The sequence below is a fragment of the Cupriavidus sp. IK-TO18 genome, from assembly GCF_015549295.1.
In the GTDB taxonomy this organism is placed as follows: domain Bacteria; phylum Pseudomonadota; class Gammaproteobacteria; order Burkholderiales; family Burkholderiaceae; genus Cupriavidus; species Cupriavidus oxalaticus_A.
The window spans coordinates 55631-110762 of sequence record NZ_JADGMP010000030.1 but is presented as its reverse complement, the minus strand read 5'-3'; the positions used below and the strand labels follow the sequence as shown (position 1 = coordinate 110762).

Below are 55132 nucleotides of genomic sequence, written 5' to 3'. Positions count from 1 at the left end.
ACCCGCTCCGCCGGGCCGGCCAGCACAATGGCCCTGCCGGCTGCCGCCGGACACCCGTAACCATACAGGAGACCGCGATGGCGAAGAAGATACTGATGCTGGTCGGCGACTACGCCGAAGACTACGAGACCATGGTGCCGTTCCAGGCACTGCAGATGGTCGGCCATACCGTCCACGCCGTCTGTCCCGGCAAGAAGGCAGGCGCCGCCTGCGCCACGGCGATCCACGACTTCGAGGGCGACCAGACCTACACCGAAAAGCGCGGCCACAATTTCACGCTGAATGCCAGCTTCGCCGAGATCGACCCGGCCGCGTACGACGCGCTGGTGATCCCCGGCGGCCGCGCCCCCGAATACCTGCGCCTGAACGCCCACGTGCTGGAGATCGTGCGCCACTTCGCCCAGGCGGACAAGCCGATCGCCGCGGTCTGCCACGGCGCCCAGCTGCTGGCCGCCGCCGGCGTGCTGGAAGGCAAGGGCTGCTCGGCCTACCCGGCGTGCGCGCCGGAAGTGAAGCTGGCCGGCGGCACCTATGTCGATATCCCGGTCGACCAGGCGCATACCGACGGCAAGCTGGTCACCGCGCCGGCCTGGCCCGCGCACCCGGCGTGGCTGGCGCAGTTCCTTGCGGTGCTGGGCACGCGGATCGTACATTAGAGCCTTCCGCCACGCGGCGCCGCGCCATCGCGGTGCGGCGCCGCATGCACCCGCGCGCCGCTTGCGGCGCAGCACGGAGAGCTTCGATGTGTGAGATCTTTATCCGCGCCAATCCGGCCTCGTACCAGACCCAGGCCCGGTCGCTGCGGCTGCATGGCGTGGCCACCAGCATCCGCCTGGAGAGCCTGTTCTGGGAAGTGCTGGAAGAACTGGCCACGCGCGACGGCATGACCGTCAACCAGCTGATTACACGCCTGCATGACGAGCTGACCGCCCACCGCGGTAGCGAGGCGGTAGCGGGCAACTTCTCTTCTTTCCTGCGGGTGTGCTGCCTGCGCTACCTGAAGCTGCAGGGCGAAGGTCGGATTCCGGCGGACCAGTCGGTGCCGATCCGCTCGCTGGACGCGCGCGCGGTACTGAACGACCTGCCGGAGTCCTGGGTGGAAGCGCGCCCACGGCAGGCGTTCTCCCACTGATGCGCGCCCCGCGCGGCGACTAGCCGTTCAGGATCCGCATCTCGGCGGCTTCCAATGCTTCCGGCTGGCCGCGCAGCACGACGATATCGCCCGGTTCCAGCACGGTCTCGGGCTCCGGGTCGAAGGCGCGGATGCCGCGCCGGCGCACCGCCGTTACCTCCACGCCGATCCGCTCCAGCCCGAGCATGCCCAGGCGCCGCCCGACCGCGGTGGACTGCGGCCCCAGCGACACGGAATGCAGCCGCACCGAATCGCGCTCGACCATGTCTTCTTCGTCGTCACGGCCGTGGAAGTAGCCGCGCAGCAGGCTGTAGCGCGCGTCGCGCGCCTCCTGCACGCCGCGCAGCACATGCCGCATCGGCACGCCCAGCAGCACCAGCGCGTGCGAGGCCAGCATCAGGCTGCCCTCGATGATCTCGGGCACCACCTCGGTGGCGCCGGCCTTTTGCAGGACATCCAGCTCCGAATCGTCGACGGTGCGCACGATCACCGGCAGCGCCGGCTCCAGCTCCTGCACGTGGTGCAGCACCTTGAGCGCCGACGGCGTGTTGGCGTAGGTGACGATCAGTGCCGCAGCGCGGTGGATGCCGGCGGCGATCAGCGCCTCGCGCCGGCCGGCGTCGCCGTAGACCACGGTGTCGCCGGCAGCGGCGGCTTCGCGCACGCGGTCGGGGTCCAGGTCGAGCGCGACATAAGTGATGCCCTCGCGCTCCAGCATGTGCGCCAGGTTCTGCCCGCTGCGGCCGAAGCCACAGATGATGGCGTGCTTTTCCGTCTGCAGGCTCTGCGCGGCGATGCGGGTCATGTTCAGCGACTGCATCAGCCATTCGTTGGCGGCAAAGCGCAGCACGATGGCGTCGCTGTACTGGATCAGGAACGGCGCGGCCAGCATCGACAGCAGCATCGAGGCCAGGATCACCTGGATCAGCACCGGGTCGACCAGGTTCAGGCCGTCGATCTGGTTCAGCAGCACGAAACCGAATTCGCCGGCCTGCGCCAGTCCCAGGCCGGTACGGATCGCCACCCCCTGGCGCGAGCCGAACACCCGCGCCAGCACCGCGATCAGCACCAGCTTGAACAGGATCGGTACCAGCAGCAGCGCCAGTACCAGCCACAAGTGGTCCAGCACCACGCGGATATTGAGCAGCATGCCGATGGTGACGAAGAACAGCCCCAGCAGCACGTCGCGGAACGGCTTGATGTCTTCTTCCACCTGGTGCCGGTACGGCGTCTCGGAGATCAGCATGCCGGCCATGAACGCGCCCAGCGCCATCGACAGCCCCAGCCGCTCGGTCAGCGCCGCCATGCCCAGCGTCACCAGCAGCAGGTTCAGCATGAACAGTTCCTGCGACCGGCGCGCCGCCACGATATGGAACCAGCGGCTCATCAGGCGCTGGCCGAGGAAGAAGATCGCGCCCAGCGCCACCACGATCTTGACCGTGGCCAGCCCCAGAGCCATCACCAGGTCGCCGGGATCGCGCGACAGCGCCGGGATCACGATCAGCAGCGGCACCACCGCCAGGTCCTGGAACAGCAGGATGCTGATGATGTTGCGGCCGTGCTCGCTCTCCAGCTCCATGCGCTCGGACAGCATCTTGGAGACGATCGCCGTGGACGACATCGCCAGCGCCCCGCCCAGCGCCACCGAGGCCTGCCACGACAGCGGGAACAGCCAGTTGAAGGCCCAGCTGGCGGGCACCACCGCCAGCATCGACAGCACCACCTGCGAGCCGCCCAGCCCGAACACCAGGCGCTTCATCGACCGCAGCTTGCTCAGGCTGAACTCCAGCCCGATCGAGAACATCAGGAACACCACGCCGAACTCGGCCAGGTACTTGGTCTGCGCGGTATCGCTGGCCAGCCCCAGCGCATGCGGGCCGATCAGGATGCCGACGGCCAGGTAGCCGAGCATCGGCGGCAGCTGCAGCATGCGGAAAGCGACCACGCCGAAGACGGCAGCGGCCAGCAGCACCAGGGTCAGTTCCAGCGGTGAGTGCATCAGGATGGTCGGGTGACCGGCCGGGCGCGCGCCCGACCCGGCACGGGCACCCTGCCGGGGAAACTTGGCAAGCGCGTCGATGCGGCGGGCACGCGGGGGCACATCGAGGCAGCCCCGGGCGACGTCGCATTCGTTGGTATACTTCGACGCCATGATAGCCAATTTCGATGCGGATCGAGCACTCAGGCTCGCCCGCGACACACTCCAGACCGAAGCCGAAGCGGTTTCCGCACTTTCCGGCCGCCTGACCGACGACTTTGCCCGTGCCGTGCAGATGATCCTGCAATGCAGCGGGCGCGTGGTGGTCTCCGGTATCGGCAAGTCCGGCCATATCGGGCGCAAGGTGGCGGCGACGCTCGCTTCCACCGGCACCCCCGCGTTCTTCGTGCATCCGGCCGAGGCCAGCCACGGCGACCTGGGCATGGTCACGCGCGACGACGTGCTGATCGCCTTCTCCAATTCCGGCGAAACCGGCGAGTTGCTGTCGATCATCCCGATCGTCAAGCGCATCGGCGCGCGGCTGATCTCGGTCACCGGCAACCCGGAGTCGAACCTCGCCAAGCTGGCCGACGCGCACCTCGACGCGGGCGTGGAAAAGGAAGCCTGCCCGCTCAACCTGGCGCCAACGGCAAGCACCACCGCCGCGCTGGCGCTGGGCGATGCGCTGGCGGTGGCGGTGCTGGACGCGCGCGGCTTCGGCGAAGAAGACTTCGCCCGCTCGCACCCGGGCGGCGCGCTCGGCCGCAAGCTGCTGACCCATGTGCTCGACGTCATGCGCACCGGCAACGCGGTGCCCGAAGTCCGCGAAAACACCCCGCTGGCCCAGGCGCTGATGGAAATCACGCGCAAGGGCATGGCCATGACCGCTGTGGTCGATCCCGACGGCCGTGCCATCGGCGTCTTCACCGACGGCGACCTGCGCCGCCTGCTGGAAACCCCGCGCGACTGGAAGACCGTTCCCATCGGCGAGGTCATGCACCGCAACCCGCATGTGGTCAACCAGAGCCAGCTGGCCGTCGAGGCGGTGCAGGTCATGGAAGCCAACCGCATCAACCAGTTGCTGGTGGTCGACGACGACGGGCGCCTGGTCGGTGCGCTGCATATCCACGACCTGACCCGCGCCAAGGTCATCTGAACGGGGCGCGAGAAGCACCGACAAGCACACCAACAAGCACACCATGCAGGCACTCATCGCCTCCCTCAGCGGCATCGTCATGCGCCTGCTGCCGCTGCTGCTGATGGCCTTCGTCGCCGGCAGCACCTTCTGGCTGGTGCAGATCAACTCGCCCAAGGAAAGCCAGGACACGCAGGCGACCAAGAAGCACGAGCCGGACTATTTCATGGACCGTTTTTCGGCCACGGAACTGGCGCAGGACGGCAGCACCAAGATCCGCTTCACCGGCGAACGCATGGTCCACTTCGAGGACGACCAGACCTACGAGGTCACGCGCCCCGCGCTGCGCGCCTATGAACCGGACCGTCCGCCGGTGACGGCACGGGCCGACCTTGGCCGCATGAACGCCGAAGGCTCGGTGATCGACCTGTACGGCAACGGCCATGTGCTGCGCCAGCAGGGCGCCGACGCCTCCAAGGATCCGCAGCTGACCGCCGCGTCGAGCTATTTCCAGCTGCTGGTCAATGACGACATCGTCAAGACCGACAAGCCGGTAAAGCTGACGCGCGGACCCTCGGTGATGACCGCGAACGGGCTGATCTTCAACAACGTCACCCGCGAAGTACAATTGCTCGGCAATGTACGCGGCACCATCGTCACCGGGCCGTCTCCGGGCCGTACGCCGGGACGCTGACCCGGCCCGCGCGGCCGGCCGCCGCGCAACGGCAATAACGCTGCGCGCCCTGCCTGCCCCGCAAGACCCGCATAACCCGCATAACCCGCATAACCCGGCCTAACCCGCACCACCACGCCCTCTAGCCACCGCTGCCAACATGACTGCATCCCTGACGACTTCGTCCCGCCGACACGCCGCCCCGGCCCTGCTCGCCACGGCCATGGCCATCGGCCTGCTGCTGGCCCAGCCCGCGCTGGCCGAGCGCGCGGACCGCGACAAGCCGATGGTGCTCGAGGCCGACAACGCCAGCTACGACGACGTCAAGCAGATCTATACGCTGACCGGCAACGTGGTGCTGACCAAGGGCACGATGATCCTGAAGTCGGATGCGGCCGAGCTGCGCACCGACCCCGAGGGCTACCAGTTCGCGGTGGCCACCGCCAAGGCTGGCAAGCAGGCCTATATCCGGCAGAAGCGCGAGGGCGTCGACGAATACATCGACGGCTGGGGCGACCGCATCGAATACGACGGCAAGCAGGAGCTGTCCAAGCTGATCGGCAACGCGCGCATGGCGCGCCTGCAGGGCGCCAAGATGCTCGACGAGATCCGCGGCGCGGTGCTGACCTACGACAGCCGCAAGGAGTTTTACACCGCTGCCGGCGGCAGCGACAACACCTCGGCCGCCAATCCGTCGGGCCGCGTGCGCGCGGTGCTGTCGCCGCGGCAGAACCCGAATGCGCAGGGTTCGGGCAGCGGCTCGCCGCTGGACCTGAAGCCGGCGCCCGCGCCCGCCAACAAACCCTGACGCCTCGCGGGGACCGATGCCTTGCAAGGACCGCCTCCCCGCCTGAAACGCTGAACGCCAGACTGCCAATGACCGATACCGCCACCATCGCCGAAAAGCCTTCCGTCCAAGCCACGGCCGTCCTCGAAGGCGGCAGCACGCTGGTCGTGCGCCACCTGAAGAAGCGCTATGGCTCGCGCACGGTGGTCAAGGATGTCTCGCTGGACGTGAAGAGCGGCGAAGTGGTTGGCCTGCTCGGCCCCAACGGCGCGGGCAAGACCACCTCGTTCTACATGATCGTGGGGCTGGTGAACCTGGACGAGGGCGATATCGTGCTCGACGGCGACCACATCAGCGGCCTGCCGATCCACGAACGCGCGCGCATGGGCCTGTCTTACCTGCCGCAGGAAGCATCGGTCTTCCGCAAGCTCAACGTCGAGGAAAACATCCGCGCCGTGCTCGAGCTGCAGGTGGAAAACGGCAAGCCGCTGGCCAGGGCCGAGATCGACCGCAGGCTCGACGCGCTGCTCGACGACCTGCAGATCGCGCACCTGCGCAACAACCCGGCGCTGTCGCTGTCGGGCGGCGAACGCCGCCGCGTGGAAATCGCGCGCGCGCTGGCATCGTCGCCGCGCTTCATCCTGCTGGATGAACCGTTCGCCGGCGTGGACCCGATCGCAGTGGGCGAGATCCAGCGCATCGTCAGCTTCCTGAAGGCGCGCAACATCGGCGTGCTGATCACCGACCACAACGTGCGCGAGACGCTTGGCATCTGCGACCACGCGTACATCATCAGCGAAGGCACCGTGCTTGCCGCCGGGCGGCCCGAAGAGATCATCGCCAACGAATCGGTGCGGCGCGTCTACCTGGGCGAAAACTTCCGCATGTGATGTACTGGCCTGCCCGCGGCGGCAGGCCATTGATTCTGCCTGGTTTCACCCCCATCATCTGCATGTGGGACAGCCCACTGCCGGCGTCGATCAAGCCGCGACATCGATAGCAATTTCCGTTCCAACAACGGAAAGATGCGCATAAAATAGGTCGCATGAAACCGTCGCTACAGCTCCGCCTCTCCCAGCACCTGGCACTGACGCCGCAACTGCAGCAGTCGATCAGGCTGTTGCAGCTTTCGACGCTGGAATTGCAGCAGGAAGTCGAACAGGCGCTCACGGAAAACCCCCTGCTCGAACGCGAGAACGACTGGATCGAAAGCCCGCTGCGCGTGGCCGCCGATGGCTCGGTCAACCTGCAGAGCGCGCCCGCGCCGGCACCGGCCGAACCGCAAGGCAACGGCGAGGCGCGCGCCGAGGGCGCGGGCGATGACGACAGCTACGGCGACAGCAACAGCGGCGACGACTATGGCGGCGACTGGAGCCTCGACGATTTCGCGCGCCGCCCGCAAGGCGACGAAGACGAGAAGACGCCGATGCAGCTGCGTGAGGCCGAGCCCACGCTGCGCGAATACCTGATGGAACAGCTCACGCCGCTGAAGATCTCGGTGCGCGACAAGGGCCTGGCCATCTTCCTGATCGAATCGCTCGACGACGACGGCTACCTGAGCGCGACGCTCGAAGAGATCTGCGCCGAACTGCCCGAAGAACTCGAATTCGAGATCGAGGAAGTACAAGCGATGCTGACGCTGCTGCAGAGCTTCGACCCGCCGGGCGTCGGCGCGCGCAACGCGGCCGAGTGCCTGGGCCTGCAATTGCGCCGGCTGCAGCATCCGCAGCGCGAGCTGGCGCTGAACATCGTGCATAACCACCTCGAGCTGCTGGCCGTGCGCGACTACACGCGCCTGAAAAAAGCGCTGCAGGTAGACGAGCCTGCACTCAAGGCCGCGCATGAACTGATCCGCTCGCTGGCACCCTACCCGGGCCACGCATACAGCCGCCCCGAAGCCGACTTCGTCGTGCCCGATGTGTTCGTGCGCAAGAGCGGCAGCGGCTGGATCGCGCAGCTCAATCCGGATGTGATGCCGCGGCTGCGCATCAATGACATGTACGCGCAGATCCTGCGCGGCGCCAAGGGCGAGTCGGGTACCGCAGGCCTGCAGCAGAAACTGCAGGAAGCGCGCTGGCTGATCAAGAATATCCAGCAAAGGTTCGACACGATCCTGCGTGTCTCGCAGGCCATTGTCGAGCGTCAAAAGAACTTTTTCACGCACGGCGAAATCGCCATGCGCCCCTTGGTTTTGCGGGAGATTGCCGATACACTGGGATTACACGAGTCAACCATCTCCCGGGTGACGACCAATAAATACATGGCAACGCCGATGGGTACTTTCGAACTGAAGTACTTCTTCGGCAGCCACGTGTCCACCGAGACCGGTGGCGCGGCTTCATCAACGGCCATCCGCGCCTTGATCAAGCAACTGATAGGAGCCGAAGACCCGAGGAATCCCCTTTCCGACAGTCGCATCGCCGAACTGCTGGGTGAGCAAGGCTTCGTTGTCGCACGACGCACCGTAGCCAAATATCGCGAAGCCCTGAAGATCCCCGCAGTGAATCTCCGCAAGTCTTTGTAGCCGAGCCCACCGCCTGCCTGGTGAGGCTCTTTCAGAAGGAGAAGCGCTATGAACTTCAAGATCAGTGGACACCACCTTGACATCACGCCGCCGTTGCGTGAGTACGTGGAAACGAAGCTGGAGCGAATCGTCAGGCATTTCGATCAGGTCATTGGCGTTAGCGTGCTGCTCTCTGTCGACAATCACAAGGAAAAGGACAGGCGGCAATATGCGGAAATCAATCTACATCTCAGGGGCAAGGACATCTTCGTTGAAGCGCATCATGAAGACCTGTATGCAGCGATCGACGCACTAGTCGACAAGCTGGACCGTCAGGTACTGCGCTACAAGGACCGCGTGCAAGGCCACGACCGCGAAGCGGTCAAGTACCAGATGGCCGCAGCGCAGATGCAGCAATGAGCGTGCCCGGTGGCCCCGCAGAGGGCCGCTGAATCAAAACTGAACAGGCAAGCCGCGCGTAGCGCGGCTTTTTTGCGCCTGCGGCGCTGTGGCGCCTGCGCAAAGGGCCTGTCACCCGTTTGAGACGGAGTGTTCGCAACGGCCGCGGCAGGGTGTATGCTGCGCCATACATGCAGGGCCGCATCCTGCCCGCGCCCGGTTAAGGTGCGGACGCCAACCGGGCGGCGCTGCGCTGCACAATCACAGGGAGGCTGCTGCTCTATAATGGCCGGACGCCTCGGCGTTGCCGGCGACCGGCAGCCCCTGAGCCACACACTGCCCGGCGGAACGGCGGAACCGCCCGCTAACTGAACTCCTGCGCATCGCCCATGAATCGTTTGGCCAAATTGCTGCCACCCGGCAACATCACCCTCGACGTCAGCGTCACCAGCAAGAAGCGTGTGTTCGAGCAGGCCGGGCTCCTCTTCGAGAACAACCATGGCGTGGCGCGCGCCACCGTGACGGACAACCTGTTTGCGCGCGAGTCACTGGGCTCCACCGGACTTGGCGCCGGCGTGGCGATCCCTCACGGCCGCATCAAGGGGCTCAAGCAGCCGCTGGCCGCCTTCATGCGCCTGGCCGAACCGATTCCGTTCGAATCGCCCGACGGCAAGCCGGTATCGCTGCTGATTTTCCTGCTGGTGCCGGAACAGGCCACGCAGCAGCACCTGGAAATCCTGTCCGAGATCGCGCAGCTGCTGTCGGATCGCGACATGCGCGAAGGACTGGCGACGTTGCCCACTTCCGAAGCCGTGCACCAGTTGCTGACCGAATGGCATCCCTGATTCACCGATTGACCTGAACGGGCCGGCACAGACCGGACAGGCACAGCGCCTGGCACACCGCCCCACACGTCATACCCGCATGGAACTCACCGGCGTCACCTCCCAGTCCATCTTCGACGACAACGCAGCCGACCTCAAACTCTCATGGGTCGCCGGCCTAGAAGGTGCGGACCGCGCCTTCGACGTGGAATTCGCCCGCGAAGCCACCTCGGCCGCGGACCTGGTGGGCCACCTGAACCTGATCCACCCCAACCGCATCCAGGTGCTCGGCAAGCCCGAGATCACCTACTACCAGCGGCTGGACGACGATATCCGCAAGCGCCAGATGGGCGAGCTGATCCTGCTGGAGCCGCCTTTCCTGGTGGTGGCCGACGGCATGGAGCCGCCGCCGGACCTGGAGCTGCGCTGTACGCGCTCTTCCACGCCGCTGTTCACCACGCCGGTGTCGTCGGCCGCGGTGATCGACCACCTGCGGCTGTACCTGTCGCGCATTTCCGCGCCGCGCGTGACCATGCACGGAGTGTTCCTCGACATCCTCGGCATGGGCGTGCTGATCATGGGCGAATCGGGCCTGGGCAAGAGCGAACTGGGCCTGGAACTGATTTCGCGCGGCCACGGCCTGGTGGCTGACGACGCGGTCGACTTCGTGCGGCTGGGGCCGGACTTCATCGAGGGGCGTTGCCCGCCGCTGCTGCAGAACCTGCTCGAAGTGCGCGGCCTTGGCCTGCTCGACATCAAGACCATCTTCGGCGAGACCGCGGTGCGGCGGAAGATGAAGATCAAGCTGGTGGTGCAGCTGGTGCGCCGCAACGACGGCGAGTTCGAGCGCCTGCCGCTCGATTCGCAATACCTCGACGTGCTGGGCCTGCCGATCCACATGGTCAAGATCCAGGTGGCGGCCGGCCGCAACCTCGCCGTGCTGGTCGAGGCCGCCGTGCGCAACACCATCCTGCGCCTGCGCGGCATCGACACGCTGCGCGATTTCATGGACCGCCAGCGCGCCGCGATGCAGGCCGATGCGGTCTCGCGCGGCCAGGGCCGCCTGCTCTGAGCGGGCTGATTGCCCGCGCACGCGTTTTCAATTGCTTACAACGGCGGCCTCCCCCGCCGTCAACGCCGACGTCCGGTCTGCCGTTTTGTGCTGTAATGGGCATCGAGCCCATTCCAAGGCCGCCACGAGCCCCTGACACCGTGCGGCCGTGATGTTTTCCACACCAAGGAGAGCGAGCATGAAGAAACTGATCGCGATGTGCGCGCTGGTCACCCCGCTGCTGGCATCCGTGGCCTTCGCCCAGTCGGCGTCGGCACCGGCCGCCCCGGCAAAGGACGCCGCCAAGGCGCCCACCGCGCAGCAGGAAAAGATGAAGACCTGCAATACGCAGGCCGGCGACAAGAAGGGCGACGAGCGCAAGGCGTTTATGAAGCAATGCCTGTCGGCCAAGCCGGACGCCACGCCCAAGACCCAGCAGGAAAAGATGGCTGCCTGCAGCAAGGAAGGCAAGGGCAAGAAGGGCGACGAATACAAGGCGTACATGAAGGAGTGCCTGTCGAAGTCGGCCTGAAGCAGGTCTTCTTCCGAAGCAAACCACGGCAATGGCGGACCGCAAGGTTCGCCATCGTTGTTTCCGGGTCCGCAGTCATCCCCCTGTCATGACGCGGCCATCACGTGATGCTATGCTTCAGTTGCTATGCGCATCATCCTCATCACCGGCATTTCCGGTTCCGGCAAGTCCGTCGCACTGAACGTCCTCGAAGATGCGGGGTACTACTGCGTGGACAACCTGCCGGCGCAGTTCATCCCGGAACTGGCCCGCTACCTTTCCAGCCAGGGCTATACGCACCTGGGCATTGCCACCGACATCCGCAGCCGCGAGTCGCTCGACCAGTTGCCCGATACGGTGCGCACGCTCGCCGGCGAGCACCAGGTCGAGGTGCTGTTCCTGACGGCCAGCACGGACGCGCTGGTGCAACGCTACTCCGAGACGCGCCGGCGCCATCCGCTGTCGATCCGCACCGATGGTGGCGTGGCAAGCCCCGGCGGCGAGCCCGCCTTCAACGACACCGCGCTGATGGAAGCGATCGAGATGGAGCGCGAGCTGCTGAGCCCGCTGGCCGAGGCCGCGCACCGCATCGATACCAGCAATGTGCGCACCAATACGCTGCGCAGCTGGATCAAGGAGCTGATCCGCAACGACAGCGAGCGCCTGACGCTGCTGTTCGAATCCTTCGGCTTCAAGCACGGCGTGCCCAGCGACGCCGACATGGTGTTCGACGTGCGCTCGCTGCCCAACCCCTATTACGACCTGGCGCTGCGCCCGCTGACGGGGCGCGACACGCCGGTGATCGATTTCCTGCAGGCGCAGCCGATGGTGCTGGCGATGGCCGAGGATATCCGCGCCTATGTGGAAAAGTGGCTGCCAAGTTTCATCGCCGACAACCGCAGCTACCTGACCGTCGCCATCGGCTGTACCGGCGGGCAGCATCGCTCGGTCTATATTGCGGAAAGGCTCGCCAACTATTTCCGCGCGCATGGTAATGTGCTGGTGAGACACCGAGAGCTCGCGCCGGCGGGCTGACGCCAAGCGCGCGTGCCTGGGGGCACTGGCGGCGTACGGTCCGGCGGCGCGCCGTTGCTGCATTCTGGCATCCCACTGCATCCCCTTATGCACGCTGGCACCGCATGTCTTCCACCGACCTCTACCGCCCCACCTCGTCCGCCGGGTCCGACCCCGAGCCGCAGACGCTAGACAACCTCCCGCTGTTCCCGCTGCACACCGTGCTCTTTCCCGGTGGCCGGCTGCCGTTGCGCGTGTTCGAGGCGCGCTACGTCGACATGGTGCGCAACTGCCTGCGCGACGGCACGCCGTTCGGCGCCTGCCTGATCGAGAGCGGCGAAGAAGTGGCGCGGCCAGGCAAGGCGACCGTGCCGGAGTCCGTGGGCTGCCTGGCCGAAATCGTCGATTGCAACATGGAGCAGCTGGGCGTGCTGCTGATCCGCGCGCGCGGGCGCGAGCGTTTCCAGATCATCAGCCACGAGACCCGCGACGACGGCCTGCTGGTGGCGCGTGCGCAGGTGCTGCCCGCCGACATCATCGACTGCAAGCTCGAGCTGCTGGGCGAATGCCTGGACGCGCTGCGCCGCATCGTGACGCGGCTGCATGCCGAGCAGCCCGACCGGATGCCGTTCGATGAGCCTTACCTGTGGGACGATCCCAGCTGGGTCGCCAACCGGCTGTGCGAACTGCTGCCGGTGCCGCTGAAGGCCAAGCAGATGCTGATGGCGCTGCCTGACGCGGGCATGCGCATCGAGATCGTGCACCGCTACATGCGGCAGAACCACATCGTCTGAGCGGCGCCGCGGCCGGCTTCAGAACAGGCCGCCGCGGGCCTGGTCTTCCAGCAGCCTGCGCACCGGCGCGGGCGTGCCCAGCGCATCGAGATCGTCGAGCGAGAGCCAGCGCTGTGCCGCTTCCGTGGCGCTGTCCTGCGCCATCAGCTCACCTGGCCCCACATCGACGCGAATCGCGCGGATCAACAGGCGGAAGTGCGTGAAGACGTGGGTCAGTTCGCCCGCCATCGCGGCGCGCACGGGTACGCCATAGGCGCGGGCGTAGTCGAGCGCGGCGGCTTCGGCGGCTTCCGTATCGAAGGGCACGGTGTCGACCGGCATCTCGGGCAGGCTCCACAGGCCGCCCCAGATGCCGCTGCCGGGGCGCAGCCGCAACAGCACTTCACGCTCGCGCCGCACCATCAGCATCACCGTGCTGCGCTCGGGGATCGCGGCGCGCGGCTTTGGCGTGGGCAGCACGCCGGTCAACCCTTCGCGGCGCGCCACGCAGTCGGCGGACAGCGGGCACGCGCCGGCATCGGCCAGGCATGCCGGCTTGCCGCGCGAGCAAACCGTCGCGCCGAGGTCCATCAGCCCTTGCGTATAGGCGACCATGTCTTCGGCCTGGCGCGTGCCCGCTGCGGGCAGCGCGATCTCGGCCAGCTGCCACATGCGCGTTTCCACCGCGCGCTCGCCCGGGTGGCCATGGATGCCGAAGCAGCGCGCAAACACGCGCTTGACGTTGCCGTCGAGAATCGGCGAGCGTACGCCGGCGCTGAAGGCAGCGATCGCCGCCGCGGTCGAGCGGCCGATGCCGGGCAGCGTCGCCAGTACCGCGGGATCGGTCGGGAAAACGCCGCCGTGCTCGCTGACCACCTGCATGGCGCAGCGGTGCAGGTTGCGCGCGCGCGAGTAGTAGCCAAGGCCGGCCCAAAGGGCCATCACCTGGTCCGCGGGCGCGGCGGCCAGTGCCTGCACCGTCGGCAATGTAGCGACAAAGCGCTGGAAATACTCGATCACCGCGCTGACCTGGGTCTGCTGCAGCATGATTTCCGACAGCCAGATGCGGTAGGCGTCGCGCGTGTTCTGCCACGGCAGGTCGTGCCGGCCGTGGCAGCGTTGCCAGTTGACGACCCGTGCGCCGAAATCGGGGGGCACCTGGATGTCGTCGGGGATGGGTGCGGTGGCTCGGGGGGCGGACTTGCGGGGCATGGGGTACGGCTTGTGGTGTGGGGCTGGTGTTGGGCCAGCAGCGTGCGAACGTGTCAAAAAAAGCGCCGCTGTACGCGGCGCTACATGATATACCGGCCCTGAAATACGCCTACCGCCAGCCGCTTCCCGTCACGCCACCGCCAGGCTCGCCTGCTCCGCCACGCCCGCCGGCCGCAGCAGGCGTTGCGCAAACCCCTCGATCTTGCCGCTGCGCTCATCCAGCCCGTTCAGCACCTCCTCGAGCTCCGCGATACGGCTTTCCAGCGTATCGGTCGCTTCGTGGATGCGCTCGATCGAATCGACGCGCCGGCGCAACTGCTTCTGGTGCTCGCGCACCTGCGCCTCGAGCGGCGTCATCACCGATTTGAGCCACACCTCGATATCGCGATTCAGGTCGCGGAAGTTCTCCAGCACGCGGCTGGCCATGGTGCTGAATGCGTTCTGCACCAGTTGCGGCCGCGAGCGCGTCAGCATGCTGACCGTGCCGAAGTGCGCATGCACCAGCCGCAGCGTTACCTGCAGCTCGGCCACGTAGCGCTCGGCGGTGAACTGCATCGGCGTGGGCAGCGTGAAGCCATGCTCGGCATTGAAGCGCCGGTACATGCTTTCGATCAGCTGGTGCAACTGCCCGATCTTGTTGTCGGCATCGGTCACCAGCGCGGTGAGCTGGGCGAACAGCGCATCCATGTCCTCGCGCAGGCCGCGCGAGAAGAAGCGCTCCTTCATCTGCTCGCGCGCGGTCCGCATGGTCCGGCGCACGTCGCGCAGCTGCAGGCTCTTGATGATGTCGGCGCTGTGGCGGCCGAACACCAGCCGCAGAGCCTGGAACTTGCTGATGCTCTGCTCGAACTCTTCCTTCTCGCCCTGCACGCGCATCAGCATGTGCTTGACCATCGCGTGGTTCTTGCCGCGCAGCCCGCGCAGCTCGAACAGTTGCTCGACGATATCGCGGCGGCGGCTCTGCAGCAGCTGCTGCGCGGCCCGCGCCATGTCCTGCGCCTGGCGGTGGACCTGATCGGAGACGATGTCGCGCCGCCGCGGGATCAGCTGGTCGGACAGCACATGCTCGAACTCCGGCAAGCCGCTGCGCGCCAGCAGCGCGTCGTCGTGCGTGACCTTTGCCACCAGGCCCTTCTGTGCCGACACGGGATAGACACGCGCCTGCTCGATGCCCAGCACCTGCGCCGTGCTCGAGACCTGCCGCCCGATCTCGCCGGCGATCTCGGCCGGCTGGCGCAGCGGGTCCCACAGCCCGTCGATCTTGTTGAGCACGGCCAGGCAGCCGCGCCGGTGGCCGGCGTCCACGTGGGTGCGCCACAGTTCCAGGTCGCTCTTGGTCACGCCGGCATCGGCGGCCAGCACGAACACCACCACGTGCGCGTCAGGGATCAGGCGCAGCGTCAGCTCGGGCTCGGTGCCGATCGCGTTCAGCCCCGGCGTGTCCAGGATGACCAGCCCCTGGCGCAGCAGCGGATGCGGGAAATTGATCACCGCATGGCGCCAGCGGGATATCTCGACCATGCCCTCGGCATCGACCGCGTAGGCGGCGTCGGGGTCGCTCTCATGGTAGAGGCCCAGCGCCTCGGCTTGCTGCGGCGGCACGCGCACGGTCTGGACCACGTGCTGGAAGGCTTCGAGCATACCCTCGGGCGAGGACGGATCCAGCGGCACCGTATGCCAGTGTGCCGACGGGCCGGCCTCGAGAAAATCCGCGGTCGAAGCGTCCTGGAGCCTGGTCTCGATCGGCAGCAGCCGGATGCAAGGCGGCTCGGCCTCGTCGTAGCGCAGCTCGGTCGGGCACATCGTGGTGCGGCCCGCCGACGACGGCAGGATGCGGCGCCCGTAGTCGGCGAAGAAGATCGCATTGATCAGTTCGCTCTTGCCGCGCGAGAACTCCGCAATGAAGGCGACCTTGAGCCGGTCGCTGCGCAGCACGTTCTGGATGCGCTGCACGCGGTCGTCGGCCTGCGCGTCGTACAGGTCGTGCTGCTGCAGCCACGACTGGAATTCGGCCAGGGACTGGAGGACCCCCGTTCTCCAGGCGCCGTATTGTTCGAATTGGTGGGCGAGCGTTGTCATGGAGCTGTTCGGCTGACTCGGTTTTTGCCTCGGGGCCGCCGCCGGCGGAGGCGTGCCCGTGTTCCCGCACTGCCGGCCCGCCGCGACCCGGGCGAGCCAATCTGTTCCATTTTTGTAACTTTTTATAACTGCGCACACGATACAGGTTTCCACGGCGGTTTTGTGGAATTCGCGTCCCTTGTGAATGGCGTGCGGGCAGAGTGTTGCGCCGAGCCATCGACAATCGCCGCCGGCGCGCATTGTGCGCCACACGGCGCATCGTAATGGCGGCCACCGGTCAGTGCCGGCTCAGTGCTGGCTCAGTGCTGGCAGTTGGGGCAGTAGAAGGTGGAACGCTGGCCCTGCACGATCTGGCGCACGGGCGTGGCGCAGACCCGGCACGGCTGGCCGGCCCGGTCGTAGACAAAGCAATCGAGCTGGAAGTAGCCGCTGGCGCCGTCGCTGCCGACGAAATCGCGCAGCGTGCTGCCGCCGCGCTCGATCGCCTGCGCCAGGGTCTCGCGCACGGCCTGCGCCAGCCGGTCGCAACGCGCACGGCTGAGGCGGCCAGCCGGCGTGGTCGGGCGGATGCCGGCGCGGAACAGGCTTTCCGAAGCGTAGATGTTGCCGACCCCGACGACGATGCCGCCGGCCAGCAACACCGTCTTGATGGCGGCACTGCGGCCGCGCGTGTGGCGGTGCAGCCAGGCGCCGTCGAAGGCAGCATCGAAGGGCTCGATGCCGAGCGTGCGCAGCAGCGGGTGGGATGGCAGTTCGTGCTCGGGCAGCGTGGTCCACAGCACCGCGCCGAAGCGGCGCGGATCGCGAAAGCGCAGCACCAGCCGGCCCCCGGCGCCCTCCGCCGCCACTACACCCTCTGCACCAGCGGCCAGCACCATGTCCAGGTGGTCGTGGGCGCCGGGTGGCGGCGCCTGCGGCAACACCCTGAGCGTGCCGGTCATGCCGAGATGCACCAGCAGCCAGCCGGCCGGTTCGGCGGGATCGTCGCTGACACACTCGAGCAGCAGGTATTTGCCGCGGCGTTCGATCCGGCGCACCACGCGCTGCGCCAGGCGGGCTTCGAGGTCCGGCTCGACCGGCCAGCGCAACCCGCGGTGGCGCACCGTCACCGCTTCAATGCGCCGTCCCACCACATGCGGCAGCAAGCCGCGCCGGGTCACTTCGACCTCGGGCAATTCAGGCATCGAACCTCTCCGTTGGTTAGCGCTCCAAACTCCTGCCGGCCTTGCTGGCCATGGGCCGGCGCGCCAAGCAGCGCATTGTAGCGGCAGGCTACAATGCCTTTATCCATTCCTTCGCCAGCGCGCGCCCGGAGCACTCGATACATGTCGGACCTGAAGTTGGACCTGACGCCGGACCTGATGCCGGACGCCACATTGCAAGCCTCCCAGTGCGGCATCCCCGTGCACGAGGGCGCATTTTCGCCCACGGCGGGCGCCGCGGGAGCCTTTGCCAGAACCCGCCGCCACGCACGTGCGCTGGGCGCCGCGGCACTGCTCGCGCTGGCCGGCGCCGCGCATGCGGCACCTCCGGCCGGCGACGTGCCGCTGCCGCAGCTTGCGCAGATGCCGCAGCTTGCGCAGATGCAGATCGCCGCCTCCGATGACGCGCGCCCCGCCAGCAGCACCGCCAAGCCGGCACGCAGCCCGCTGCCGTCGCTGGAACTGACCGACGACATCGTCTATATGGTGCTGGCGGCCGAGATTTCCATGCAGCGCGGCCTGGTCGGGCCGGCCTACCGCACCTACCTCGAACTGGCGCGGCAGACCCGCGACCCGCGCTTCGCGCAGCGCGCCACCGAGATCGCCTTCAACGCGCGCATCCCGCAGCAGGCGTTGGATGCGGCCCGGCTGTGGCGTGAAATCTCGCCCAATTCGCCCGCCGCCGCGCAGGTCCTGTCGACGCTGCTGGTGCTGAACGGACGCTGGGACGATGCCCGCCCGCTGCTGCAGCAGCAGCTCGCCGCCGTACCCGCCAGCCACCGCGGCGACGCCATCCTGCAGATGCAGCAGCAGCTGTCGCGCACCAGCGATCCCGCCGGCGCGGCCACGTTGCTGCAGGAACTGACGCGCAACGATACGAAACTGCCGGAAACCCACCTGGCGCTGGCGCGCGCGCGCGAAATCGCCGGCGACGTGCCGGGCGCGATCGCCGCGCTGGACCAGGCACTGAAGCTGCGCCCGGGCTTTGAGGCCGCCGCGCTGATGGCCGCCGAGCTGCGCGCCGAAAAGGAGCCCGACGAAGCCGTCGCCATCCTGAAGCGCTTCCTTGACAAGTCGCCCGAATCGGTCAACGGCCATATCACGCTGGCGCGCCTGTACCTGCTGCGCAACGACATGCAGGCGGCACGGCAGGAGTTCGAGACCTTGCGCAAGGTGGCGCCCGCCGATCCGCGCGTGCCACTGGCGCTGGGGCTCACGAGCCTGCAGGCCAAGAACTACAGCGAAGCCGAGCAATACCTGCAGGAGTACCTGCAGCTGGTCGAGAAGCAACCCACGGCCAATCCCGACATCGCCTACCAGTACCTTGCGCAGATTGCCGAGGAACGTAAGGACTATGCCGGCGCGATCCAGTGGCTGGACCGCATCGAGGACATCCGCCTGGCGCCCGCGGCCACCGCCAAGCGCGCGCAGCTGCTGGCACGCCTGGGCAAGCTCGACGATGCGCAGGCACTGTTCGGCGAGATGCTTGCCGATGCCGAGGAAATCCCCGACCCGGGCCAGCGCGCGCAGCGCGTCATGGCGATCCGCCAGGCCGAGGTGGCCACGCTGATGGAGACCAAGGCTTACGACCGAGCACGCAAGCTGCTCGACGACCGCGTCGCCGCCGAGCCCGACAACGCCGACTGGATCTACGAGCTGGCCATGCTCGACGAGCGCCAGAAGCGCTACGACAGCATGGAAAAGGGCCTGCGCCGCGTGATCGCGCTGCAGCCGCAGCAGAAGCAGGGCTACAACGCGCTCGGCTACTCGCTCGCCGACCGCAACGAACGCCTGCCCGAAGCGCGCAGCCTGCTGGAACGCGCCTCCGAGCTGGGCCCGGACGATCCCTACATCATGGACAGCCTGGCCTGGGTCAAATTCCGCATGGGCGAGCTGCGCCCCGCAGCGGACCTGCTGCGCAACGCCTACTCCAAGGCGCCCGAGGCCGAGATCGGCGCGCACCTGGGCGAGGTGCTGTGGCAGCTCGGCGAGCACGAGGAAGCGCGCAAGACCTGGACCGAGGCCATGCGCATCGATCCCGAGAACGAAACCCTGGTCGATACGCTGCGCAGGTACAAGTTCGACGTGCAGCTGGCCAAGTAACCAACCTCCTGATCCCGTGCCCCCGCTTGCCGCGCGCTTGCGTTGCCAGGCGCGGCACGGGATTTCCGTCAGTCCGGCGGCCGCCGCCGCGCGCCGCCGCTCCACGACCATGCCCATGAATCGAACCAGACGCCTGGCACTGCTTTGCCTGGGCGCCCCATTGCTGCTGCAGGCGTGCGCCAGCGTGGCACCGTCGCGCGGCTTCGATGCCGGCGAATCCAGCGCAAGCCGGCAATACACCGGCCGCTTCTCGGCCAACTACCAGCGCTACGGCCGCGACGAAGGCGTGACCGGCAGCTTCCGCTGGGAAGAGCAAGGCCGCAACGTGCGGCTCGACCTGGTCTCGCCGCTGGGCCAGACGCTGGCAGTGGTCACCGCCACGCCGTCCGGCGCCACGCTGGACCTGCCCAACCAGCCGCCGCGCAACGCGCCCGAGGTCGACACGCTGATGGAAGACGCGCTCGGCTTCGCGCTGCCGGTGGCCGGCATGCGCGACTGGCTGCATGGCCGCGCCGCGCAGGGATCGCCCGCGCGCGCCACGCGCGACGAGCAGGGGCGCCTGTCGACGCTGGCGCAGAACGGCTGGACCGTGCGCTACGTCGCGTGGCAGGACACGCAGCCCGCAAGCACCGCCGCGGCGCTGCCGCGCCGCATCGACCTCGCGCGCGACTCCGGCAGCAATCCGCTGTCGGTGCGGCTCGTCATCGATCCCCAGACGCCATGACCCCTGACCGGACCCCGGCACTGCCGCCACCCGAACTGCGCGACTGTCCCGCGCCCGCGAAACTCAACCTGTTCCTGCACGTGACCGGGCGCCGCGCCGACGGCTACCACACGCTACAGACCGTGTTCCAGCTGGTCGACTGGAGCGACACGCTGCATTTCCGCCGGCGCGACGATGGCATCGTGGCGCGCATCACCGACGTGCCCGGCGTGCCCGCCGACAGCGACCTGGTCGTGCGCGCCGCGCGCGCGTTGCAGGCTGCCACGGGCACCCCCTTCGGCGCCGACATCGAGATCGACAAGGTGCTGCCGATGGGCGGCGGCATCGGCGGCGGCTCGTCGGATGCCGCGACCACGCTGCTGGCGCTGAACCACCTCTGGGGCCTGGGCCTGTCGCGCGAGGAGCTGATGCGCATCGGCCTGGCGCTGGGTGCGGACGTGCCGGTGTTTGTGTTCGGCCAGAACGCATTCGCCGAGGGCGTGGGCGAGCAGCTGACCGCGGTGGCGCTGCCCGAAAGCTGGTTCGTGGTCATCCATCCGAAACAGCATGTGCCGACGTCTGAAATTTTTTCGGACCAGCGCTTGACAAGGGATACGCCCATCTCCATAATTGCGGTCTTCGCTGCTCGCACAAACAAATTCGATTTCGGTCGCAACGACCTGGAACCGATAGCAACAGCGAAGTTCGGCGAAGTCGCCCGAGCCCTGGAATGGCTGAAGCAATACAATCAGCATGCCAGGATGACCGGATCCGGAGCCTGCGTGTTTGCGCGTTTTCCTGACGCAAAGACAGCGCAGCAGGTTTTGGAAAGGTTGCCTCCCGAATGGGATGGCAGGTGTGTGAGGAGTCTGGCACATCACCCGCTCGCAGCGCTCGCATAGCAAGTTATCGTTCGGCGCGGTACGGTAGTTTGGTACCACGAAGAACGGCCCGGTTGTGTAGGGGAGTCGCCAAGTTGGTCAAGGCACCGGATTTTGATTCCGGCATTCGAAGGTTCGAATCCTTCTTCCCCTGCCATTACTTCCTATAGTGTCCTAACGGAACACGATATCTTCCAAGTCACCGGCTTCGCCGGTGACACCAAGCTCCCCCAGCAGCAAGACAGGTGCCCCGAATGAGCAGCGACGGCTTGATGGTATTTACCGGCAACGCCAACCCCAAACTCGCGGAGGCTGTCGTACAGCACCTCGGCATTCCGCTAGGCAAGGCCCAGGTTGGCCGTTTCTCCGACGGTGAAGTCCAGGTTGAAATCCAGGAAAACGTTCGCGGCAAGCACGTCATCGTGCTGCAGTCCACCTGCGCGCCGACCAACGACAACCTGATGGAACTGATGGTGATGGTCGACGCGCTCAAGCGCGCCTCGGCACGCAGCATCACCGCCGCCATGCCCTACTTCGGCTATGCCCGCCAGGACCGCCGCCCGCGTTCGGCGCGCGTGGCAATCTCGGCCAAGGTCGTGGCCAACATGCTGGAAGTCGCCGGCGTCGAGCGCGTGCTGACGATGGACCTGCATGCCGACCAGATCCAGGGCTTCTTCGATATTCCCGTCGACAACATCTACGCATCGCCGGTACTGCTGGGCGACCTGCGCGAGAAGAACTACGGCGACCTGCTGGTGGTCTCGCCTGACGTCGGCGGCGTGGTCCGTGCGCGTGCGCTGGCCAAGGAACTGAACTGCGACCTGGCGATCATCGACAAGCGCCGTCCCAAGGCCAACGTGGCCGAGGTGATGAACATCATCGGTGAAGTCGAAGGCCGCAACTGCGTCATCATGGATGACATGATCGACACCGGCGGCACGCTGTGCAAGGCCGCCCAGGTGTTGAAGGAACGTGGCGCGCTGAAGGTGTTTGCGTACTGTACGCACCCGGTGCTGTCCGGCGGCGCCGCTGCCCGCATCGCCGATTCGTCGCTGGACGAAGTGGTGGTGTGCGACACCATCCCGCTGTCGGAAGAAGCGGCCAAGTGCGGCAAGATCCGCCAGCTCTCGACCGCCCCGCTGCTGGCCGAGACCTTTACCCGCATCGTCAAGGGCGACTCGATCATGTCGCTGTTTGCGGGTTCCTGATAGAATTTAATGCTTTGCTGCGTTGGCAGCCGTTTTGCGGCGGCCAGCGTGACTTGATCGGCGCTGATTCTGTTTTTCACGCCGCAACGAGGCTGTCTGGTCGCGGACGGCCTTCTTTACTTTTGGAGTCATCATGAAAGTTGTCGCTTTCGAGCGTAGCGTACAGGGTACGGGTGCGAGCCGCCGCCTGCGCAATTCGGGCAAGACCCCCGGCATCATCTACGGCGGCGCCGCCGAGCCGAAGATGATCGAACTGGATCACAACGCGCTGTGGCACGCCCTGAAGAAGGAAGCGTTCCACTCGTCGATCCTGGACCTGGAAGTCGCTGGCAAGTCGGAAAAGGCCCTGCTGCGCGCATTCCAGATGCACCCGTTCAAGCCGCTGGTGCTGCACGTCGATTTCCAGCGCGTGTCGGCCAACGACAAGATCCACGTCAAGGTGCCCCTGCACTTCATGAACCAGGAAACCGCTCCTGGCGTGAAGCTGGGCCACGGCCTGGTCAACCACATCGTCAACGACCTGGAAGTGTCGTGCCTGCCGGCCGACCTGCCCGAGTTCATCGAAGTGGACGTCGGCGCGATGGAACTGGGCCAGACCCTGCACCTGGCCGACCTGAAGCTGCCGAAGGGCGTGACCGTCATCACCCACGGTGACGAGAACCCCGCCATCGCCAGCATCTCGCTGCCGGCTGGCGCCGCTTCGGCCGCCGAAGGCGCTGCCGAGGGCGAAGGCGAAACGCCGGCTGCCTGAGCTGCTGCTGCAGCGGGCGCGGCTTCCGGGCCGCGCCACTGAGAAAACCGCCGCCCTTCGCGGCGGTTTTTTTTCGACCCCGCCGAACCGGCACCTGGCTGGATTTTCGGTATCCTTGGCGCCTGTGGCGCAGTCCTGCGCGCCAACGACTCAGTCAATCGCATGATCAAGCTCATCGTCGGCCTCGGCAATCCCGGTGCGGAATACGAGGCCACCCGGCACAACGCCGGCTTCTGGCTGGTGGACCAGCTTGCCCGCATGGGCGGCGCCACGCTGCGCGTGGAAGGCCGCTTTCACGGGCTGGCCGCGCGCGCGCGGCTGTGGGACCAGGACATCTGGCTGCTCAAGCCCTCGACCTTCATGAACCGCTCGGGGCTGGCCGTGGTTTCGCTGGCACGCTTCTACAAGATCCTGCCCGACGAGATCGTCGTCGCCCATGACGAGATGGACCTGCCGTCCGGCACCGTCAAGCTCAAGCGTGGCGGCGGCGCGGGCGGCCACAATGGCCTCAAGGACATCTCGGCCCACCTGACCACGCAAGACTACTGGCGGCTGCGCATCGGCGTTGGCCATCCGCGCAATGCGCCTGGCGGCGCCGGCGCTGGCCGCGAGGACGTAGTCAACTTCGTGCTCAAGCCGCCGCGCAAAGAGGAGCAGGAGGCGATCGACGCGGCCATCGGCCGCAGCATCGATCCGCTGGGGCTGCTGGCGCGCGGCGATGCCGAACGCGCGATGGCGCAGCTGCACACCACTCGCTGAAGGCGGGCAGCGCAGGCACATTCCTGCGACATCCATGTGACACGGGCCGCACACGCGGCCCGTTTGTCGTTGGCGCGCTGCAACTCTTATGTTGCAGACAAGCTGTCATCAAACTTCCATAGGCAGTCCCTACATTGCGGGGTTTCCACCGCGCCGGCATCACATCGTAGCCGGCGCGCATGACAAACCCGCAAGAGAGGAAAGCCCATGTCGTACCTGACCGACGAAGCGCGCGCCGCCGGCCGTGCTGCCAAGCCTGACGTTGACGTGCCCGGCCAGCGGCTGGAAGACATCGTTGCGGCCAACCCGGCCCGCCGCCGTGTGCTGCGCGGCGGCGTGGGCCTGTCGCTGTTCTCCGCCTTCGGCAGCGGCCTGCTGGCCGCCTGCGGCGGCGGCGACGATCCCGCGCCGGCGCCCGCACCTGCCCCCGCTCCGGCGCCGGCCCCCGGTCCGGCACCTGGCGCGGTCACGCCGAGCTATGAGGTCACCTTCGAGCCGGTCGCCAAGTCGACCGCCGACGCGGTGGTCGTGCCGAACGGCTACAGCGTCGACGTGCTGTTCTCCGCCGGCGATCCGGTCGAGGCGGGCGCCACCGGCTATGCCGGCGCGTTCCAGTCGTCGGCCGAAACCGAGCGCCAGGCCGGCGGCAACCACGACGGCATGCACTTCTTCGCGCTGTCGGGTGTCGATCCGCAGAAGGGCGGCCTGCTCGCCATCAACCACGAACTGCCGGACTACAACATCCTGTTCGCCGGCGGCACCTACAGCGCAGGCACCGCCACGCCGGAGCAGAAGCGCATCGCGCTGTCGGCGGTCGGCATCTCGGTGATCGAGGTCGAACTGGCTGCCAGCGGCAAGTGGCAGGTCAAGCGCGACTCGATCTACAACAAGCGCTACACCGGCAACACGCTGTACCGCGTGGGTGGTCCGGCCGCTCCGGTGGTGGGCCCGACCGTGGTTGGCATGCTGAACAACTGCTCAAGCGGGTACACGCCCTGGGGCACCTACCTGACCTGCGAAGAAAGCACGGACAACTACCTGGATCCGATCCAGGATGAGAAGGGCTACGGCTGGGTCGTCGAGATCGACCCGTACGGCACGCTGGGCGCGCCGGCCAAGCGCACCGCGATGGGCCGCTTCGACCATGAGAACGTTGCCTTCATGACCGACACCGGCAACAACGTGGCCTTCTACATGGGCGACGACGGCACGCCGGGCTGCATCTACAAGTTCATCCCGAGCAAGGCGTTCGACCCCAACGATCGCGCCGCCAACGCCAACCTGCTGGACAGCGGCACGCTGTACGTGGCGAAGTTCAACGCCGACGGCAGCGGGCAGTGGATCGAGCTGACGCAAGGCAAGAACGGCCTGACCGTCGGCGCCTCGGATCCGGGCAACTGGACCCAGTTCGCCACCGCACCGGCACCGACCACGGTCGACTTCGCCACGCAGGCCGACGTGCTGGTCAACACCAAGGCGGCCGCGCGCGTGGCCGGCGGCACGCTGATGGACCGCCCGGAATGGATCACGGTCGGCCTGGACAAGACCGTCTACTGCACGCTGACCAACAACAGCGGCCGCCAGCAAACCGACGCCGCCAACCCGCGCGTGCAGAACCTGCACGGCCACATCGTCCAGTGGAAGGAAGCCGGCGACTCGCCGCTGGCCACCACCTTCACCTGGAGCATCCTGCTGCAGGCCGGCGACCCGTCGCTGGCCACGGACAACCTGAAGGGCAACATCAACGGCGATACCTTCTCGAGCCCGGACGGCCTGCGCGTGGACCCGAAGGGCCGCCTGTGGGTGCAGACCGACTCCAGCACCAGCTCGACCTACACCAACACCTTCGGCAACAACAGCATGTACTACATCTCGCCGACGGGGCAGTCGAAGCGCTTCCTGGTGGGACCGAAGGGTTGCGAGATCACCGGCATCGCCTACACGCCGGACCTGACCACCTGCTTCATCAACATCCAGCACCCGACCGGCCAGTGGCCGGACGCCGCCAAGCCGCCGCGCTCGTCGACCATCGTCGTGCGCCGCACGGATGGCAAGCCGATGGGTGCGTGACCGCGTTGTACCGTGTAGTGTCGTAGTACCGTAGTAACTGGGGAAAAGTTAAGCCCCCGCCACCTTGCGGTGACGGGGGCTTTTTTTACCTCTGAGTGCAGTGCGACTTGGTGCGGCGTGGTGCGAAGCGATGCGGGCCGACGGCCAGCCGATCAGGCAGCGTGCTTGGCCGCGGTCAGCAGCCGGTAGCGCTGCATCAGCACCTCTTGCGACTCCACCCGGTTCGGATCCTTGGGGATGCAGGCGACCGGGCAGACCTGCTGGCATTGCGGCTCGTCGAAGTGTCCTACGCACTCGGTGCACTTGTTGGGGTCGATTTCATAGATCTCGGGCCCCATCGAAATGGCTTCGTTCGGGCACTCGGGTTCACAAACGTCGCAGTTGATGCAGTCGTCGGTGATCATCAGCGCCATGGTGTTTCCTTCCTGCGGACACGCCCGCGCCCGACTGGCCGCGGTCTGACGTGTCTGAAGCCGTATTTTATTCCGGTTTGGCGATTTTCTCTTGCAGCCAGCGCTCCACCGACGGGAACACGAACTTGCTGACATCGCCGCCCAGCACCGCGATCTCGCGCACGAAGGTGCCGGAGATGAACTGGTACTGGTCCGACGGGGTCAGGAACATGGTTTCCACGTCGGGCAGCAGGTAGCGGTTCATGCCCGCCATCTGGAATTCGTACTCGAAGTCGGACACCGCGCGCAGGCCGCGCACTATCACGCGCGCATTGTTCTTGCGCACGAAGTCCTTGAGCAGCCCGGCGAATCCTTCCACGCGGACGTTGGGATAGTGCCCGAGCACTTCGCGGGCAATGCCGATGCGCTCGTCGAGCGAAAAGAACGGGCGCTTGTTGGGGCTGTGCGCCACGCCGACCACCAGTTCGTCGAAGATGTTCGACGCACGGCGGACCAGATCCTCGTGTCCCCGGGTCATTGGATCGAAGGTGCCGGGATAGACCGCGATGACCATACTTCCTCCTTGATCTGCCCGCTGCCGGCCGTTGTGGCCGCCTCGTTCGCCGGCCGGACCGGCGCGGGTGCTGCGTCGCGAGCGTTGTGACAGCGGCGTAGTGTAACCCTAAATGCGCCACTTGGAAGGCGGGCGGCACACCGTTTTGCGGCACTGCACCCAAGAATCCGTTCCGCAATCGGGAAGGTGCCCTTAGCGCATGGCGAAACTGGAGCTTCGCGCAATCCCGGAGCAGGCCGTCAACCGGCGCCGTTGCCGTGCTGTGGGTGCTGGCGGTGCTGCAGCAGATGGAAATGCACCGCGCCGGCGCGCGCATGGCGCACGATCTCAAGCGATGCCGGGACCGGGGCGTCGACGCCGGTCAGCGCATGGTCGGTTTCGACATAGACGGCGCCACCGGGCCGCAGCAGCCGCGCGGCATGCTCCAGCGACGGGCCGATCCAGTCCTCGGCAAAGGGCGGGTCCAGGAACACCACGTCGAAGCTGCCGTCGGGCAGCTGCGCCGCGACCGTAAAGGCATCGCCCTGCACGACGCGCACCTGGCTGGCATCGAGCCGGTACTGGTTGTCGCGCAGCTGCCTGGCTGCGCGCGGGTTGAATTCCACCAGCGTTACTGCAGCCGCGCCGCGGGAGGCGGCTTCGAAGCCGAGCGCGCCGGAGCCGGCGAACAGGTCCAGGCAGGCTAGCCCCGACAGGTCCTGGCCGAGCCAGTTGAACAGGGTTTCGCGCACGCGGTCGGGCGTCGGACGCAAACCCTGAGCGTCCGGCACCGGCAGCAGCGTACGCTTCCAGCGCCCGCCGATGATGCGGACCTGGGACGGCGCCTGGCGCGGCACCGGGCGCGGAGGGGCTGCGGGAGAACGTCCGCCGGCGGCAGCGGCCGGCGCGGAGGAAGGAGTACGCCCGCCGGGAGCGGGCGAAGGCAATCGGGAACGCGAATTCATCCCGTGATTGTAGAGCCTGCGGGACGGTTCGCCGCAGCCACGCGTGAGGCCGCGCGCATAGGCGGACCCGCGCGTTGAGGCGCCTGCATCACTTCCGCGATGCGGTCGGCGCGCTTCCCACCGGGCCGCCGACGATCACCGTGGCCATGCCGTCCGGGCGCACATGGCGCTGGAAGGCCGCCCTGACCTGCTCGCGGGTGACCTTGCCGACCTGCGCGGTCCAGGTGTCAAGATAGTCCAGCGGCAGTCCGTACCAGCCGATATTGGCAACGTTCGTCAGCAGCTTGCGGTTGTTGTCGATGCGCAGCGGGAAGCCGTTGATCAGGTTGTCCTTGGCCGCGCGCAGTTCCTTGTCGGTCGGCCCTTCCGCGACAAAGCGCGCCAGCACCTGGCGCACCAATGCCAGCGCTTCATCGGTCTGCGCCTTCTTGGTCTGCAGGCTGATGCCGAACGGCCCCGGCTGTTTCGACGGCGCGAAATAGCTGTCGACACCGTAGGTCAGTCCGCGCTTCTCGCGCACCTCGTCGGTCAGGCGCGAACTGAAACCGCCGCCGCCAAGCACGTAGTTGCCCACCAGCAGCGCGAAGTAGTCAGGGTCGCCGCGCGCGATCGACGGCTGGCCGATGGCCACGCTCGATTGCTGCGCCGGATGCGGCAGGCGCTGCTCGCTGGCCGGGATGTTGAGCTTGACCTGCGGCAGCGCCGGGGCGGCACTGCCCTGCGGCAGCCCGCTCGTAAGCCGCTCGGCAAGGGCTTCGGCCTGCTTGCGGTCGATGGCGCCGATCAGCGTCACCACCGCGCGCTGCGCGCCGTAGTTGTCGCGCCAGAATCTGGCGATGTCATCGCGCGTGATCGACTGCACGCTCTCCGGCGTAGCCGCGATGCCGTAGGGATGGTCCGGGTACATGGCCCTGGACAGCGCCTTGTCGGCAATCACCCCCGGCTTGGTGTCGGCCTCGCGGATGGCGGTGATCAGGCGCTGCTTCTCGCGCCCGACCACGGCGTCCGGGTAGGTCGGCGCCTTGATCAGCTGCGCGGCCAGCGCCACCGACTGGTCCAGCTCGAGTTGCGCGGTCAGCGTGCGCAGCCCGATGCCGCCGCGGTCGCCGCCCGCCGCGCCGCCGAAAGCCGCTCCGGTATCGGCAAAGGCGTCGGCAATCTGCGCCTCGTCACGGGCCGGCTGGCCGTCCTGCGCGCCCGCGCCCTTGTCCAGCAGCGCCGCCGTCAGCGTCGCCAGGCCGGCCTTGCCGGGCGGGTCATAGCGGCTGCCGGCATCGAAGTCGATATTGACGTCGAGCATCGGGATCGACGGGCTGTGGACAAAGTACACGCGCGCGCCGGTGGATGCGGTCCAGTGCTCGATCGGGATCGCGGCCTGGGCCAGCTGCGCGGCCAGCAGCATGGCGGCGCCGAGCGCCGCGCCGGCCAGCATGCGCAGCGTGCGGGGCCGCGCATTGAATGAAGTGGCGGACTGGGACATGGTCGTTCCTCAGTGGCGCAGGCCCGACGGGGCCTGGGTCTTGGGCTTGTTCGGATCGATCGGCTGCGGCACCAGCGTGGCCACGGTCAGGTTATCGTCGTTGAAATACTTCGAGGCGACTGCCTGCACCTGCGCCGGCGTGACGGCCTTGATCTTGTCGAGCATACGGTCGATCTGGCGCCACGAGAGATCAGAAATCTCGGATACGCCGATCTCCATGCCTTGCCCGAACACCGAATCGCGCTTGTAGATCTGCCCGGCCACCACCTGCGCCTTGACCCGCTTGAGCTCTTCCGGCGAGACCCCTTCCTTGGCAATGCGCTGGATCTCGGCGCGCAGGGCGCGCTCGATCTCGTCGGTGCTGTGGCCGGCCGCGGGCGTGCCGTCGAGGACGAACAGCGACTCGCCGCGGTTGATGCTGTCGTAGCCGACGTTGACGTCGTCGGCCAGGCGCTGCTCGCGCACCAGTTCGCGCGTCAGGCGGGCATTGTCGTAGCCGTTGAGCACGGCCGCCAGGACTTCCAGCGCGTACGGGTCGACGTCCTTCTCGACATCGCGCAGCCGCGGCACCTTGTATGCCATCACCATGTACGGGTTCTCGGCCGGTGCCTTGACCCAGATGCGCTTGATGCCCTTCTGCTCCGGCTCTTCCTGGTCCTTGCGCAGCGGCAGCGTGCGCGGCTTGAGCTTGCCGTAGTAGCGCTGGGCGAGCGCGCGCACTTCCTCGGCCTTGACGTCGCCGGTGACGATCACCATCGCGTTGTTCGGCACGTACCACTGGCGGTACCAGTCCCTGACGTCCTCGACCCGCATATTGACCAGGTCGTCCATCCAGCCGATCACCGGATGGCGATACGCCGCCGCGGTATAGACGGTGGCGAGCAGTTGCTCATAGACGGTGCCGCGCGACGAGTCGTCGGTGCGCAGGCGGCGCTCTTCCATCACCACCTTCATCTCGCGGTCGAACTCGTCCTTTTTGATGATGAGGTTGGCCATGCGGTCGGCCTCCAGCTCCATCATCTTCGGCAGGTACTGCTTGCCGATCTGCTGGTAGTACATGGTGAAGTCGCGGTTGGTCAGGGCGTTCTCGCGCCCGCCCAGTGCCGCCACCTGCTTGGAGAACTCGCCCACGCCGACCTTGGGCGTGCCCTTGAACATCATGTGCTCGAGCATGTGGGCCACGCCCGTGGTGCCGCTGACTTCGTCGATGCCGCCGACGCGGTACCAGATCTGGTGCGCCACCGTGGGCGCCCGGTGGTCTTCCTTGACGATCAGCCGCAGGCCGTTGGAGAGCCGGTATTCGGTGGTGCCATGCGCGGTGGCGCCGGCGGGCGCGGTCTGCGCGGAAGGCATCGGCGATCCGACCACGCCTTGGGCGCCGGCCGGCAATGACCAGGGGAGCAGGCCGAGCAGCAACGCCGGGACGATGCGCCGCGCCAGGCGCGCGGCGCCGGCTGGAAGTGCTGAGGACGTAGGCTGGGAATGCCGTTGGATGCGTGCTTGGGCACCTTCGGCGCCCGCCGCGGTCAGGACAGCGCAATGGTTCATGCGACCCCGTCTGCTAGAATTTTGCCGATCGATCCGCGCGGGCGGCATGCGCGCGCGGATCAGCCATGTAGCGAACTGATGTAGCGAACTATACGCAATCGCCGGCCGGGACCACAACGGGTTCTCCCCGACCTTCGCGATGTCAGCGTAAGCCCTTGATTATTAACCGGTCGCCTGCCGGCAGTGTGCCACCAGGGTAGCGGCCCCGGTATTGACTCCATTCCCCAATGTTTAGTTTCTGGAAGAAGCGCAAGGCCGAGCCCGCGTCCGTCGAAACGCCAGCGCCGGCACCCGCGCCGCTAGAGGCGCCCGCGCCCACCCCCACGCCTGCCCCGGCCCCTACCCCGGCTCCGGTCCCGACGCCGACACCAGTCCCCGCCCAGGTGCCGCCCCCGGCGCCGGCCCCCGTGGCCGTGTCCCAGGCCGCGCCCGAGGCCGCCACCATCGAAACGCTTGAACTGGTCCCCCCGCCCGCCACCAGCGCCGAAGCCCGGCAAGGATGGATGCAGCGGCTGCGTACCGGCCTGTCCAAGACCAGCCGCAACATCGGCACGCTGTTCGTCGGCGTCAAGGTCGACGAGGCGCTGTTCGAGGAGCTGGAGACCGCGCTGCTGATGGCCGACGCGGGCGTGGAAGCCACCGAATATCTGCTCGCCGAGCTGCGCAAGCGGGTCAGGTCCGAGCGCATCGAATCGGCCGAAGGCGTCAAGGCCGCGCTCAAGACGCTTCTGACCGACCTGCTGCGCCCGCTGGAAAAGACCATGGCGCTGGGCCGCGAACAGCCGCTGGTGATGATGATCGCGGGCGTCAACGGCGCCGGCAAGACCACCAGCATCGGCAAGCTGTGCAAGCACTTCCAGCGCTACGACCAGAAGGTGCTGCTGGCCGCCGGCGATACCTTCCGCGCCGCCGCGCGCGAACAGCTGACGATCTGGGGCGAGCGCAACAACGTCACGGTGGTGGCGCAGGAAAGCGGCGACCCCGCCGCGGTGATCTTCGACGCGGTGAACGCGGCCAAGGCGCGCGGCATCGACATCGTGATGGCCGATACCGCCGGCCGCCTGCCGACGCAGCTGCACCTGATGGAAGAGCTGAAGAAGGTCAAGCGCGTCATCAGCAAGGCCATGCCGACCGCGCCGCATGAGGTGCTGCTGGTGATCGACGCCAATACCGGCCAGAACGCGCTGCAGCAAACCCGCGCCTTCGACGATGCGCTGGGGCTGACCGGCCTGGTCGTGACCAAGCTGGACGGGACAGCCAAGGGCGGCATCCTGGCGGCGATCGCACGCCAGCGCCCGGTGCCGGTGTACTTCATCGGCGTGGGCGAGAAGGTGGAGGATCTGCAGCCGTTCAAGGCGGAGGAATTCGCCGAAGCGCTTCTGGGATAAGCATCCAGAACAACGCCGATGCCAACGGTTTTGGGTGCTCCCAAGCCGCCCGAGCTGGCCCAAGCAAGGTGTTCTCCCTCTCCCCTCATGGGGAGAGGGTTGGGGTGAGGGGTGGTCTAGCAAGGAACCACGTGAAGCGAGGCCAGCGGTTTGAACCCACAGGCGTCAGCCGTTGAGACCCTCCAGTCCTCACCCCTGCCCCTCTCCCGCAAGCGGGAGAGGGGAGCAAACCCTCAGCACATCAAAGCAACACGCTCACTCCGCGTCCGGCTGCGCCTTCGGCTCCGCCTTCTGGAACGCCTCCATCGCCATGCACGCTTCGTAGATCCTCGCGATCGCCGGATAGCGGCTCACGTCGACATTGAAGCGCTGCGCATTGAACACCTGCGGCACCAGGCAGATATCGGCCAGCGTCGGCGTATCGCCAAGGCAGAAGCGCCCCGCCTTGCCGCCGCGCGCCAGGTTGGCCTGCAGCGACTCGAAGCCCAGCTCGATCCAGTGGCGGTACCACGCGTCCTTGACCTCGTCAGTCACACCCACCTTGTGCTTCAGGTACTTGAGCACGCGCAGGTTGTTCAGCGGATGGATCTCGCACGCGATTTCCTGCGCCAGCCCGCGCACATAGGCGCGGTCCAGCGCCGTGCCGGGTAGCAGCTTCGGCTCGGGATGGACTTCGTCCAGGTATTCGACGATGGCCAGCGATTGCTGCAGCACGTTGCCGTCGTCGGCCAGCGCCGGCACCAGGCCGTCAGGGTTCACCGCGCGGAATTCGGGCTTGAGCTGCTGGCCGCCGTCCTTGAGCAGGTGCACCGGCACGTATTCGTACGGCAGCCCCTTCAGTTCCAGCGCGATGCGCACGCGGAACGAGGCTGAGCTGCGGAAGTAGCTGTAGAGCTTGAGCATCGGATCAGACTACCTTGATGGTGAGGTCGCCCACGCCGCCGACGTGGCATTGCATGACATCGTCCTTGACCACCGGGCCCACGCCTTCAGGCGTACCGCTGAAGATCAGGTCGCCCGGCTGCAACTCGAACAGCCTGGACAGGTACGACACCATCTCCGGCACCGACCAGATCAGGTCCGACAGGTCGCCGCGCTGCTTCTCCACGCCGTTGACCGACAGCGTCACTTCGCCCTTCTGCGGATGGCCGATGGCCGAGACCGGCACGATCGGGCCGATCGGCGCCGACTTGTCGAAGGCCTTGCCGGTTTCCCAGGGGCGGCCGGTTTTCTTGGACTCGTTCTGCAGGTCGCGGCGGGTCATGTCCAGGCCCACGGCGTAGCCGAACACGTGCTGCGCGGCGCTTTCCACCGGGATGTCGCGCCCGCCCGTGCCGATCGCCACCACCAGCTCCACTTCATAGTGGCAGTTGCTGGTGCCCGGCGGGTACGGGAACGCCCCTTCGGTGCCGTCGGCGACGTAGCTGACCGCGTCGGCCGGCTTGCAGAAGAAGAACGGCGGTTCGCGGTCGGGGTCCGAGCCCATTTCGCGGGCATGGGCAGCATAGTTGCGGCCGACGCAGTACACGCGGCGGACCGGGAAGCTAGCGTCGCTGCCACGCACCGGCACCCCAACGGGGGCCGGCGGGGCGAACACGAATTCGGTCATGCATCTCTCCAGATTTTTTCTGATCGGTCCCGCAGCCGGGATGCGAGGGTGTGCATCGCGGCGTCGCCAGCAGACGCCCCCGGCGCGGCAGGGCCACAGGATACACCGCGCGCGGTGGGCTGCGTACGACGGCATACAATGAATCCAGGCGGGCCCGCGACCACTCTGCACCACGGCAGTGCAGCGTGGACCGCCGAACCCGGCGCGAATCTTGCATGGCGCACTGCAACAGAATCAAGCCATGACCCGACGCCATCCGCCCCCATCGCCATCGACGCCTGCCCCCGCCGCCGGTCGGGCGCTGCGTATCCTGCTGGTGCGCGATCCCCTTGACGGTAACCCACTCAACGTCGAGACCATCCGCAACGGACTGGTCAGCGCGGGCTTCAGCGAGATCCAGATCGTCGATGCCGACTTGCGGCTGCCGGACGTGATCACCGCGACCCAGCCCGACATGCTGATCATCGCCTCGGAATCGGCCGCGCGCGACACCATCGAGCACGTCTGCGTCTCGACCCAGCATGCGCCGCGCCCCATTGTGCTGTTCACCGACAACGACGACAGCCAGCGCATCAAGGCCGCGCTGTCGGCGGGCATCACCGCCTATATCGTCGACGGCCTGCGCGCCGAGCGCGTCAAGACGGTGCTCGACGTCGCCTATGCCCGCTTCGAGCTGGACCAGCAACTGCGCGCCGAACTCGACGCCACCCGCCTCAAGCTGGCCGAGCGCAAGGTGGTCGAGCGCGCCAAGGGCCTGCTGATGCAGGCGCGCGGCATCACCGAGGACGAGGCCTACAAGCGCCTGCGCAGCATGGCGATGGAGCGCGGCCTGAAGCTGGTCGATGCAGCCCAGCGCGTGATCGACGTCATGGGCTGAACGCCCGCCTGCCGGCCGCGTGGCGCCACAGCCCGCGGCTGGTGCAATGCACGATACTGGCGCTGCCCCAAAGCGAATCCTTCGCGCCCCGCCGTCCTCGGCTCTGCCCCGGGATGCGGCAGCGCAGCCGGCGCACGCACCGCGTTCGCTCATTTCATCCCGAAGCATCACTCCGCCGGCACGGTTCCGCCCCGAAATGCTGCACCGCACAGGCTGGCACACGCCTTGCGATATGCAGGCATCGGCCAACGGCGGCCGATCACAATTTAGGCGGACCCAGCCAACGCAGGCTGCGTCACGCCATGGACAACGGCGTCCCTGCACCGTACCCGTCTTCTGGCGAAGCCGGCACGGACGGGGACGCTTTTTTCTTGGAGTTTCGCAATGCCCTCTCGCCTCAGGATTGCCAAGCCGCTGCACGCGGCGGTGAACGCCTCCGAAGCCGCCTCGGCGGCCGCAGCCGACGCGGTGCCGGCCAGCAGCGGCCGCCGCCGCGCGCTGGCGACCATCGCCGGCGCCAGCGTGATGACGCTGGTCGATCCGCTGGTGCGCGCCGGGGCGTGGGCGGCGGGCTCCGACGCCCCCGAGAAGACCGACGTGCGCATCGGCTTCATCCCGCTGACCGACTGCGCCTCGGTGGTGATGGCGTCCACGCTCGGCCTCGACAAGAAGTACGGGATCAAGATCACGCCGACCAAGGAAGCCTCGTGGGCCGGCGTGCGCGACAAGCTGGTCAACGGCGAGCTCGACGCCGCGCACGTGCTGTACGGCCTGATCTACGGCGTGCAGCTCGGCATCGGCGGCCCCAGGAAAGACATGGCGGTCCTGATGAACCTGAACTACAACGGCCAGGCCATCACGCTGTCGTCCAAGCTGGCCGAGAAAGGCGTGCGCGACGGTGCCAGCCTGAAGGCGCTGATGATGAAGGAAAAGCGCGACTACACCTTCGCGCAGACCTTCCCCACCGGCACGCACGCGATGTGGCTGTACTACTGGCTCGCGGCCAACGGCATCAACCCGATGCAGGACGCCAAGGCCATCACCGTGCCGCCGCCGCAGATGGTGGCCAACATGCGCGTGGGCAACATGGACGGCTTCTGCGTGGGCGAGCCCTGGGGCGCGCGCGCCATCGCCGACAAGATCGGCTTTACCGCCGAGACCACCCAGTCGATCTGGAAGAACCATCCGGAGAAGACGCTCGGCACCACCGCGGAATTCGTGCAGAAGTACCCCAACACCGCGCGCGCGATGGTGGCTGCGGTGCTGGAAGCGTCCAAGTTCATCGACGCTTCGGCCTCGAACCGCCGCAAGACCGCCGAGACCATCGCCGCCAAGTCCTACGTCAACACCGACATGGACATCATCCTGGACCGCATGCTTGGCCGCTACAGCAACGGCCTGGGCAAGACCTGGGACGATCCCGATGCCATGAAGTTCTACCAGGACGGCAGCGCCAACTACCCGTTCCTGTCCGATGGCATGTGGTTCCTGACCCAGCACAAGCGCTGGGGCCTGCTCAAGGAGCACCCCGACTACCTGGCCGTGGCGAAGCAGGTCAACCGCATCGACATCTTCAGGCAGGCCGCCACCGCGGCGCAGGTGCCGCTGCCCAAGGGCGACTTCCGTACCGCAAAGCTGATCGACGGCGTGGTCTGGGATGCCACCAAGGACCCGAAGGCGTATGCCGACGGCTTCAAGATCAAGGCCGGCGCGCAGAACGCTTGACCACAGGCCGCCACCACCCCACCGATCCGCAGCGCCCCTGGATAAAGGAGCCCGATGTGAATGCCATCGCCCACACCGCGCCTGAAGGCGCCAATGCTGCCAATGTCGCCGCCACCGACACCGACATCAAGGAACGCGCACGGCGGCGCGAGCTGGAAATCGCCGCGCAGGAACGGCGCGCACAACGCCACGCACAACGCCAAGACCTGCTCGGCGCGCTGGTGCTCAAGGCCGTGCCGCCGATCCTGGGCTTTGCCGTGTTCGTGATGGCCTGGCACGGCATCGCCACGCTGATCCCGGCGATTCCGACGCCGGGTGCAACGTGGAACGCGGCGGTGCCGCTGTTCTCCGACCCGTTCTACCGCAACGGCCCCAACGACCAGGGCATCGGCTGGAATGTGCTGGCGTCGCTGGCGCGCGTGGCCGCGGGCTTCGGCCTGGCCGCCGTGATCGGCATTCCGGCGGGCTTCCTGATCGGGCGCTTTGCATTCCTGAACGCGATGGCGTCGCCCGTGATCAGCCTGCTGCGGCCGGTCTCGCCGCTGGCGTGGCTGCCGATCGGGCTGCTGCTGTTCAAGGCTGCCAACCCGGCGGCGATCTGGGCCATCTTCATCTGCTCGATCTGGCCGATGGTGATCAACACCGCGGTAGGCGTCACGCGCGTGCCGCAGGACTACCTGAACGTGGCGCGCGTGCTTGACCTGTCGGAATGGAAGGTGTTCACGCGGGTGCTGTTTCCCGCGGTGCTGCCCTACATGCTGACCGGCGTGCGGCTGTCGATCGGCACGGCGTGGCTGGTGATCGTCGCGGCCGAGATGCTGACCGGCGGCACCGGCATCGGCTTCTGGCTGTGGGACGAGTGGAACAACCTGAAGGTCGAGCACATCGTGATCGCGATCTTCGTGATCGGCATCATCGGACTGATGCTCGAGCATGCATTGCTGGCACTGGCACGGCGCTTCAGCTACGGCGCCAACTAAAAGCGAGGGAGAGACGCCATGGACAAGTTCGTCAGCATCGAGAACGTCGGACAGACCTTCAAGACGCGCAAAGGGCCGTTCGTCGCCCTGCGCGACATCAACCTTCAGATCGCCGAGGGCGAGTTCATTACGCTGATCGGCCACTCCGGCTGTGGCAAGTCCACGCTGCTGAACCTGATCGCGGGGCTGGCCACGCCGACCACCGGCGCGCTGATCTGCGCCGGGCGCGAGATCGCCGGACCCGGGCCGGAGCGCGCCGTGGTGTTCCAGAACCATTCGCTGCTGCCGTGGCTGACCTGCTTCGAGAACGTCTACCTGGGCGTGGAGCGTGTGTTCGGTGCCAGCGAAGGCAAGGCTGAACTGAAGACGCGCACGCACGAGACGCTGGCACTCGTGGGCCTGACGCACGCCGAGGGCAAGTATCCGCACGAGATCTCCGGCGGCATGAAGCAGCGCGTCGGCATTGCCCGCGCGCTGGCGATGGCGCCCAAGGTGCTGCTGATGGACGAACCCTTCGGCGCGCTCGATGCCCTGACCCGCGCACACCTGCAGGACGAACTGATCAAGATCGTGGCGCGCACGCGCAGCACGGTGGTGATGGTCACGCACGATGTCGACGAGGCCGTGCTGCTCGCCGACCGCATCGTGATGATGACCAACGGCCCGGCCGCCACCATCGGCGAGATCCTCAGGGTGGACCTGCCGCGCCCGCGCGACCGCGTGGCGCTGGCCGACGACAAGGACTACCACGCCTGCCGTACCGCGGTGCTGGACTTTCTCTACCGCAAACAGCGCAATCCCGCGCTCCAGGAAGCAGCCTGAGCGTGCTCCCCGCCGTCGCGCTCGTCCGTGGCAACGGGCGGCGATGGGCGCGACGGCGCTGCTCCGCTATCATGAACCCAGAACAGACTCCTCCCCCAAGCCGCCATGACCACGCCAGCCAACCCGTTTTCCGCCGCCCGCTATATCAAGGAAGTCGGCCGTGGCGTCAACGGCGCGCGCGCGCTGCCGCGCGACGACGCCAAGACCCTGTTCGACGCGATGCTGGCTGGGCGCGTGTCCGACCTGGAGCTGGGCGCGATCCTGATGGCCTACCGCATCAAGGGCGAGGCCCCGCACGAACTGGCCGGCATGCTCGAGGCCGCCCATGCGCACTGCCAACCGCTGCCCGCGCCGCCCGAGCGCCAGGTGGTAGTGATCCCCAGCTACAACGGCGCACGCAAGCAGCCAAACCTGGTGCCGCTGCTGGCGCTGCTGCTGGCTCGCGACGGCATCCCCGTACTGGTGCACGGGACGCGCGTCTTCAATGACCGCATCACCAGCATGACCCTGTTCGAGGCGCTGGGCATTCCCCTGTGCGCCAGCACGGCCGAAGCCTCGGCACGGCTGCGCGAGACCGGCGGCGACGGCCCGCTGGCGGTGCTGCCGGTCGATGTGCTGTCGCCGGGCCTGTCGCAGCTGCTGGAGCGGCGCACCGTGATCGGCTTGCGCAACTCGTCGCATACCGTGGCCAAGATGCTGCAGCCGGTGGGCGAGCACGCGCCGGCTGAAGGCTTGCGGCTGTATAGCTATACCCACCCGGAATACCGCGAGACGCTGACCGACTATTTCTCTCACGAGCCGGCCAACGTGCTGCTGGCACGCGGCACCGAAGGCGAAGTGGTGGCCGATGCGCGCCGCAGCGGCCGCATCGACTGGCTGCATGAAGGGCACCAGCAGACGCTGGTCGATCCCTCCGGCGGATCGCTGGCCGAAGTGCCGGATCTGCCGCCCGGCAATGATGCCGGCCTGACCGCGGCATGGATCCGGCGCGTGCTCGATGGCGCCGTGCCGGTGCCGGCGCCAATCGCCACGCAGGTCGAAGCCATCCGCGAGTGCCTGAAGCTCGGCACCCGCGTCACCTGGGCCAGTCCGGTCTAAACGCGCGGTCTGAGCGCGGTCTGAGCCCGGACCGCCCGGTTCAGGGCTTGCGCGCCGGCAGCGGGATGCGCTCGCGCTCGTCGCCCGGCACGCGCGGAAACTGGTCGTCCTCCCAGCGTCTGGCAGCGGACTCGATGGCTTCCTTGCTGCTGGCCACGAAATTCCAGTAGATGAAGCGGCGGCCGTCGGTCGGGTCGCCTCCCAGCAGCATCACGCGCGAAGGCGCCGTCGCCATCAGCAGCGCCGGCTGCCCGGGCGTCAGCACCACCATGTGCTCGGCCGGCAGCGGCTCGCCGTCCAGCGACACCGCGCCGTCCACCGGGTAGATGCCGCGCTCGGCATGGTCGGCGGGGATCTCCACGCTCGCGCCCGCATCCAGCTCGATCGCCACGTACAGGGTGCGGCTGAAGACCTTGACCGGCGAAGTCTTGCCGAAGGCATCGCCGGCGATCACCACCATGCGCACCCCCGGCCGCTCGATGCGCGGCAGCGTTGCAGCGGGATGGTGGAAGAAGGACGGTTCGTCGGTCTCGTGCGACTGCGGCAATGCCACCCATGTCTGGATGCCGTGCAGGCGCGCGCCGTCGGCGCGCGCGGAATCGGGCGAGCGCTCCGAATGGACGATGCCGTGGCCGGCAGTCATCCAGTTGACGTCGCCCGGCCGGATCGCCTGCTCGCTGCCGAGACTGTCGCGGTGAATGATCTCGCCTTCGAACAGGTATGTGACGGTCGCCAGCCCGATATGCGGATGCGGGCGCACATCGGCACCCTCGCCCGGCGGCATCTGCACCGGCCCCATATGGTCGAAGAAGATAAATGGCCCGACCGTCTGGGTCGCAGCGGCCGGCAGCAGGCGGCGCACGGTGAAATCGCCCAGGTCGCGCACATGCGGTTTTAACAAGTGTTCGATAGCAGACATAGCTCCTCCGGAGTATGAGAGATCGGCAAGCGTGCCAGCTTGCCGCCGCTTGCGTCGAGTGTAGCCGCTGGCGCAACAAATCATTCCACTGGCATGCAGAACCGGCGGGCACACATTCGCTCTAACACCAGTGTACCCAGCCACGAGTATCCCCGAAGCCGCTTCATAGCGTTATTGCTATTCTATGCGGTGAGTCAATCGACGGGAACTATCAAGACCGTTGGGACTCCAATTAGCACTCACCCGGATGGAGTGCTAAGATGTGTTGCAGTGCCGCCGCCGTTCCCACAAGGACGTGCGGGACATGACCCGGCAACCCAACCGCCGGATGCGAAAGGAGCGATTGAGTGAACGCAGTCTTGTCTGCCGAACAAACCCTGACGACTAGCCGTCTGCCGACGGCGCCCCGTAGCGGGAGCAGCTTTGCGCTGACCTTCCCGGCGACCGTGGGCAATCTCGACAGCTATATCCAGGCTGTCCACCGAATTCCGTTGCTGACCGCGGAGGAAGAGCAGCGCCTGGCGCGCGATCTCCGCGATAACGATTCCGTCGATGCCGCCCGCCAGCTGGTGATGTCCCACCTGCGACTGGTGGTGTCGATCGCCCGCCAGTACCTGGGCTATGGCCTGCCGCACGCCGACCTGATCCAGGAAGGCAATATCGGCCTGATGAAGGCCGTGAAGCGCTTCGATCCCGAGCAGGGCGTACGCCTGGTCTCGTATGCGATGCACTGGATCAAGGCCGAGATCCACGAGTACGTGCTGAAGAACTGGCGCATGGTCAAGGTGGCAACCACCAAGGCCCAGCGCAAGCTGTTCTTCAACCTGCGCAGCCACAAGCAGGGTTCGCACACGTTCACGCCGGAGCAGGTCGAGGCCGTGGCGCGCGAGCTGAACGTGAAGCCGGAAGAAGTAATGGAGATGGAAACCCGCCTGTCGGGCGGCGACCTCGCGCTGGAAGGCCAGGTCGACGACGGCGAAGAGGAATTCGCCCCCATCGCCTACCTGGCTGACAACCACAACGAACCCACGCGCGTGCTGGAAGCCAAGCGCCAGGACCGCATGCAGGTCGAAGGCCTGGAAGAAGCGCTGGGCCGGCTGGACGAGCGCAGCCGCCGGATCATCGAGGCGCGCTGGCTGAACGTGGCCGACGACGGCTCGGGCGGCGCCACGCTGCATGAGCTGGCCGCCGAGTTCGGCGTCTCGGCGGAGCGCATCCGCCAGATCGAAGCCGCGGCGATGAAGAAGATGAAAGGGGCGCTGCAGGCATTTGCCTGATGCCGGGCACCCATGCAAAAAGCCGGTCCAAGTGGACCGGCTTTTTTTGCCTGCGATCGCAGCGGTGCGACGTTATGCCGCACCGTCAGGCGTCAGGAAAGCAGCTGCTTCAGGTCGTGCGCGATCGGCTCCGGCCCCTGGCCGTGGCGGATGAACAGCCGCAGCCGGCCTTCCGGATCGAATACATAGCTGCCCGCCGAGTGATCCACCGTGTAGTTGTTGGGCGAGCTGCCCGGCACCTTGGCGTAGAACACCTTGAAGTCCTTGGCCAGCTTCTGCAGCGCGGCGTCGTCGGCCGGGCGCAGGCCCAGGAAGCGCGGGTCGAATGCTGGGACGTACTGCGCCAGCAGCGCCTGCGTGTCGCGCTCCGGATCGACCGTGACGAACAGCACCTGGACGCGGTCGGCATCGGGGCCCAGCTGCTCCATCACCGCCTTGAGCTCGGCCATGGTGGTCGGGCATACGTCGGGGCAATGGGTGTAGCCGAAGAACATCACCACCGCCTTGCCCTTGAAGTCGGCAATGGTGCGGACTTTGCCATTGTGGTCGGGCAGCGAGAAATCCTTGCCGAAATCCGCCGCGCCGCTGATATCGACATTGCGGAACGACGCCTTCTGCTGGCCGCAGGCTGCCAGCGCCAGCGCGAGCGCGGCAACCAGGGAAAAGCGGCGGAAGGCTGAGAACAGGCCGGAAGCGGGTCTGGGCATGCGCGAAAGCTTGTGTGGAACGATCAGCAATGGAAAGGTCGGCGAAAGCACCCAGTATCGCCGATGGCGCCGCCGCGCTGCGCCGGCCGCGACAAGATGACGCAGCCCGCAGCGTGGCAAGGCCGGTCAGACCTGCGGCACGAACTTGAAGTAATGGTCGACCAGCAGCGCCGCGAACAGCAGCGACAGGTACAGGATCGAGAAGCGGAAGGTGCGCTGCGCCAGCTCGTCCGAGTAATTGCGGTACATCTTCCAGGCATAGGCCAGGAAGCCGCCGCCCAGCGCCAGCGCGGCCACCAGGTAGATGTAGCCGCTCATGCCGTAGACGAACGGCAGCAGCGTCGCCGCGATCATGATCAGCGTGTACAGCAGGATATGCAGCAGCGTGTAGCGCTCGCCGTGGGTGACCGGCAGCATCGGCAGGCCCGACTTGGCATAGTCGGCGCGCCGGTACAGCGCCAGCGCCCAGAAGTGCGGCGGCGTCCACGTAAAGATGATCAGCACCAGGAACCAGGCCTCGGCCGGCACTTCGCCGGCGACGGCGGCCCAGCCCAGCGCCGGCGGCATAGCGCCGGACAGCCCGCCGATGACGATGTTCTGCGGCGTGGCCGGCTTGAGCAGGATGGTGTAGACCACCGCATAGCCCAGGAAGGTGGCGAAGGTCAGCCACATCGTCAGGTCGTTGGCGAACTCGTGCAGCATCCACATGCCAGCGCCGCCAAGGATGGCGGAGAACACCAGCGTCTGCGGGGTGGTGATCTCGCCGGTGGCGGACGGGCGCCAGGCGGTGCGGCGCATCAGCGCATCGATCTTCTGCTCGACCAGGCAATTGATGGCAAAGGCGGCGCCGGCAAGCAGCCAGATGCCTGCGGCACCGCCGATCAGCACGCGCCACGGCACCATGCCGGGCGTGGCCAGGAACATGCCGATGATGGCGCAGAAGACTGCCAGCTGCGTCACGCGCGGCTTGGTCAGGGCGGCATATTGCCGGGCCAGATGCCGTATCCGGCTCAGCTTGCCCAGTGAATGAGGGTGTGTAGCGGTAACCACGGAAGGGGTCTTGTCTTTCATGTGGCGCGGGCGGCGTTCGGCATGGCTTTGGGGGCGCCGGCGGCCCGGGTCGCGAGCCCTATATTGTAGTGGAGGCGGACCAGCAGCAGCAGGAGCACCGCCGCGCCGCCGTTGTGGGCGACCGCCGCCACCAGGGGCCAGTCGAACACGATATTGGACATCCCGGTGGCCAGTTGCAGCACCAGCATGCCGAGCAGCCAGCCTGCCTGCCGGTGCAGCCCGTCGAGCCGGCGCGCACGCAAGCCGAACCACGCCAGGTAGCCCAGCACCACGAATGCAAAGCCCCGGTGCACCCAGTGGATCGCAACCAGCGCAGCGTGCGGGATGTAGTCGCCAGCGGCCGTCATGCCAAGCTGGCGCCACAGCGTGAAGCCGTGCCGGAAGTCCATCTCGGGCACCAGCTGGCCGTTGCACAGCGGGAAATCCGTGCAGGCGAGCACCGCGTAGTTGGTGCTGACCCAGCCGCCCAGGAAAATCTGGATCACCAGCAGCAGCAAGCCGATGCGAACCGGCCAGTGCAGCCGCGCCGCCTCGGGTACGACCGGGTGCGGCGGGTCGCTGCGCGAGCCCAGCTGGATCAGCGCGGCCAGCAGTGCCATGCCCAGCATCAGGTGCGTGACCACGATGATCGGCTGCAGCTTCATGGTCACGGTGAACGCGCCGAATGCGCCCTGCACGCACACCAGCACCAGCACGCCGGTGGCGAACCATGGCGATTGCTTCAGCTCGCGGCGCTTGACCCATGCCAGCACCATCAGCGCGATGATCAGCACGCCCACCGCCATGGCGAAGTAGCGATGGATCATCTCGATCCACGCCTTCATCAGCGTCACCGGACCGCTGGGCAGCGCGGTCTCGGCCGCCCGGATCGGCTCCATCGCGGCATGCGGGTTGGAATGTCCATAGCAGCCCGGCCAGTCCGGGCAGCCCAGGCCGGAGTCGGTCAGCCGCGTGAAGCTGCCGAACATGATCAGGTCCAGCGTCAGGAAGGCGGTGATCCAGACCAGCTTGCGGTATTTGTTGCGATCGCCCTTGACCAGCACGTAGCTGAGCGGCAGCAGTGCGATCAGGACGCCGATGACGGCCAGTTGCAGCAGCATGCCCTTCCCCTTAACCGATGCGCGAGACCTTGAGCAGCTTCTTCAGGTCGCCGCTCAGCTTCTTGGGGTCCGGATCCTGCGGGAAGCGCATCATCAGGTTGCCGAGCGGATCCACCAGGAAGATGGTGTCCTCGGCACGCTTGCCCGGCTCGGCCGGCAGCCATTGCTGCGCCACCTGGTGGTCGATGCGCAGGAAGCGCACGCCGGCGTAGGGCTCGTTGTAGGCGGTGCTCAGGCGCTCGTCGATCTTGCCGTCATCGGTGATCAGCCACACCGGCACGATGCGCTCGCGGTCCTGGCCTTGCCCGGCGCGGATCTGGCGGATGGTGAAGAGCTTCTTTGCGCAGGCCTCGTCGCACGCGGACGGATCCGCCGTCACCAGCAGCCACTTGCCGCGGTACTGCTCCAGCGGCACGGCGTTGCCTTGCTCGTCGGTGACGCGCACCGGCGGCATCGGCCGTTGTGGATCGACCAGCGCGCCGTAGTTGGTGGCGCCGCCCCTGGGCTTGATGACGTAGTAGGTGAAATAGGAGGCGATCACCGGCGAGGCGCACACCAGCAACAGCATCAGCATCTGCAGGCGGCCACGGCGCGTGCGCGCGTCGATGCGGGGATCCTGCGGCGAGGCCGACATCGCGGGAGGCCCGACGGGTGCCGGGGCGGAGTCTTGCTGTGACATGGGAGTACGTCTGTCCTTTTTCATCTGCAGTCAGGCCCGTCCGGGAACCTGCCCCGGTCGTGCTGCCATCCGTTCATGCGTTGTTGCGGGCCGCGGACGATACCGCGCGCCGGCGCGCGTGCCAGCCCAGCACCGCCACCAATACCACCGTCAGCGCAGCCAGGCCGAACCACTGGAAGGCATAGCCATAGTGCCGGTCCGCGCCCGCATCGGCCGGCGCCCAGTCGCGAGCGAGGCCGTCGCCGGTATCGCTGCGCTGCGCGACCACCAGCGGCTGCAGCGCCAGCCCGGTTTCGGCGGCGTAGTCGGCGATTTCCAGGTTCTGGCGGATCTTGCTGCCGGCCTCGGCGCTGGCCGCCTGGCCCAGGCCATAGACCCGCGGCACGGCCGCCAGTGCCGTGCCTTCGATGGTCACCTCGCCGTCGGGCGTCGGAAAGGGCGCGATCCGGGTGCGGTCCTGCGCATCGCGCGGCAGCCAGCCGCGCAGCACCAGCACCGCCCGCGTGGCGCCGGCACCGTCCTGTGCCGGACTAATCACCAGCGGCGTGACCACCAGGAAGCCGGCACGGCTGTCGCCGCTGCGCCCGCCGGCGCCGTGGGGGCGATTATCCAGCAATACGGTGCGGGCCGTGTCGAACCGCCCCGTGACCCGCACCCTTCGATCCGTCACAACTTGTGACAGCGGCGCGGTGCCCAGTTCCACCGGCGGCTGTGCCGCCAGTGCCTGCAGCCGCGCGGCGCGCGCCTCTTTCTCGTGCGCGCGGTTGAGCTGCCAGTTGCCAAGCGCAGCGGTCACGGCAATCACCACCAGCGCGGCGGCCAGCGGCAGCACGCCGAGTAGGCGGCCTGCCTTCATTGCGCCGACATGCCCGGCGGCATGCATGCGGGGCCGGTGCGATAATGTGCCGCACCGTCATCCATCGCGGCCACTACTACGAGACTGCGGCAAGCTCCGCTGCCAACCCGCCCCGCCATGCGCTTCGTCATCATCGTCGCCTTCATCCTGATCATCGCCAGCCTGGCCTCCGCCCTGTTCTTCATGATGCGCGACCGCGGCAAGACGCCCAACATGATGCGCTCGCTGATGCTGCGCGTGGGTTTTTCGGTGGCGCTGTTCCTGTTCATCCTGTTCTCGAGCTGGATGGGCTGGATCCATAGCACGGGCATCCGCATGGCGCCCTGACGGACCGCATGGCTTGAGGCCAATGCAAACGACAAACGCCGCAGGCTGCCGGGCCTCCTGCGGCGTTTCTCCTTTGCGTTGGCGCCGGCACCCCGCTGCGGGGCGGCCGGCGGGTATGGCAGCTTACAGCCAGTACACCACGACGTAGAGCAACAGCCACACCACGTCAACGAAGTGCCAGTACCAGGCGGCGCCTTCGAAGGCAAAGTGGTGATCCGGCGTGAAGTGGCCCTTGAGCACGCGGCCCAGCACCACCGCCAGCATGATCGCGCCCATGGTCACGTGGAAACCGTGGAAGCCGGTCAGCAGGAAGAATGTCGAACCGTAGATGCCCGAGGTCAGCTTCAGGTTCAGGTCCTGGTAGGCGTGCATGTACTCGTACACCTGCAGGCACATGAAGATCGCGCCCAGCAGGATGGTCAGCACCATGCCCTGGATCAGCTGGTTGCGCTTGCCGGCCAGCAGCGCGTGGTGCGCCCAGGTCAGCGTCACGCCCGACATCAGCAGCAGCGCGGTGTTGATGGTCGGGATCGGCCACGGGCCCATGGTCTGGAACGATTCCACCACGCCGGCCGGCCCCAGGTTGGGCCACACCGCGGCGAAGTCGGGCCACAGGATCTTGTTGTTCAGGTCGCCCAGCCACGGCATGGCGATGGCGCGGGCATAGAACAGCGCGCCGAAGAACGCCGCGAAGAACATCACCTCGGAGAAGATGAACCAGCCCATCGACCAGCGGAACGAGATGTCGATGTTCTTGCCGTACATCCCGCCTTCGGATTCGCTGATGGCGTCGCCGAACCAGCTCTTGAGCACGAACAGGAACCACAGCAGGCCGAAGACGCACAGGTACGGCGCCCAGGATTGCCCGTTCACCCAACCGGCGGCTCCGGCACCTGTCATCAGCAGGCCGAAGCTTGCCGTGATCGGGTGGCGCGACGGGCCCGGTACGAAGTAGTACGGAGCGTTTGCGCGATTCGCACTCATTCTTTTATCTCCAGCTCAGAGTCTTTGATTCAGTATTCGTTATCCGTGCCGGTTTTCCCGGGGCCGCCCGCCTCCTGTGGACGGCCCCGTCGGCGCGGTTGTTTTTCTGCGACTGCCTTGTTGTCTACCCTTCCTGCCTTGCTACCCTGCCGCCTGGCTGACCACCATCCGGACGATGACGACCAGCACCGCGATAAACACTGCCGCGGCGATCAGCCCGGCGATGACCACATGCACCGGGTTCAGCCGCGCCATGTCGCGCTCGTGCTCCGCGCCCTTGCGCAGGCCGATAAACGACCACAGCACCGCGCGCATGGTCTGCGCGAAGGACATCTTCCGTTTGGCGGCGTCCTTGAGTTCGTCCATCGCGCCCCCTTAGCTGCCCTTGCCCGCCGGCGCCGTCGCCGGTGTCGACAATTGGCCTTCGGGAGCCTGCGCCACCGGTGTGCCCACCTCGAAGAAGGTGTACGACAGCGTAATGCTCTTCACGTCCCTGGGCAGCGCGGGGTCGATCACGAACACCACCGGCATCTCGCGCGCCTCGTTCGCCTTGAGCGTCTGCTGCTTGAAGCAGAAGCACTCCAGCTTCTTGAAATACTGGGTCGCCTGCTTGGGGGCGTAGCTCGGGATGGCCTGCGCGGAAATATCGCGCGACTGCCCGTTGGCCACCTCGTAGACGATGGTCATCATCTCGCCCGGATGCACTTCCATGCTGTTCTTCACCGGACGGAAGGCAAAGGGCCCGCGCGCGTTGGAGTCGAACTCCACCGTGACCGTGCGGCTCTTGTCGACCTGCGTGTTCTTCACCGAGCCGCCATGCAGCTCGCGCGTGGTCACCACGTTGATGCCGGTGATGTCGCAGATCTTCTTGTACAGCGGAACCAGCGCATAGCCGAAGCCGAACATCACGGCGACGATCACCACCAATCGCACCATCATGCCGCGGTTGAAGCGCTTGTCGGCTTCCCGCGCTTCCTGCGCTTCCCTGCCCTGCTGGTCGACGCTCATCTCGCTACCCTGCCACCTCAGCCAAGGAACACCATCTTGGCGAAGAACCCCAAAAAGAAAACCACCACGATCGACAGCAGGATCAGGCCAAGGCGCCGGTTGGCGGCCTTCGGGTCCGGGTGTGATGGGTTTTTGTCTGGAGCCTGCATGTTGTGTGACTGGCTGGCGTGGTGGCGGACATTGCCGCCACCACGCCTGGTTACGCTGGCCGCTTAGCGAACCTGCGGGGGCACTTCAAAGGTGTGGAACGGCGCCGGCGACGGCACGGTCCATTCCAGTCCTTCGGCGCCTTCCCACGGCTTGTCCGCGGCCTTCTCGCCGCCACGGTACGACGGCAGCACCACGAAGAAGAGGAAATACACCTGCATCAGGCCGAAGCCGAGCGCGCCGATCGACGCAATCGCGTTGAAGTCGGTGAACTGGGTCGGGTAGTCGGCATAGCGGCGCGGCATGCCGGCCAGGCCCAGGAAGTGCATCGGGAAGAAGGTCACGTTGAAGAAGATCAGCGAGCCCCAGAAGTGGACCTTGCCGCGGGCTTCGTTGTACATGAACCCGCTCCACTTCGGACCCCAGTAGTAGAAGCCCGCGAACAGCGCGAACAGCGAGCCGGCCACCAGCACATAGTGGAAGTGCGCCACGATGAAGTAGGTGTCCTGCAGCTGGATGTCGATCGGCGCCACCGCCGGCATCAGGCCGGTAAAGCCGCCGATGGTGAACACGAAGATAAAGCCGATCGAGAACAGCATCGGGGTCTCGAAGGTCATCGAGCCGCGCCACATCGTCGCGATCCAGTTGAAGATCTTCACGGCAGTGGGCACCGCGATCAGCATGGTCGCGTACATGAAGAACAGCTGGCCGGTCACCGGCATGCCGGTCGTGAACATGTGGTGGGCCCACACGATGAACGACAGGATGGCGATCGAGGCGGTGGCGTACACCATCGAGCTGTAGCCGAACAGGCGCTTGCGGGCAAACGCCGGCACCACCTGCGAGATGATCCCGAATGCCGGCAGGATCATGATGTACACCTCGGGGTGGCCGAAGAACCAGAAGATGTGCTGGTACATCACCGGGTCGCCGCCGCCGGCGGCCGAGAAGAAGCTCGTGCCGAAGTGGCGGTCGGTCAGCACCATGGTGATGGCGCCGGCCAGCACGGGCATCACGGCGATCAGCAGGTAGGCGGTAATCAGCCAGGTCCAGCAGAACATCGGCATCTTCATCAGCGTCATGCCGGGGGCACGCATGTTGAGGATGGTCACGATGATATTGATCGAGCCCATGATCGACGACGCGCCCATGATGTGCATCGCGAAGATGGCCATGTCCATGCCCGCGCCCATCTGCACCGACAGCGGCGCGTACAGGGTCCAGCCGGCGGCGGTGGCGCCGCCCGGGGCGAAGAACGAGCCGGCCAGCAGCAGCGCGGCCGGAGGCATCAGCCAGAAGCTGAAGTTGTTCATGCGCGCGAACGCCATGTCGGACGCGCCGATCTGCAGCGGGATCATCCAGTTGGCGAAGCCGACGAAGGCCGGCATGATCGCGCCGAACACCATCACCAGGCCGTGCATGGTGGTGAACTGGTTGAACAGCTCGGGGCGGAAGAACTGCAGGCCCGGCTCGAACAGCTCCAGGCGGATCAGCAGCGCCAGCAGGCCGCCCGACAGCAGCATGATGAACGAGAACAGCAGGTACAGCGTGCCGATGTCCTTGTGGTTGGTGGCGAACAGCCAGCGGCGCCAGCCATGCGGGTGATCGTGCGCGTGGTCGTCATGCGCATGATCGTGCGGATGGGCGAGTGCGTCCGGGGTAGCAGTACTCATCGCAAATGCTCCTCTAATCCTGTTCTGTCTTCAGCGGGTCAGCCTGCAACGCGGTTGCCCGCGAGGCTGGCCTGCTTGGCGCCGGGCTTGGCGTCGGCCTTGGGGGCTTCGCCGCCGGCCGCGCCGCCGCCTTCGGGGAACTTGCCCGCGCGGGCACCCACGAAGTCGCTCGGCTGGATCACTTCACCCGTCTTGTTGCTCCAGGCGTTGCGCGTATAGGTCATGACCGCCGCCAGCTCCGTGTCCGACAGCTGCTTCCACGACGGCATGCCGCCCTTGCCTTCCAGCAGGATGTGCATCTGGCCGGCCTTCGGGCCATTGACCATCTTGGAGCCGTCCAGCGCCGGGAAGGCGCCGCCGCCCTTGCCGTTGGGCTGGTGGCAGACCGCGCAGTTGGCGGCGTAGACCTTCTCGCCACGCACCTTGGATTCGTCCAGCGTCCAGGTCTTGTTGGGATCGTCGGCCTTGGCCATCAGCTCTTTTTTCTTGCCGTCGACCCACTTGGTGTAGTCGGCATCGGAAACCACGCGCACCACGATCGGCATGAAGGCGTGTTCCTTGCCGCACAGCTCGGCGCACTGGCCGCGGTACACGCCGATTTTCTCGGCCTTGAACCAGGTGTCGCGCACGAAGCCGGGGATCGCATCCTGCTTGACGCCGAAGGCCGGGATCATCCAGGCGTGGATCACGTCGTTGGCGGTGGTGACGATGCGGATCTTCTTGTTGACCGGCACGACCAGCTCGTTGTCCACCTCCATCAGGTAGGTGTTGCCCTTGGGCTGCTCGTTGTTGATCTGCTCGCGCGGGGTGGTCAGGGTCGACACGAAGGAGATGCCCTCGCCTTCGCCCTTCAGGTAGTCATAGCCCCACTTCCACTGGTAGCCGGTGGCCTTGATGGTGATGTCGGAGTTGGTGGTGTCCTTCATCGCGACCACGGTCTTGGTGGCCGGCAGCGCCATCGCGATCACGATCAGGAACGGGACGATGGTCCAGACCACCTCGACCGTGATGCTCTCGTGGAAGGAAGCGGGCTTGGAGCCCTTGGCCTTGCGGTGCGTGAAGATGGAATAGAACATCACGGCGAACACCGCGACGAAGATCACCGTGCAGATGATCAGCATCATCCAGTTCAGCCAGTGAATCTGTTCGGCGATCTTGGTAACGGGCTCGGTCAGGTTGAGCTGGCGCACGGCGGGGCCGCCGGGCATGTCGCTGACCGCGAACGCCGCGTGGCTGGCAAGCAGGGACGCACCTGCCAGACAAGCTGCGGATGCCTTCTTCCACATTTTCATTTGTTATCTACCCAATTTACAGATTCAAATCTGTCCCCGCCGCCGCCCCTGCCCCCTCTCAGAGGTGGCGCAAGGCCGCTGCGAGCTCCTGCGCGAACTTGCGCCGCCGGTACGGGTCCACGTAACACCCCACCTGTACCTCACGCCCGCCCGAGCGCAGCGTCACCAGCGCGCGGAGCGATTCACCCAGTTCGACCCGCACCCAGCGCGGGTTGAATTCGTGGCGCGTCACCTGCGTGCCGCTGGCTGTCTCCACGACCAGCATGCCGTCGGTAATGCTGACGCGCTCATAGTCTGTCGCATGGCGCGCATACACAAGCAGGGCGATCCCCAGCCCGGCCAACTCGATGCTGGCAAACGGCAGCACGAGCCAGGACCCTTGCCACGCGAAAAACAGCGCGATGGCAAGCGAGACAGTGAGGATCGAGAGGTAAAACCAGCCGACCTGGCGTGGACTCAGCGAGCAATTCCGCTTCATCAGCCAGTCGTGGGGCGCGGGGAGAGGTCCGTCGTGATTTCCGCCGGAGTCACCACCTGCCGTCTGGAATGCGATACCCAAGTCTTGCATCGCCAACCACTCTGCATCGGATGCACACCCGGGACGATGGCGCCCGGGCTGCACAGTGCAGGTGCAAAACCAGGACGTTCTTGTGCCAGGGGACCACTGCGACAAACTGGCGCATTATAGGGCGCTTCCCATACACGGACAAGGGCGGTCCTTGACCATGGCGCTTGCGCGCCGCTCTATTCTGTGCATGGGAAATAGCCCGGGATGCCGCGCCAGCCCTCGCTCTGCGGCAATCTGTCGCACGCGCAAGTTAACTCTGTTTTAACCTGCCCGACGCGGCTTTGCACGCCCGATCTGGTCCAGCGGCACCACGGCGCGGCCCTGGTCGTCGAGCGCCTGGCCACCGCGCGCCGGCAGCTTCCACGCATGGCCGTAGACGATCTCGAAGGTCAGCGGGACCACCCCGTCGGCGTTGCGGCGCCGTTCCAGCGCCTGCGTCAGGGCCTGGTACCAGCGCCGGCCGCGCAGGCCTTGCGGCAGCGCGCCGGCCGGGCCGCGCAGGCCGCCGAAGGCCTGCACCTCGCGCAGCAGCGTGGCGGGCGACTCGTAGGTCACGGTCAGCGTTTCCATGTCCATCACCGGCGTGGACCAGCCGCCGTGGACCAGCATGTCGCCAATGTCGTGCATGTCGACAAAACGCAACGTATGGGGCGCGCCGTCGACTTCGGCGAAGGCCGCGCGCAGCTCGCCAAGGGTGTCGGGGCCGAACAGCGAGAACAGCACCAGCCCTTCGTCGCGCGTCACACGGTGCCATTCCGGGAACACGCGGTGCGGCTCCGGATGCCAGTGCAGCGCCAGGTTGGACCACAGCAGGTCGAAGCTCGCGGGCGCAAACGGCAGTGTGGCAAGATCGCCCTGGACCAGGTCGAACAGCGGCCGCTTGCCCAGCATGCGGCCGAGCCAGCCCGGGCGGCGCTGCGGGTCGCGCTGGCCGGCTTCGGACAGCATCGCCCCGGAGATGTCGAGGCCGGCAATCTGCGCATCCGGGAAGCGGGCGCGCAGCGCAGCCAGCCCCTGGCCATGGCCGCAGCCGATGTCCAGCGCACGCCGCGGCGCCAGCCGGATCACCTCCATGCGCTCCTGCATGCGGCGGCCGATCTCGCCCAGCAGGAAGTCCAGCTGGCCGAAATGGCGGCTGCGCCGGTCGAAGGCGAGCCGGGTCAGGCGCGCGGGCGGCAGGAAGGCATCGTTACCAGCGGAGCTATCGGGGAGATCGGCGGCATGCAGGGACACGGACAGGCAGGGCAGCAAGAAAACCAGGAACCGGCGCGCGCGCCGGACGAACGCGGCCGCCGCGCCCGATGGGCCGCGGCCGGACGGCAAGTATACGCGCGCGCCGCGATGGGCGCCGGGAAGGCTCTCGGCGCCGTCTGGCGGGCCGCTGTGCCCGCGCTGCTGCCAAGCGCCTGCGCGCTATGCGGCAGCGTGCAGCGGGATGTGGTGTGCGCACCCTGCGCGGCCGACCTGCTGCGGCCGGTACGGCGCTGCGCCGTTTGCGCGCTGGCGCTGGGCCGCCATAGCGGCTGCGCGGCCTGCGCCGCCATGCCGCCGGCGTTCGACCATGCCTGCACGCTGGGTGACTACGCCAGCCCGCAGGACAGCCTGGTGCTGTCGCTCAAGTTCGGCCACGCGCTACCGCTGGCCGACTGGCTGGCGGGCCGCCTGGCTGCCGCGCTGCCGGCGGCCTGGGCGGCGCAGCGGCTGGCGCCGCCCGACCTGCTCGCCCCCATCCCGCTGGCGCCGCAACGGCTGGCCGTGCGCGGCTTCAACCAGGCCTGGGAAATCGCCCGCCCGCTGGCGCGCCGGCTCGGCCTGCGCGCCGACCCCGTGCTGCTGCGGCGCCGGCGCGATACCGGCAGCCAGCGCGCGCTGGACCTGGCCGCGCGGCAGGTGAACCTGCGCGATGCGTTCCGGCTGACGCGGCCCGCGCGGCTGGATGGGCTGCATGTGGCGCTGGTGGACGACGTGATGACTTCCGGCGCGACGCTGCATGAGGCGGCGCTTGCGCTCAAGGCGCACGGCGCGGCACGCGTCAGCGTGATCGTCGCGCTGCGTACGCCCTAGCCCGGATGACAGCGCCCGGTGCGCGCGTTAAGCTGCGCACCGTTCTCAAGAAGCTCCGCATCATGTTCAACGTCGTCCTGGTCGAACCCGAAATCCCGCCCAATACCGGCAATGTGATCCGCCTGTGCGCCAACACCGGCGCGCAGCTGCACCTGGTGAAACCGCTGGGATTCCCGCTGGAAGACGCGCGCATGCGCCGCGCCGGGCTGGACTACCACGAGTACGCGACCATGCGCGTGCACGAGAACTGGGACGCGCTGATGGCCAGCGAGCAACCCGATCCCGCGCGCATGTTCGCGCTGACCACGCGCGGCTCGACGCCGTTCGGACAGGTGGAATTCAGGCCGGGGGACTGGTTTGTGTTTGGCTCGGAAACGCGCGGGCTGTCGCCGCAGCGGCGCGAGTGGTTTCCGCCGGCGCAGCGCATCCGGCTGCCGATGCGGCCGGACAACCGCAGTCTCAATCTGTCGAATACGGTGGCGGTGGTGGTGTTCGAGGCGTGGCGGCAGAACGGGTTCGCGGGCGGTAGCTAGGCGCCCTGTCCTGCTACTCCGGCTGCACGCCCGCAGCGCGGATGACCTTGTCCCAGCGCGCCTTCTCGCTGACCATCGTCTGCCGCAGCGACGCCGGCGCGGTCCCGGCCGGCACGAAATACTGCGCCCGCATCTTGTCGCGCACGTCGGCGCTGCCAATGATCGCCACCAGTTCACGATAAAGACGATCGATCACCGGCTGCGGCGTCCCGGCGGGCGCCAGCACGGCCTGCCACGAAATCGCCTCGAAGCCCGGATAGCCCGATTCCGCCACCGTCGGCACCGAGGGCAGCACCGCGGTGCGGCCGGTGGTCGTCACCGCCAGCACGCGCAGCTTGGCCGCATTGACCTGCGGCATCGCGATGGCCGGCACCATGAAGCCGGCCTGCACCTGCCCGCCCACCATCGCCGTCGTGACCTGCGGGAAGCCGGGATACGGCACGTGCTGCAGGTCGATCCCCGCGATAGCCTTGAGCTGCTCCATCGCCAGGTGCGACGCGCTGCCATTGCCGGGCGAGCCATAGTTCAGCGCGCCCGGTTTCGACTTGGCCAGTGCGACGAACTCGCGCAGGCTATGCACCGGCAGCCGCGCGTCGACCACCAGCACATTGGGCGATGTGGCCACCAGCGTCACCGGGGCGAGCTGGCGGAAAGGGTCGTAGTTGAGGTTGCGCGACAGCGTGGGCGCGGTGACCAGCGGGCCGTTGATGGTGAACAGCAGCGTATAGCCGTCCGGCGCGGC

The 55132-nt window shown here is 67.0% G+C and carries 56 protein-coding genes and 1 tRNA gene (1 of these 57 only partly in view); 31 read left to right on the top strand and 26 right to left on the bottom strand.

What is annotated here, in order from left to right; translation table 11 throughout:
* Positions 1-77: 77 nt before the first annotated feature.
* A complete protein-coding gene (locus IPF36_RS23130; RefSeq protein ID WP_195430521.1) occupies positions 78-656 on the top strand; it encodes a DJ-1/PfpI family protein in 579 nt (192 codons plus the stop codon).
* 86 nt (positions 657-742) lie between these two features.
* Positions 743-1132: a ribbon-helix-helix domain-containing protein gene (locus IPF36_RS23125; protein ID WP_133093646.1), complete on the top strand. Its 390-nt coding sequence runs from the start codon at positions 743-745 to the stop codon at positions 1130-1132.
* A gap of 19 nt (positions 1133-1151) precedes the next feature.
* On the opposite strand, the gene IPF36_RS23120 is transcribed toward IPF36_RS23125, so the two are convergent.
* The gene (locus tag IPF36_RS23120; RefSeq protein ID WP_133094198.1) at positions 1152-3131 is read right to left on the bottom strand and encodes a monovalent cation:proton antiporter family protein; all 1980 of its coding nucleotides are present in this window, start codon (positions 3129-3131) and stop codon (positions 1152-1154) included.
* 151 nt (positions 3132-3282) lie between these two features.
* Here IPF36_RS23120 and IPF36_RS23115 point away from each other — a divergent pair, with 151 nt between their 5' ends.
* The 11 genes from IPF36_RS23115 to IPF36_RS23065 all read left to right on the top strand — a co-directional run bounded on the left by IPF36_RS23115 (position 3283) and on the right by IPF36_RS23065 (position 12801).
* Positions 3283-4266 (top strand): SIS domain-containing protein, encoded by a 984-nt coding sequence (locus IPF36_RS23115; RefSeq protein ID WP_135704366.1) that lies wholly within the window; start codon positions 3283-3285, stop codon positions 4264-4266.
* Between the two features lie 43 nt (positions 4267-4309).
* Entirely contained in the window at positions 4310-4939 is a 630-nt protein-coding gene (gene lptC, locus IPF36_RS23110) for an LPS export ABC transporter periplasmic protein LptC (RefSeq protein WP_135704364.1), read from the top strand.
* A 139-nt stretch (positions 4940-5078) separates the two neighbouring features.
* The gene (gene lptA, locus IPF36_RS23105) at positions 5079-5726 is read left to right on the top strand and encodes a lipopolysaccharide transport periplasmic protein LptA (RefSeq protein WP_133093643.1); all 648 of its coding nucleotides are present in this window, start codon (positions 5079-5081) and stop codon (positions 5724-5726) included.
* Between the two features lie 68 nt (positions 5727-5794).
* Positions 5795-6595 (top strand): LPS export ABC transporter ATP-binding protein, encoded by an 801-nt coding sequence (lptB, locus tag IPF36_RS23100; protein WP_133093642.1) that lies wholly within the window; start codon positions 5795-5797, stop codon positions 6593-6595.
* Between the two features lie 155 nt (positions 6596-6750).
* Positions 6751-8229, top strand: a complete 1479-nt coding sequence (locus tag IPF36_RS23095) for an RNA polymerase factor sigma-54 (RefSeq protein ID WP_133093641.1) — start codon at positions 6751-6753, stop codon at positions 8227-8229.
* A gap of 48 nt (positions 8230-8277) precedes the next feature.
* Positions 8278-8628 carry a ribosome-associated translation inhibitor RaiA gene (raiA, locus tag IPF36_RS23090; protein WP_029046778.1) on the top strand — a complete coding sequence of 117 codons (351 nt, stop codon included), beginning with the start codon at positions 8278-8280 and terminating at the stop codon, positions 8626-8628.
* 368 nt (positions 8629-8996) lie between these two features.
* Positions 8997-9452 (top strand): PTS IIA-like nitrogen regulatory protein PtsN, encoded by a 456-nt coding sequence (gene ptsN, locus IPF36_RS23085; RefSeq protein ID WP_029046777.1) that lies wholly within the window; start codon positions 8997-8999, stop codon positions 9450-9452.
* Between the two features lie 79 nt (positions 9453-9531).
* Positions 9532-10503 (top strand): HPr(Ser) kinase/phosphatase, encoded by a 972-nt coding sequence (gene hprK / locus IPF36_RS23080; RefSeq protein WP_063236682.1) that lies wholly within the window; start codon positions 9532-9534, stop codon positions 10501-10503.
* Between the two features lie 178 nt (positions 10504-10681).
* Positions 10682-11014 (top strand): PsiF family protein, encoded by a 333-nt coding sequence (locus IPF36_RS23075; RefSeq protein ID WP_133093640.1) that lies wholly within the window; start codon positions 10682-10684, stop codon positions 11012-11014.
* A 126-nt stretch (positions 11015-11140) separates the two neighbouring features.
* The gene (rapZ, locus tag IPF36_RS23070; RefSeq protein ID WP_135704362.1) at positions 11141-12028 is read left to right on the top strand and encodes an RNase adapter RapZ; all 888 of its coding nucleotides are present in this window, start codon (positions 11141-11143) and stop codon (positions 12026-12028) included.
* Between the two features lie 104 nt (positions 12029-12132).
* On the top strand, positions 12133-12801 hold the full coding sequence (locus IPF36_RS23065; RefSeq protein WP_133093638.1) for an LON peptidase substrate-binding domain-containing protein: 669 nt from the start codon (positions 12133-12135) through the stop codon (positions 12799-12801).
* Between the two features lie 18 nt (positions 12802-12819).
* Here the strand turns inward: IPF36_RS23065 and mutY are convergent, their stop codons facing one another.
* The 3 genes from mutY to mutM form a co-directional block, all read right to left on the bottom strand.
* Positions 12820-13992 (bottom strand): A/G-specific adenine glycosylase, encoded by a 1173-nt coding sequence (gene mutY, locus IPF36_RS23060; protein ID WP_195430519.1) that lies wholly within the window; start codon positions 13990-13992, stop codon positions 12820-12822.
* Positions 13993-14121: 129 nt separating this feature from the next.
* Complete coding sequence (locus IPF36_RS23055; RefSeq protein ID WP_195430517.1) at positions 14122-16071, bottom strand: dynamin family protein; 1950 nt, start codon at positions 16069-16071, stop codon at positions 14122-14124.
* 299 nt (positions 16072-16370) lie between these two features.
* Complete coding sequence (gene mutM, locus IPF36_RS23050; protein ID WP_133093635.1) at positions 16371-17255, bottom strand: bifunctional DNA-formamidopyrimidine glycosylase/DNA-(apurinic or apyrimidinic site) lyase; 885 nt, start codon at positions 17253-17255, stop codon at positions 16371-16373.
* A gap of 141 nt (positions 17256-17396) precedes the next feature.
* Here mutM and IPF36_RS23045 point away from each other — a divergent pair, with 141 nt between their 5' ends.
* The 8 genes from IPF36_RS23045 to IPF36_RS23010 all read left to right on the top strand — a co-directional run bounded on the left by IPF36_RS23045 (position 17397) and on the right by IPF36_RS23010 (position 25748).
* The gene (locus IPF36_RS23045; RefSeq protein ID WP_255519880.1) at positions 17397-19376 is read left to right on the top strand and encodes a tetratricopeptide repeat protein; all 1980 of its coding nucleotides are present in this window, start codon (positions 17397-17399) and stop codon (positions 19374-19376) included.
* 115 nt (positions 19377-19491) lie between these two features.
* Positions 19492-20100, top strand: a complete 609-nt coding sequence (gene lolB / locus IPF36_RS23040; RefSeq protein WP_133093633.1) for a lipoprotein insertase outer membrane protein LolB — start codon at positions 19492-19494, stop codon at positions 20098-20100.
* Positions 20097-20981, top strand: coding sequence for a 4-(cytidine 5'-diphospho)-2-C-methyl-D-erythritol kinase (gene ispE, locus IPF36_RS23035; protein WP_195430515.1), 885 nt, complete (start codon positions 20097-20099; stop codon positions 20979-20981). Before lolB ends, ispE begins: the two co-directional genes overlap by 4 nt.
* Positions 20982-21040: 59 nt before the next feature.
* A tRNA-Gln gene (locus tag IPF36_RS23030) sits at positions 21041-21117 on the top strand.
* 97 nt (positions 21118-21214) lie between these two features.
* A complete protein-coding gene (locus tag IPF36_RS23025) occupies positions 21215-22168 on the top strand; it encodes a ribose-phosphate pyrophosphokinase (RefSeq protein ID WP_133093631.1) in 954 nt (317 codons plus the stop codon).
* A 133-nt stretch (positions 22169-22301) separates the two neighbouring features.
* A complete protein-coding gene (locus tag IPF36_RS23020) occupies positions 22302-22919 on the top strand; it encodes a 50S ribosomal protein L25/general stress protein Ctc (RefSeq protein WP_133093630.1) in 618 nt (205 codons plus the stop codon).
* A 162-nt stretch (positions 22920-23081) separates the two neighbouring features.
* Positions 23082-23678 (top strand): aminoacyl-tRNA hydrolase, encoded by a 597-nt coding sequence (gene pth, locus IPF36_RS23015; RefSeq protein ID WP_195430513.1) that lies wholly within the window; start codon positions 23082-23084, stop codon positions 23676-23678.
* Between the two features lie 207 nt (positions 23679-23885).
* Complete coding sequence (locus tag IPF36_RS23010) at positions 23886-25748, top strand: PhoX family phosphatase (protein ID WP_135704352.1); 1863 nt, start codon at positions 23886-23888, stop codon at positions 25746-25748.
* A 152-nt stretch (positions 25749-25900) separates the two neighbouring features.
* Here the strand turns inward: IPF36_RS23010 and IPF36_RS23005 are convergent, their stop codons facing one another.
* The 5 genes from IPF36_RS23005 to IPF36_RS22985 form a co-directional block, all read right to left on the bottom strand.
* A complete protein-coding gene (locus IPF36_RS23005) occupies positions 25901-26161 on the bottom strand; it encodes a YfhL family 4Fe-4S dicluster ferredoxin (protein WP_029046762.1) in 261 nt (86 codons plus the stop codon).
* A gap of 67 nt (positions 26162-26228) precedes the next feature.
* Entirely contained in the window at positions 26229-26714 is a 486-nt protein-coding gene (gene coaD, locus IPF36_RS23000) for a pantetheine-phosphate adenylyltransferase (protein ID WP_029046761.1), read from the bottom strand.
* Positions 26715-26953: 239 nt separating this feature from the next.
* On the bottom strand, positions 26954-27658 hold the full coding sequence (rsmD, locus tag IPF36_RS22995) for a 16S rRNA (guanine(966)-N(2))-methyltransferase RsmD (protein WP_195430511.1): 705 nt from the start codon (positions 27656-27658) through the stop codon (positions 26954-26956).
* An 88-nt stretch (positions 27659-27746) separates the two neighbouring features.
* Positions 27747-29138, bottom strand: coding sequence for a pitrilysin family protein (locus IPF36_RS22990; protein ID WP_135704350.1), 1392 nt, complete (start codon positions 29136-29138; stop codon positions 27747-27749).
* 9 nt (positions 29139-29147) lie between these two features.
* Positions 29148-30686, bottom strand: coding sequence for a pitrilysin family protein (locus tag IPF36_RS22985; protein WP_195430499.1), 1539 nt, complete (start codon positions 30684-30686; stop codon positions 29148-29150).
* Positions 30687-30913: 227 nt separating this feature from the next.
* Between IPF36_RS22985 and ftsY the strand changes: the two genes are divergently transcribed.
* Positions 30914-32074: a signal recognition particle-docking protein FtsY gene (gene ftsY / locus IPF36_RS22980; protein WP_195430497.1), complete on the top strand. Its 1161-nt coding sequence runs from the start codon at positions 30914-30916 to the stop codon at positions 32072-32074.
* Between the two features lie 255 nt (positions 32075-32329).
* Here ftsY and maiA read toward each other — a convergent pair whose 3' ends face one another.
* Positions 32330-32977 carry a maleylacetoacetate isomerase gene (gene maiA, locus IPF36_RS22975; RefSeq protein WP_133093623.1) on the bottom strand — a complete coding sequence of 216 codons (648 nt, stop codon included), beginning with the start codon at positions 32975-32977 and terminating at the stop codon, positions 32330-32332.
* 4 nt (positions 32978-32981) lie between these two features.
* Complete coding sequence (locus IPF36_RS22970; RefSeq protein ID WP_133093622.1) at positions 32982-33683, bottom strand: fumarylacetoacetate hydrolase family protein; 702 nt, start codon at positions 33681-33683, stop codon at positions 32982-32984.
* Between the two features lie 241 nt (positions 33684-33924).
* On the opposite strand from IPF36_RS22970, the gene IPF36_RS22965 reads away from it, so the two are divergent.
* The 5 genes from IPF36_RS22965 (at position 33925) to ybiB (ending at position 39185) form a co-directional block, all read left to right on the top strand.
* The gene (locus IPF36_RS22965; protein WP_133093621.1) at positions 33925-34560 is read left to right on the top strand and encodes an ANTAR domain-containing response regulator; all 636 of its coding nucleotides are present in this window, start codon (positions 33925-33927) and stop codon (positions 34558-34560) included.
* Positions 34561-34944: 384 nt separating this feature from the next.
* Complete coding sequence (locus tag IPF36_RS22960) at positions 34945-36285, top strand: CmpA/NrtA family ABC transporter substrate-binding protein (RefSeq protein ID WP_133093620.1); 1341 nt, start codon at positions 34945-34947, stop codon at positions 36283-36285.
* 56 nt (positions 36286-36341) lie between these two features.
* The gene (gene ntrB / locus IPF36_RS22955; RefSeq protein WP_133093619.1) at positions 36342-37265 is read left to right on the top strand and encodes a nitrate ABC transporter permease; all 924 of its coding nucleotides are present in this window, start codon (positions 36342-36344) and stop codon (positions 37263-37265) included.
* Positions 37266-37283: 18 nt separating this feature from the next.
* On the top strand, positions 37284-38087 hold the full coding sequence (locus IPF36_RS22950; RefSeq protein WP_133093618.1) for an ABC transporter ATP-binding protein: 804 nt from the start codon (positions 37284-37286) through the stop codon (positions 38085-38087).
* Positions 38088-38192: 105 nt separating this feature from the next.
* Positions 38193-39185, top strand: a complete 993-nt coding sequence (gene ybiB / locus IPF36_RS22945) for a DNA-binding protein YbiB (protein ID WP_135704343.1) — start codon at positions 38193-38195, stop codon at positions 39183-39185.
* A 40-nt stretch (positions 39186-39225) separates the two neighbouring features.
* Here the strand turns inward: ybiB and IPF36_RS22940 are convergent, their stop codons facing one another.
* Positions 39226-40104 carry a pirin family protein gene (locus IPF36_RS22940; RefSeq protein ID WP_133093616.1) on the bottom strand — a complete coding sequence of 293 codons (879 nt, stop codon included), beginning with the start codon at positions 40102-40104 and terminating at the stop codon, positions 39226-39228.
* Between the two features lie 347 nt (positions 40105-40451).
* Here IPF36_RS22940 and rpoH point away from each other — a divergent pair, with 347 nt between their 5' ends.
* Positions 40452-41381, top strand: coding sequence for an RNA polymerase sigma factor RpoH (rpoH, locus tag IPF36_RS22935; RefSeq protein ID WP_133093615.1), 930 nt, complete (start codon positions 40452-40454; stop codon positions 41379-41381).
* 92 nt (positions 41382-41473) lie between these two features.
* On the opposite strand, the gene IPF36_RS22930 is transcribed toward rpoH, so the two are convergent.
* The 5 genes from IPF36_RS22930 to IPF36_RS22910 form a co-directional block, all read right to left on the bottom strand.
* Positions 41474-42088: an SCO family protein gene (locus tag IPF36_RS22930; protein ID WP_133093614.1), complete on the bottom strand. Its 615-nt coding sequence runs from the start codon at positions 42086-42088 to the stop codon at positions 41474-41476.
* A gap of 126 nt (positions 42089-42214) precedes the next feature.
* A complete protein-coding gene (gene cyoE, locus IPF36_RS22925; RefSeq protein WP_133093613.1) occupies positions 42215-43159 on the bottom strand; it encodes a heme o synthase in 945 nt (314 codons plus the stop codon).
* A complete protein-coding gene (locus IPF36_RS22920) occupies positions 43156-44259 on the bottom strand; it encodes a heme A synthase (RefSeq protein ID WP_195430494.1) in 1104 nt (367 codons plus the stop codon). The genes cyoE and IPF36_RS22920 overlap by 4 nt, the downstream gene beginning before the upstream one ends.
* Positions 44260-44269: 10 nt before the next feature.
* Positions 44270-44938, bottom strand: coding sequence for a cytochrome C oxidase subunit I (locus tag IPF36_RS22915; RefSeq protein WP_135704339.1), 669 nt, complete (start codon positions 44936-44938; stop codon positions 44270-44272).
* A gap of 73 nt (positions 44939-45011) precedes the next feature.
* Positions 45012-45794, bottom strand: coding sequence for an SURF1 family protein (locus tag IPF36_RS22910; protein ID WP_195430492.1), 783 nt, complete (start codon positions 45792-45794; stop codon positions 45012-45014).
* 117 nt (positions 45795-45911) lie between these two features.
* Here IPF36_RS22910 and IPF36_RS22905 point away from each other — a divergent pair, with 117 nt between their 5' ends.
* The gene (locus tag IPF36_RS22905) at positions 45912-46121 is read left to right on the top strand and encodes a twin transmembrane helix small protein (protein ID WP_029046742.1); all 210 of its coding nucleotides are present in this window, start codon (positions 45912-45914) and stop codon (positions 46119-46121) included.
* Between the two features lie 123 nt (positions 46122-46244).
* Here the strand turns inward: IPF36_RS22905 and IPF36_RS22900 are convergent, their stop codons facing one another.
* From IPF36_RS22900 to IPF36_RS22870, 8 genes are all read right to left on the bottom strand, one after another.
* The gene (locus tag IPF36_RS22900; protein WP_133093609.1) at positions 46245-47105 is read right to left on the bottom strand and encodes a cytochrome c oxidase subunit 3; all 861 of its coding nucleotides are present in this window, start codon (positions 47103-47105) and stop codon (positions 46245-46247) included.
* A 141-nt stretch (positions 47106-47246) separates the two neighbouring features.
* Positions 47247-47471 carry a DUF2970 domain-containing protein gene (locus IPF36_RS22895; protein ID WP_133093608.1) on the bottom strand — a complete coding sequence of 75 codons (225 nt, stop codon included), beginning with the start codon at positions 47469-47471 and terminating at the stop codon, positions 47247-47249.
* 9 nt (positions 47472-47480) lie between these two features.
* Positions 47481-48113 carry a cytochrome c oxidase assembly protein gene (locus IPF36_RS22890; protein WP_135704335.1) on the bottom strand — a complete coding sequence of 211 codons (633 nt, stop codon included), beginning with the start codon at positions 48111-48113 and terminating at the stop codon, positions 47481-47483.
* Positions 48114-48130: 17 nt separating this feature from the next.
* Positions 48131-48262: a cytochrome oxidase small assembly protein gene (locus tag IPF36_RS34400; protein WP_209756341.1), complete on the bottom strand. Its 132-nt coding sequence runs from the start codon at positions 48260-48262 to the stop codon at positions 48131-48133.
* A gap of 63 nt (positions 48263-48325) precedes the next feature.
* The gene (gene ctaD / locus IPF36_RS22885) at positions 48326-49933 is read right to left on the bottom strand and encodes a cytochrome c oxidase subunit I (protein ID WP_135704334.1); all 1608 of its coding nucleotides are present in this window, start codon (positions 49931-49933) and stop codon (positions 48326-48328) included.
* Positions 49934-49971: 38 nt separating this feature from the next.
* Positions 49972-51225, bottom strand: a complete 1254-nt coding sequence (coxB, locus tag IPF36_RS22880; RefSeq protein WP_133093605.1) for a cytochrome c oxidase subunit II — start codon at positions 51223-51225, stop codon at positions 49972-49974.
* 58 nt (positions 51226-51283) lie between these two features.
* Positions 51284-51793 (bottom strand): DUF2244 domain-containing protein, encoded by a 510-nt coding sequence (locus IPF36_RS22875; protein WP_133094196.1) that lies wholly within the window; start codon positions 51791-51793, stop codon positions 51284-51286.
* A 261-nt stretch (positions 51794-52054) separates the two neighbouring features.
* The gene (locus tag IPF36_RS22870; protein WP_368671184.1) at positions 52055-53026 is read right to left on the bottom strand and encodes a methyltransferase domain-containing protein; all 972 of its coding nucleotides are present in this window, start codon (positions 53024-53026) and stop codon (positions 52055-52057) included.
* On the opposite strand from IPF36_RS22870, the gene IPF36_RS22865 reads away from it, so the two are divergent.
* Positions 53015-53857, top strand: a complete 843-nt coding sequence (locus tag IPF36_RS22865; RefSeq protein ID WP_195430486.1) for a ComF family protein — start codon at positions 53015-53017, stop codon at positions 53855-53857. The genes IPF36_RS22870 and IPF36_RS22865 overlap by 12 nt on opposite strands.
* Positions 53858-53919: 62 nt before the next feature.
* Positions 53920-54390, top strand: coding sequence for a tRNA (uridine(34)/cytosine(34)/5-carboxymethylaminomethyluridine(34)-2'-O)-methyltransferase TrmL (gene trmL, locus IPF36_RS22860; protein ID WP_195430484.1), 471 nt, complete (start codon positions 53920-53922; stop codon positions 54388-54390).
* 13 nt (positions 54391-54403) lie between these two features.
* Here the strand turns inward: trmL and IPF36_RS22855 are convergent, their stop codons facing one another.
* Positions 54404-55132 carry the 3' portion of a tripartite tricarboxylate transporter substrate binding protein gene (locus IPF36_RS22855; protein WP_195430468.1) on the bottom strand. The gene runs 249 nt beyond the window's last position, so only the last 729 of its 978 coding nucleotides appear in the window; its start codon lies off the right edge, out of view — the gene reads right to left on this strand; its stop codon occupies positions 54404-54406.

Excerpts from the sequence above, each read along its gene's own strand:
- IPF36_RS23130 (WP_195430521.1), top strand. The coding sequence starts at position 78 with ATGGCGAAGAAGATACTGATGCTGGTCGGCGACTACGCCGAAGACTAC.
- IPF36_RS23125 (WP_133093646.1), top strand. The coding sequence starts at position 743 with ATGTGTGAGATCTTTATCCGCGCCAATCCGGCCTCGTACCAGACCCAG.
- IPF36_RS23120 (WP_133094198.1), bottom strand. The coding sequence starts at position 3,131 with ATGCACTCACCGCTGGAACTGACCCTGGTGCTGCTGGCCGCTGCCGTC.
- IPF36_RS23115 (WP_135704366.1), top strand. The coding sequence starts at position 3,283 with ATGATAGCCAATTTCGATGCGGATCGAGCACTCAGGCTCGCCCGCGAC.
- lptC (WP_135704364.1), top strand. The coding sequence starts at position 4,310 with ATGCAGGCACTCATCGCCTCCCTCAGCGGCATCGTCATGCGCCTGCTG.
- lptA (WP_133093643.1), top strand. The coding sequence starts at position 5,079 with ATGACTGCATCCCTGACGACTTCGTCCCGCCGACACGCCGCCCCGGCC.
- lptB (WP_133093642.1), top strand. The coding sequence starts at position 5,795 with ATGACCGATACCGCCACCATCGCCGAAAAGCCTTCCGTCCAAGCCACG.
- IPF36_RS23095 (WP_133093641.1), top strand. The coding sequence starts at position 6,751 with ATGAAACCGTCGCTACAGCTCCGCCTCTCCCAGCACCTGGCACTGACG.
- raiA (WP_029046778.1), top strand. The coding sequence starts at position 8,278 with ATGAACTTCAAGATCAGTGGACACCACCTTGACATCACGCCGCCGTTG.
- ptsN (WP_029046777.1), top strand. The coding sequence starts at position 8,997 with ATGAATCGTTTGGCCAAATTGCTGCCACCCGGCAACATCACCCTCGAC.
- hprK (WP_063236682.1), top strand. The coding sequence starts at position 9,532 with ATGGAACTCACCGGCGTCACCTCCCAGTCCATCTTCGACGACAACGCA.
- IPF36_RS23075 (WP_133093640.1), top strand. The coding sequence starts at position 10,682 with ATGAAGAAACTGATCGCGATGTGCGCGCTGGTCACCCCGCTGCTGGCA.
- rapZ (WP_135704362.1), top strand. The coding sequence starts at position 11,141 with ATGCGCATCATCCTCATCACCGGCATTTCCGGTTCCGGCAAGTCCGTC.
- IPF36_RS23065 (WP_133093638.1), top strand. The coding sequence starts at position 12,133 with ATGTCTTCCACCGACCTCTACCGCCCCACCTCGTCCGCCGGGTCCGAC.
- mutY (WP_195430519.1), bottom strand. The coding sequence starts at position 13,992 with ATGCCCCGCAAGTCCGCCCCCCGAGCCACCGCACCCATCCCCGACGAC.
- IPF36_RS23055 (WP_195430517.1), bottom strand. The coding sequence starts at position 16,071 with ATGACAACGCTCGCCCACCAATTCGAACAATACGGCGCCTGGAGAACG.
- mutM (WP_133093635.1), bottom strand. The coding sequence starts at position 17,255 with ATGCCTGAATTGCCCGAGGTCGAAGTGACCCGGCGCGGCTTGCTGCCG.
- IPF36_RS23045 (WP_255519880.1), top strand. The coding sequence starts at position 17,397 with ATGTCGGACCTGAAGTTGGACCTGACGCCGGACCTGATGCCGGACGCC.
- lolB (WP_133093633.1), top strand. The coding sequence starts at position 19,492 with ATGAATCGAACCAGACGCCTGGCACTGCTTTGCCTGGGCGCCCCATTG.
- ispE (WP_195430515.1), top strand. The coding sequence starts at position 20,097 with ATGACCCCTGACCGGACCCCGGCACTGCCGCCACCCGAACTGCGCGAC.
- IPF36_RS23025 (WP_133093631.1), top strand. The coding sequence starts at position 21,215 with ATGAGCAGCGACGGCTTGATGGTATTTACCGGCAACGCCAACCCCAAA.
- IPF36_RS23020 (WP_133093630.1), top strand. The coding sequence starts at position 22,302 with ATGAAAGTTGTCGCTTTCGAGCGTAGCGTACAGGGTACGGGTGCGAGC.
- pth (WP_195430513.1), top strand. The coding sequence starts at position 23,082 with ATGATCAAGCTCATCGTCGGCCTCGGCAATCCCGGTGCGGAATACGAG.
- IPF36_RS23010 (WP_135704352.1), top strand. The coding sequence starts at position 23,886 with ATGTCGTACCTGACCGACGAAGCGCGCGCCGCCGGCCGTGCTGCCAAG.
- IPF36_RS23005 (WP_029046762.1), bottom strand. The coding sequence starts at position 26,161 with ATGGCGCTGATGATCACCGACGACTGCATCAACTGCGACGTTTGTGAA.
- coaD (WP_029046761.1), bottom strand. The coding sequence starts at position 26,714 with ATGGTCATCGCGGTCTATCCCGGCACCTTCGATCCAATGACCCGGGGA.
- rsmD (WP_195430511.1), bottom strand. The coding sequence starts at position 27,658 with ATGAATTCGCGTTCCCGATTGCCTTCGCCCGCTCCCGGCGGGCGTACT.
- IPF36_RS22990 (WP_135704350.1), bottom strand. The coding sequence starts at position 29,138 with ATGTCCCAGTCCGCCACTTCATTCAATGCGCGGCCCCGCACGCTGCGC.
- IPF36_RS22985 (WP_195430499.1), bottom strand. The coding sequence starts at position 30,686 with ATGAACCATTGCGCTGTCCTGACCGCGGCGGGCGCCGAAGGTGCCCAA.
- ftsY (WP_195430497.1), top strand. The coding sequence starts at position 30,914 with ATGTTTAGTTTCTGGAAGAAGCGCAAGGCCGAGCCCGCGTCCGTCGAA.
- maiA (WP_133093623.1), bottom strand. The coding sequence starts at position 32,977 with ATGCTCAAGCTCTACAGCTACTTCCGCAGCTCAGCCTCGTTCCGCGTG.
- IPF36_RS22970 (WP_133093622.1), bottom strand. The coding sequence starts at position 33,683 with ATGACCGAATTCGTGTTCGCCCCGCCGGCCCCCGTTGGGGTGCCGGTG.
- IPF36_RS22965 (WP_133093621.1), top strand. The coding sequence starts at position 33,925 with ATGACCCGACGCCATCCGCCCCCATCGCCATCGACGCCTGCCCCCGCC.
- IPF36_RS22960 (WP_133093620.1), top strand. The coding sequence starts at position 34,945 with ATGCCCTCTCGCCTCAGGATTGCCAAGCCGCTGCACGCGGCGGTGAAC.
- IPF36_RS22950 (WP_133093618.1), top strand. The coding sequence starts at position 37,284 with ATGGACAAGTTCGTCAGCATCGAGAACGTCGGACAGACCTTCAAGACG.
- ybiB (WP_135704343.1), top strand. The coding sequence starts at position 38,193 with ATGACCACGCCAGCCAACCCGTTTTCCGCCGCCCGCTATATCAAGGAA.
- IPF36_RS22940 (WP_133093616.1), bottom strand. The coding sequence starts at position 40,104 with ATGTCTGCTATCGAACACTTGTTAAAACCGCATGTGCGCGACCTGGGC.
- IPF36_RS22930 (WP_133093614.1), bottom strand. The coding sequence starts at position 42,088 with ATGCCCAGACCCGCTTCCGGCCTGTTCTCAGCCTTCCGCCGCTTTTCC.
- cyoE (WP_133093613.1), bottom strand. The coding sequence starts at position 43,159 with ATGAAAGACAAGACCCCTTCCGTGGTTACCGCTACACACCCTCATTCA.
- IPF36_RS22920 (WP_195430494.1), bottom strand. The coding sequence starts at position 44,259 with ATGCTGCTGCAACTGGCCGTCATCGGCGTCCTGATCGCACTGCTGCCG.
- IPF36_RS22915 (WP_135704339.1), bottom strand. The coding sequence starts at position 44,938 with ATGTCACAGCAAGACTCCGCCCCGGCACCCGTCGGGCCTCCCGCGATG.
- IPF36_RS22910 (WP_195430492.1), bottom strand. The coding sequence starts at position 45,794 with ATGAAGGCAGGCCGCCTACTCGGCGTGCTGCCGCTGGCCGCCGCGCTG.
- IPF36_RS22905 (WP_029046742.1), top strand. The coding sequence starts at position 45,912 with ATGCGCTTCGTCATCATCGTCGCCTTCATCCTGATCATCGCCAGCCTG.
- IPF36_RS22900 (WP_133093609.1), bottom strand. The coding sequence starts at position 47,105 with ATGAGTGCGAATCGCGCAAACGCTCCGTACTACTTCGTACCGGGCCCG.
- IPF36_RS22895 (WP_133093608.1), bottom strand. The coding sequence starts at position 47,471 with ATGGACGAACTCAAGGACGCCGCCAAACGGAAGATGTCCTTCGCGCAG.
- IPF36_RS22890 (WP_135704335.1), bottom strand. The coding sequence starts at position 48,113 with ATGAGCGTCGACCAGCAGGGCAGGGAAGCGCAGGAAGCGCGGGAAGCC.
- IPF36_RS34400 (WP_209756341.1), bottom strand. The coding sequence starts at position 48,262 with ATGCAGGCTCCAGACAAAAACCCATCACACCCGGACCCGAAGGCCGCC.
- ctaD (WP_135704334.1), bottom strand. The coding sequence starts at position 49,933 with ATGAGTACTGCTACCCCGGACGCACTCGCCCATCCGCACGATCATGCG.
- coxB (WP_133093605.1), bottom strand. The coding sequence starts at position 51,225 with ATGAAAATGTGGAAGAAGGCATCCGCAGCTTGTCTGGCAGGTGCGTCC.
- IPF36_RS22875 (WP_133094196.1), bottom strand. The coding sequence starts at position 51,793 with ATGCAAGACTTGGGTATCGCATTCCAGACGGCAGGTGGTGACTCCGGC.
- IPF36_RS22865 (WP_195430486.1), top strand. The coding sequence starts at position 53,015 with ATGCAGGGACACGGACAGGCAGGGCAGCAAGAAAACCAGGAACCGGCG.
- trmL (WP_195430484.1), top strand. The coding sequence starts at position 53,920 with ATGTTCAACGTCGTCCTGGTCGAACCCGAAATCCCGCCCAATACCGGC.